General features: G+C 35.3%; 49 protein-coding genes and 1 pseudogene (1 of these 50 running past the window's edge). 21 read left to right on the plus strand and 29 right to left on the minus strand.

What is annotated here, in order from left to right; genetic code table 11:
* Positions 1 to 228: 228 nt before the first annotated feature.
* Complete coding sequence (locus B0A67_RS15570) at positions 229 to 918, plus strand: YiiX family permuted papain-like enzyme (RefSeq protein ID WP_072964835.1); 690 nt, start codon at positions 229 to 231, stop codon at positions 916 to 918.
* A 106-nt stretch (positions 919 to 1,024) separates the two neighbouring features.
* On the opposite strand, the gene B0A67_RS15575 is transcribed toward B0A67_RS15570, so the two are convergent.
* The 14 genes from B0A67_RS15575 to corA all read right to left on the minus strand — a co-directional run bounded on the left by B0A67_RS15575 (position 1,025) and on the right by corA (position 23,198).
* Positions 1,025 to 1,549: a PsbP-related protein gene (locus tag B0A67_RS15575; protein ID WP_072964834.1), complete on the minus strand. Its 525-nt coding sequence runs from the start codon at positions 1,547 to 1,549 to the stop codon at positions 1,025 to 1,027.
* A 7-nt stretch (positions 1,550 to 1,556) separates the two neighbouring features.
* Positions 1,557 to 2,945 (minus strand): M20/M25/M40 family metallo-hydrolase, encoded by a 1,389-nt coding sequence (locus tag B0A67_RS15580; protein ID WP_072964833.1) that lies wholly within the window; start codon positions 2,943 to 2,945, stop codon positions 1,557 to 1,559.
* Between the two features lie 149 nt (positions 2,946 to 3,094).
* Entirely contained in the window at positions 3,095 to 5,017 is a 1,923-nt protein-coding gene (locus B0A67_RS15585) for a discoidin domain-containing protein (protein WP_072964832.1), read from the minus strand.
* 56 nt (positions 5,018 to 5,073) lie between these two features.
* A complete protein-coding gene (locus B0A67_RS15590; protein ID WP_072964831.1) occupies positions 5,074 to 5,856 on the minus strand; it encodes a glycerophosphodiester phosphodiesterase family protein in 783 nt (260 codons plus the stop codon).
* 130 nt (positions 5,857 to 5,986) lie between these two features.
* Positions 5,987 to 8,287: a beta-glucosidase BglX gene (bglX, locus tag B0A67_RS15595; protein ID WP_072964830.1), complete on the minus strand. Its 2,301-nt coding sequence runs from the start codon at positions 8,285 to 8,287 to the stop codon at positions 5,987 to 5,989.
* 93 nt (positions 8,288 to 8,380) lie between these two features.
* Positions 8,381 to 9,094 (minus strand): carboxylesterase family protein, encoded by a 714-nt coding sequence (locus B0A67_RS15600; protein ID WP_072964829.1) that lies wholly within the window; start codon positions 9,092 to 9,094, stop codon positions 8,381 to 8,383.
* 11 nt (positions 9,095 to 9,105) lie between these two features.
* The gene (locus tag B0A67_RS15605) at positions 9,106 to 10,479 is read right to left on the minus strand and encodes a glucoamylase family protein (RefSeq protein WP_072964828.1); all 1,374 of its coding nucleotides are present in this window, start codon (positions 10,477 to 10,479) and stop codon (positions 9,106 to 9,108) included.
* A 73-nt stretch (positions 10,480 to 10,552) separates the two neighbouring features.
* On the minus strand, positions 10,553 to 12,037 hold the full coding sequence (locus tag B0A67_RS15610) for a RagB/SusD family nutrient uptake outer membrane protein (protein WP_072964827.1): 1,485 nt from the start codon (positions 12,035 to 12,037) through the stop codon (positions 10,553 to 10,555).
* A 4-nt stretch (positions 12,038 to 12,041) separates the two neighbouring features.
* The gene (locus B0A67_RS15615) at positions 12,042 to 15,065 is read right to left on the minus strand and encodes a SusC/RagA family TonB-linked outer membrane protein (RefSeq protein ID WP_084074663.1); all 3,024 of its coding nucleotides are present in this window, start codon (positions 15,063 to 15,065) and stop codon (positions 12,042 to 12,044) included.
* A 244-nt stretch (positions 15,066 to 15,309) separates the two neighbouring features.
* Positions 15,310 to 18,054 carry a LuxR C-terminal-related transcriptional regulator gene (locus B0A67_RS15620; RefSeq protein WP_072964836.1) on the minus strand — a complete coding sequence of 915 codons (2,745 nt, stop codon included), beginning with the start codon at positions 18,052 to 18,054 and terminating at the stop codon, positions 15,310 to 15,312.
* Positions 18,055 to 18,154: 100 nt separating this feature from the next.
* Positions 18,155 to 18,577, minus strand: coding sequence for a DUF3995 domain-containing protein (locus tag B0A67_RS15625; protein ID WP_072964825.1), 423 nt, complete (start codon positions 18,575 to 18,577; stop codon positions 18,155 to 18,157).
* 28 nt (positions 18,578 to 18,605) lie between these two features.
* On the minus strand, positions 18,606 to 19,790 hold the full coding sequence (locus B0A67_RS15630; protein WP_072964824.1) for an acetate/propionate family kinase: 1,185 nt from the start codon (positions 19,788 to 19,790) through the stop codon (positions 18,606 to 18,608).
* 198 nt (positions 19,791 to 19,988) lie between these two features.
* The gene (gene pta / locus B0A67_RS15635) at positions 19,989 to 22,082 is read right to left on the minus strand and encodes a phosphate acetyltransferase (RefSeq protein ID WP_072964823.1); all 2,094 of its coding nucleotides are present in this window, start codon (positions 22,080 to 22,082) and stop codon (positions 19,989 to 19,991) included.
* Positions 22,083 to 22,127: 45 nt separating this feature from the next.
* On the minus strand, positions 22,128 to 23,198 hold the full coding sequence (gene corA / locus B0A67_RS15640) for a magnesium/cobalt transporter CorA (protein WP_072964822.1): 1,071 nt from the start codon (positions 23,196 to 23,198) through the stop codon (positions 22,128 to 22,130).
* Positions 23,199 to 23,515: 317 nt separating this feature from the next.
* Between corA and B0A67_RS15645 the strand changes: the two genes are divergently transcribed.
* On the plus strand, positions 23,516 to 24,919 hold the full coding sequence (locus tag B0A67_RS15645; RefSeq protein WP_072964821.1) for a RagB/SusD family nutrient uptake outer membrane protein: 1,404 nt from the start codon (positions 23,516 to 23,518) through the stop codon (positions 24,917 to 24,919).
* Positions 24,920 to 24,984: 65 nt separating this feature from the next.
* Here the strand turns inward: B0A67_RS15645 and B0A67_RS15650 are convergent.
* Positions 24,985 to 25,275: pseudogene (locus B0A67_RS15650) on the minus strand (DUF932 domain-containing protein); the annotation flags it as partial.
* A 57-nt stretch (positions 25,276 to 25,332) separates the two neighbouring features.
* Positions 25,333 to 25,743 (minus strand): single-stranded DNA-binding protein, encoded by a 411-nt coding sequence (locus tag B0A67_RS15655; RefSeq protein WP_072964820.1) that lies wholly within the window; start codon positions 25,741 to 25,743, stop codon positions 25,333 to 25,335.
* A gap of 900 nt (positions 25,744 to 26,643) precedes the next feature.
* Here B0A67_RS15655 and B0A67_RS15660 point away from each other — a divergent pair.
* From B0A67_RS15660 to B0A67_RS15680, 4 genes are all read left to right on the plus strand, one after another.
* On the plus strand, positions 26,644 to 27,309 hold the full coding sequence (locus B0A67_RS15660) for a hypothetical protein (protein WP_072964819.1): 666 nt from the start codon (positions 26,644 to 26,646) through the stop codon (positions 27,307 to 27,309).
* A gap of 217 nt (positions 27,310 to 27,526) precedes the next feature.
* The gene (locus B0A67_RS15665) at positions 27,527 to 28,087 is read left to right on the plus strand and encodes a hypothetical protein (RefSeq protein WP_072964818.1); all 561 of its coding nucleotides are present in this window, start codon (positions 27,527 to 27,529) and stop codon (positions 28,085 to 28,087) included.
* 167 nt (positions 28,088 to 28,254) lie between these two features.
* Positions 28,255 to 28,776 (plus strand): hypothetical protein, encoded by a 522-nt coding sequence (locus B0A67_RS15670; protein ID WP_072964817.1) that lies wholly within the window; start codon positions 28,255 to 28,257, stop codon positions 28,774 to 28,776.
* 204 nt (positions 28,777 to 28,980) lie between these two features.
* Positions 28,981 to 30,045, plus strand: a complete 1,065-nt coding sequence (locus tag B0A67_RS15680; protein ID WP_123887420.1) for a hypothetical protein — start codon at positions 28,981 to 28,983, stop codon at positions 30,043 to 30,045.
* A 273-nt stretch (positions 30,046 to 30,318) separates the two neighbouring features.
* Here B0A67_RS15680 and B0A67_RS15685 read toward each other — a convergent pair whose 3' ends face one another.
* The 5 genes from B0A67_RS15685 to B0A67_RS15705 form a co-directional block, all read right to left on the minus strand.
* Positions 30,319 to 30,801: a hypothetical protein gene (locus B0A67_RS15685; protein ID WP_072964815.1), complete on the minus strand. Its 483-nt coding sequence runs from the start codon at positions 30,799 to 30,801 to the stop codon at positions 30,319 to 30,321.
* Positions 30,802 to 31,039: 238 nt separating this feature from the next.
* On the minus strand, positions 31,040 to 31,531 hold the full coding sequence (locus B0A67_RS15690; protein ID WP_072964814.1) for a hypothetical protein: 492 nt from the start codon (positions 31,529 to 31,531) through the stop codon (positions 31,040 to 31,042).
* Positions 31,532 to 31,808: 277 nt separating this feature from the next.
* Positions 31,809 to 32,375, minus strand: a complete 567-nt coding sequence (locus tag B0A67_RS15695; protein ID WP_072964813.1) for a porin family protein — start codon at positions 32,373 to 32,375, stop codon at positions 31,809 to 31,811.
* A gap of 247 nt (positions 32,376 to 32,622) precedes the next feature.
* Positions 32,623 to 33,330: a LytR/AlgR family response regulator transcription factor gene (locus tag B0A67_RS15700; RefSeq protein WP_072964812.1), complete on the minus strand. Its 708-nt coding sequence runs from the start codon at positions 33,328 to 33,330 to the stop codon at positions 32,623 to 32,625.
* Positions 33,306 to 34,313 carry a sensor histidine kinase gene (locus tag B0A67_RS15705; RefSeq protein WP_072964811.1) on the minus strand — a complete coding sequence of 336 codons (1,008 nt, stop codon included), beginning with the start codon at positions 34,311 to 34,313 and terminating at the stop codon, positions 33,306 to 33,308. Before B0A67_RS15705 ends, B0A67_RS15700 begins: the two co-directional genes overlap by 25 nt.
* Before the next feature lie 187 nt (positions 34,314 to 34,500).
* On the opposite strand from B0A67_RS15705, the gene B0A67_RS15710 reads away from it, so the two are divergent.
* From B0A67_RS15710 to B0A67_RS15725, 4 genes are all read left to right on the plus strand, one after another.
* On the plus strand, positions 34,501 to 35,475 hold the full coding sequence (locus B0A67_RS15710; protein ID WP_072964810.1) for a hypothetical protein: 975 nt from the start codon (positions 34,501 to 34,503) through the stop codon (positions 35,473 to 35,475).
* A 123-nt stretch (positions 35,476 to 35,598) separates the two neighbouring features.
* Complete coding sequence (locus B0A67_RS15715) at positions 35,599 to 36,930, plus strand: TolC family protein (RefSeq protein WP_072964809.1); 1,332 nt, start codon at positions 35,599 to 35,601, stop codon at positions 36,928 to 36,930.
* 5 nt (positions 36,931 to 36,935) lie between these two features.
* Positions 36,936 to 37,997, plus strand: a complete 1,062-nt coding sequence (locus B0A67_RS15720; RefSeq protein WP_072964808.1) for an efflux RND transporter periplasmic adaptor subunit — start codon at positions 36,936 to 36,938, stop codon at positions 37,995 to 37,997.
* 6 nt (positions 37,998 to 38,003) lie between these two features.
* Positions 38,004 to 41,147, plus strand: coding sequence for an efflux RND transporter permease subunit (locus B0A67_RS15725; protein WP_072964807.1), 3,144 nt, complete (start codon positions 38,004 to 38,006; stop codon positions 41,145 to 41,147).
* 370 nt (positions 41,148 to 41,517) lie between these two features.
* Here B0A67_RS15725 and B0A67_RS15730 read toward each other — a convergent pair whose 3' ends face one another.
* Both B0A67_RS15730 and B0A67_RS15735 read right to left on the minus strand, forming a co-directional pair.
* Complete coding sequence (locus B0A67_RS15730) at positions 41,518 to 41,847, minus strand: helix-turn-helix domain-containing protein (RefSeq protein WP_242670976.1); 330 nt, start codon at positions 41,845 to 41,847, stop codon at positions 41,518 to 41,520.
* Positions 41,848 to 42,029: 182 nt separating this feature from the next.
* Positions 42,030 to 43,022 (minus strand): NADP-dependent oxidoreductase, encoded by a 993-nt coding sequence (locus B0A67_RS15735; RefSeq protein WP_072964805.1) that lies wholly within the window; start codon positions 43,020 to 43,022, stop codon positions 42,030 to 42,032.
* Positions 43,023 to 43,239: 217 nt separating this feature from the next.
* Here B0A67_RS15735 and B0A67_RS15740 point away from each other — a divergent pair, with 217 nt between their 5' ends.
* Positions 43,240 to 43,611, plus strand: a complete 372-nt coding sequence (locus tag B0A67_RS15740) for a hypothetical protein (RefSeq protein ID WP_072964804.1) — start codon at positions 43,240 to 43,242, stop codon at positions 43,609 to 43,611.
* A gap of 42 nt (positions 43,612 to 43,653) precedes the next feature.
* Here B0A67_RS15740 and B0A67_RS15745 read toward each other — a convergent pair whose 3' ends face one another.
* On the minus strand, positions 43,654 to 44,457 hold the full coding sequence (locus tag B0A67_RS15745) for a helix-turn-helix domain-containing protein (RefSeq protein ID WP_072964803.1): 804 nt from the start codon (positions 44,455 to 44,457) through the stop codon (positions 43,654 to 43,656).
* A gap of 969 nt (positions 44,458 to 45,426) precedes the next feature.
* Here B0A67_RS15745 and B0A67_RS25425 point away from each other — a divergent pair.
* Entirely contained in the window at positions 45,427 to 45,663 is a 237-nt protein-coding gene (locus B0A67_RS25425) for a DUF6965 family protein (protein ID WP_072964801.1), read from the plus strand.
* 22 nt (positions 45,664 to 45,685) lie between these two features.
* Here B0A67_RS25425 and B0A67_RS25295 read toward each other — a convergent pair whose 3' ends face one another.
* The gene (locus B0A67_RS25295) at positions 45,686 to 45,817 is read right to left on the minus strand and encodes a hypothetical protein (protein ID WP_262494741.1); all 132 of its coding nucleotides are present in this window, start codon (positions 45,815 to 45,817) and stop codon (positions 45,686 to 45,688) included.
* 456 nt (positions 45,818 to 46,273) lie between these two features.
* Here B0A67_RS25295 and B0A67_RS15765 point away from each other — a divergent pair, with 456 nt between their 5' ends.
* Together B0A67_RS15765 and B0A67_RS15770 are read left to right on the plus strand one after the other, a co-directional pair.
* A complete protein-coding gene (locus tag B0A67_RS15765) occupies positions 46,274 to 46,837 on the plus strand; it encodes a Crp/Fnr family transcriptional regulator (protein WP_072964800.1) in 564 nt (187 codons plus the stop codon).
* Positions 46,838 to 46,981: 144 nt separating this feature from the next.
* The gene (locus B0A67_RS15770; protein ID WP_072964799.1) at positions 46,982 to 47,371 is read left to right on the plus strand and encodes a RidA family protein; all 390 of its coding nucleotides are present in this window, start codon (positions 46,982 to 46,984) and stop codon (positions 47,369 to 47,371) included.
* Positions 47,372 to 47,723: 352 nt separating this feature from the next.
* On the opposite strand, the gene B0A67_RS15775 is transcribed toward B0A67_RS15770, so the two are convergent.
* Entirely contained in the window at positions 47,724 to 48,233 is a 510-nt protein-coding gene (locus B0A67_RS15775) for a response regulator (protein ID WP_072964798.1), read from the minus strand.
* Positions 48,234 to 48,664: 431 nt separating this feature from the next.
* Between B0A67_RS15775 and B0A67_RS15780 the strand changes: the two genes are divergently transcribed.
* Positions 48,665 to 49,723, plus strand: a complete 1,059-nt coding sequence (locus B0A67_RS15780) for a 3-oxoacyl-ACP synthase III family protein (RefSeq protein ID WP_072964797.1) — start codon at positions 48,665 to 48,667, stop codon at positions 49,721 to 49,723.
* Between the two features lie 89 nt (positions 49,724 to 49,812).
* Here the strand turns inward: B0A67_RS15780 and B0A67_RS15785 are convergent, their stop codons facing one another.
* On the minus strand, positions 49,813 to 50,004 hold the full coding sequence (locus tag B0A67_RS15785; protein WP_072964796.1) for a cold-shock protein: 192 nt from the start codon (positions 50,002 to 50,004) through the stop codon (positions 49,813 to 49,815).
* A gap of 307 nt (positions 50,005 to 50,311) precedes the next feature.
* On the opposite strand from B0A67_RS15785, the gene B0A67_RS15790 reads away from it, so the two are divergent.
* A complete protein-coding gene (locus B0A67_RS15790; protein WP_072964795.1) occupies positions 50,312 to 51,820 on the plus strand; it encodes a PAS domain-containing sensor histidine kinase in 1,509 nt (502 codons plus the stop codon).
* Positions 51,821 to 52,484: 664 nt separating this feature from the next.
* Positions 52,485 to 52,727, plus strand: a complete 243-nt coding sequence (locus B0A67_RS15795; RefSeq protein WP_072964794.1) for a DUF6965 family protein — start codon at positions 52,485 to 52,487, stop codon at positions 52,725 to 52,727.
* Between the two features lie 298 nt (positions 52,728 to 53,025).
* On the opposite strand, the gene B0A67_RS15800 is transcribed toward B0A67_RS15795, so the two are convergent.
* The gene (locus B0A67_RS15800) at positions 53,026 to 54,180 is read right to left on the minus strand and encodes a DUF4291 domain-containing protein (RefSeq protein WP_072964793.1); all 1,155 of its coding nucleotides are present in this window, start codon (positions 54,178 to 54,180) and stop codon (positions 53,026 to 53,028) included.
* A gap of 743 nt (positions 54,181 to 54,923) precedes the next feature.
* Between B0A67_RS15800 and B0A67_RS15805 the strand changes: the two genes are divergently transcribed.
* Complete coding sequence (locus B0A67_RS15805; RefSeq protein ID WP_072964792.1) at positions 54,924 to 55,454, plus strand: hypothetical protein; 531 nt, start codon at positions 54,924 to 54,926, stop codon at positions 55,452 to 55,454.
* A gap of 2 nt (positions 55,455 to 55,456) precedes the next feature.
* The gene (locus B0A67_RS25010) at positions 55,457 to 55,609 is read left to right on the plus strand and encodes a hypothetical protein (RefSeq protein ID WP_207557350.1); all 153 of its coding nucleotides are present in this window, start codon (positions 55,457 to 55,459) and stop codon (positions 55,607 to 55,609) included.
* A 96-nt stretch (positions 55,610 to 55,705) separates the two neighbouring features.
* Here the strand turns inward: B0A67_RS25010 and B0A67_RS15810 are convergent.
* A protein-coding gene (locus B0A67_RS15810) for an IS6 family transposase (protein WP_394364353.1) occupies positions 55,706 to 56,372 on the minus strand; the annotation gives its coding sequence in 2 pieces (ribosomal slippage) (positions 55,706 to 56,185 and positions 56,187 to 56,372; 666 coding nt in all).
* Between the two features lie 164 nt (positions 56,373 to 56,536).
* Between B0A67_RS15810 and B0A67_RS15815 the strand changes: the two genes are divergently transcribed.
* Positions 56,537 to 57,349 (plus strand): AraC family transcriptional regulator, encoded by an 813-nt coding sequence (locus B0A67_RS15815; RefSeq protein WP_084074660.1) that lies wholly within the window; start codon positions 56,537 to 56,539, stop codon positions 57,347 to 57,349.
* 143 nt (positions 57,350 to 57,492) lie between these two features.
* Positions 57,493 to 57,671, plus strand: partial view of a serine hydrolase domain-containing protein gene (locus tag B0A67_RS15820; protein WP_072964790.1) — the start only. 988 nt of this gene lie beyond the right edge of the window; 179 of the gene's 1,167 nt are visible here — the first part of the coding sequence; its start codon is at positions 57,493 to 57,495; its stop codon lies off the right edge, out of view.

Consider the following 57,671-nt stretch of genomic DNA (forward strand, 5'->3'; position numbering starts at 1 on the left):
ATAAAATTTAAACAGGCTCTAAATATTTCTTTTAAAATTATATTTAAAAATAGTTATCATTTTGGTAACTATTTTTTTTTGCGCTTTATTTGTCATGATTAATTATTATGCCCACGGATTATGCGGATAAAACTGATTTACACAGATCTTTCTTTTAATTACACCTCCGAAAATCTGTATAACCCGTTACATCTGTACACCTTTTTTAACTTTAAAAGAATACTAAATATGAACAAGAAAAAATCAAAATATCTGTTTCCCATAATTACATTTTTACTGAGTTTTGGCTGTGCTTTGTTTGTTGCCATGAAGGTTTTTCCTAACAATCCTTTTTCGGGAGCAAAAGCAAAGACGGCAACTACTTTGACTGATAAAGTTCAGGATGGTGATCTTATTTTTCAAACTTCGGAATCAACTCAATGTGAAGCGGTTCGAATAGCGACAAATTCAAAGTTCTCACATTGTGGACTCATCTATAACATCAACGGAAACTGGTTTGTTTTTGAAGCTGTTCAGCCTGTAAAGCTTACCCGCCTTGAAGAATGGATCCAGCACGGAAAAGATCATAAATATGTTGTTAAGAGATTAAAAAATGCTGAGAAAGTACTGACTCCGGAAGTGCTTCAAAAAATGAAGGATTACAGCCAGCAATTTAACGGCAAAGAATATGATGCCTATTTTGATTGGTCTGATACAAGGATCTATTGTTCTGAACTGATCTGGAAAGTCTATAAAAATGGCGCTAATATCGAATTGTCTCCATTAAAACAATTGAAAGATTTTAATCTGACTGATGCACGGGTAAAAAAGGTATTAAAAGAAAGATATGGAAATGATATTCCGCTTGAAGAGAAAGTCGTTGCTCCGTCTGATTTAGTCGTTTCTGATTTACTGAAAACAGTAATCGATACATATTAGAATTGTCCGCTGATTTAACGGATCTGGCAGATTAAAGCTGAAATTGCAATACAAAAAAAGCGATGAGAATAAACTCATCGCTTTTTTATTTTACTTTTTATTTAAATTATTTTATGTCAAAATTTTCATATATGTATTGAAAAACTGGCATATATGACAGATATTCTTCGGGTTTGCAACAAAATGTCAGAAGAAATAAATCAGCACCTTTTACAAAATAATATTGAAGAATAGTGGCAAATCTTCCATCATCTAACATTGTCTTATAAACAATTTCCTGACCTGTTAAATTATTTTTTACAACTTTTCTATTCGAAATAATTTCATTAGTAACTCCGATTCTTCTGTCAATTATCTTTTTGAGCATTTTAGGTTTAATGTTAGAATAACCCAGGTCATTAATCCTTAAACCAATATTTTCAATAAAATTATCATTCGGACCACTTTTTTCACTCAATAACACAAATGATTTTTGAAGTGAATCTGTTTTTTTAAGATACCAATTGGAAGGAAACAATAGAGAATATTTTTTTTCACTAATGTATAACTTGTCATAAGCATTTTCAGCATTTTGCTGACTGTAACAAAATGTTACAAAAAACAAAAAACCAAGTTCAAAAAACCACTTCATAAACACCTTAGTTTGCTGTTGGCAAAACAATTCCGTTTTGGTCCATCAAATATAGTAATGATGTCATTGTTGCAGCACCAAGTTCTAGTTCTCTTTTGTTGATGGCGTCAAATTTGTCATTCGCTGCATGGTGATAATCGAAGTAACGTTGTGAGTCGGGTTTTAAACCTGCTTTAACGATTGCCTTAGACGTTAAATGACCAATATCTGAACCTGCGTGACCAATTGTAAAACTATGCACTAAATAAGGCTCAAAAAGAGGCGCGTATTCTTTTATTTTTTTATAATTGGTATCATCGGCTTCTATAGAAAATCCTCTTGGGCTAAATCCTCCTGAATCGCTTTCTAATGCAAAAATGTGATTTTCCTTATTTTGTTTCGAAACTTCTTCATATTTTGCTCCGCCTTTTCCTCCGTTTTCTTCATTCATAAACAAAACGACACGAATCGTATTTTTAGGTTTGTAGTTTAAGTTTTTAAGAATACGAATCACCTCCATACTTTGCACTACTCCTGCTCCATCGTCATGAGAACCATCGGCCAAATCCCAGGAATCTAAGTGTCCGCCAACCACCATAATGTTTGATGGATTAACGCTTCCTGTTAATTCTCCAATTACGTTATAAGACAATACATCCGGTAAAGTCTCGCAGGATTGTTTAAAATAAAATTTTAAAGCTGGATTCGCTTTTAAAGATTTACTTAGCAATTCGGCTCCATTTGTACTAATAGCAGCCGTTGGAATATATTCTTCTTTTGGTAGATCGCCATAACTTTGGGCTCCTGCATGAGGAAAATCGTCTAAACGTAAATTCATCGAACGCACAATTGATCCTACAGCGCCAAGTTTAGCCGCTTCTTTTGCTCCTGCAAATCTTTGATCTACACAGGCTCCGTAAGAAACAAAAGTTTCGATATTTTCAGGATTCATCGGTCTGTTAAAAAACACAATTTTGCCTTTTACTTTAGCTCCCAAAGCTTTTAATTCCTCGATGCCCTGAACTTCTACAATTTCTGCAGTAAGCCCGGTTTTTGGTGTAGCAACTGATCCGCCTAAGGCACAAATTGGTACATTCGTTTTTAGTTTTCCGTCCAGGATAAAGGCGGTTTCTTTTTCGCCACGAACCCAATGCGGCACCATAACTTCCTGCAAATATACTTTATCAAGTCCTAATGTCTCGAGTTGTCTTTTTGTATATTCTACTGCCTTTTCGGCTCCCTTAGAACCTGACAAACGACTTCCGATATCATTAGACAAATATTCTAACCAGGTATAACATTTTGCCTCGGTCAGCGCTTTTTTATAAAATAATTTAATATTTTTTTCCTCATTTGACTGCGCAAAAGAGGTGAATCCGTTTAAAACTAAAACAGCTAAAAGAATCGTTTTTTTCATAGGTTGTATGGCGTTTTTTGGGTTGTTTCACAAAGGAACAAAATTCTTTAGAACTGCCGGAGTTTCTCCTCAACTATTCACATAAAAAAACTCTAATTACAAACCTGTTCGTTTATAATTAGAGTTTTTATGATTTTAATAAAATAAAACTATTTTACTTCAATACTCTTATTTTTTGTTCCAATTCCATTCTCATTAAAAGCTTCGATAGTAAAATAATATTTTGTTCCTTTATCTAAACCTCTGAAATCATACGAGTTTTCATCATAGACCATTATGGTATTGTATAATTTATCAGGTGTGATTCCGTAATAAATATTGTATCCAATTGCATCGGCTTGTTTTTTCCACGAAATCATAGCGTTTCTGGAATCTTTTTTATTTCTATCTACTTTAAACGAGTTTACAGGTTTTGGTTTTTCTGATAATCCATTTCCAAATACTCTGAAATCTGAAATGGCAAACAATCCTGATGCATTGTGAATGTTTTCCATTTTTATGTAACGTGCTTTAATTGCTTTCGTTAATTCTACATAATCATGGGGAACATCTTTGTCATTCCTGGATTTATCTACTACTAAAGTCCAGTTTTGTGCATCATCTGACATGTAGATTTTATATTGATAATAAATATCCATTGCTTTATTAAACTGCGTTGCTTTATGATCTGCATAATTAATCTGCAGCGCCTTAATTTCCATTGGTCGGCCTAAATCCATTTGAAGCCATTCTCCCGGATCAGCTGTTTTAGCAGACCAATATGTCTGAATATTTTCATCGGTCAGATTTTCGGCACCGTAGCAAAATTTCTCGTATACTTTTTTACCGCCATTATCCATTCTGTGTGTTTCTACTTCCATACATTCTTCCGAAGAGGAAACGGTTACCGGTTTTTTATACGAAAGCAACATCCAGCCTGATGAAGCGCCTTTTGTCTGATCGCGCTGCTCTGTTGGCAATACAATTGGAAAATCCCCGTAAGAAGTGATCGAATACATGACGTCATCTTTGTCAAATCCGGCAGGGAACATATCGATACGACGCTCAAAACGATCTTTTATAGAGATCTTACAAGTTCCGGTATTCCAGTAATTGCCATAATTATCTGCAAAAGTATTTCCGTGTCCGGCTCCTATTACAAAACCTCCGGGTTTATACGACATTGGATTGTGTTTTTGATACACAAAAGGCCCAAGCGGATTATCTCCAACGTGAACTCCGTTTGCATACCCTTTAAATTCAGTAGCCGGAGCACCATATTGCATGTAATATTTTCCGTTGTGTTTCGTCATCCACGCTCCTTCTATAAAATCACCCCAAGGTGCCGGTTCCATATCATTATTAGGTCCAAAACGTTCCCAGCCGTGGTTTTTGGGATCAAGTCCCACTACTTCTTTAATTTGTCCGTACGGACGCTGAATGTCTTCTACTTCTGTAGCAGCATATAATTTTGCATAATCAGCCTGATTTCCTACCGGCAGCCAGGTTTTATAATCTACTTCGGTACCAACAAGAGGTAGTTTTCCGCTTGAACCGTAGTACATGTATACTTTTTTATCATCATCCTGAAAGATAGCAGGATCCCAGGTTGGCAACATCGCTTTGTCTACATGTCGCAGCCATCTTCCTGATTTTGGATCGGCTGTTTTCCAGATCGGATGATCTTTTTTCCAGGTTGAACCTACATAAAATAAGGTATCATTTACCACCCACGCAGCAGGCGCACATTGATCGTCATCGCCCGGCTGTCTCTGAAAACTTCCGTAAACGAAATTCCAGTCAGACATGTCCTTGCTCCAAAAGAAACCAGCCTGATTGGTAGCAAATAAATAGTACTCGCCTTTGTAAGTAATAATGACCGGATCTGCACTTGAACGACGGGATTCAGGGATTCCGTTATGATTATGCGTTGTATAATTGTACCCAATATTAATTGGATTACAGTAGGTTGATGCCGGTTTATTAGGATCAAACCATTCTGTTTTTCCAGGGATACTGGATTTTTGTGCCGAGACTGTGTTGTTACATACCAACAAAAACATCAAAAGCGGTATTGAAAGTAGTTTATACATTTTTTCTATTTTTTATTTTATTTATTGTTTCGAACAAAAACATCCTTAACGAAGGTTTACTTTTTAATTTTAAGTCTTTCGTTTAGTAATTCAGGCTCATTGGTGGTGATATAATCAAATTTGTTTTCGATAATCCAATCCATATCAGCAGCTTCATTAACGGTCCAGGCATTCAGAATAATATTATTCTCTTTTGCTTCTTTGATCCATTCCGGATGTTTTTTAAAGAATGAATAATGATAATCGACGCCATCAATATGGTCTGCTTTTACTTCTTTTGGAGATTTATTTCCTTCTAAATATTGCAAAACTGTTTTTTGATCCATCTTTCTGATTTCTTTCAACATTTCGTAATCAAAACTAATGTAGCAGGTATTTTTATCTGCTTTTAATTTTTTGATCGTTTCAACCGTCATTAACGCTGTCTTTTTGCCTCTCTCTTTACTGATTTCCGAAGGTTTAATTTCGCATACCAAAAGTGTGTGTTTATTGTTTTTTTTACCTTCAACAATATACTCATGCAGCGTTGGAAGCTTTTCTCCGTTAGAAAGTTTAAACTTGATCAGGTCGGCATAATTTGTTTCTTCGATAAGTAATTTGTTATAATGCGCATCATGATTGATTATAAGCGAATCATCAGCGGTGCGCCAAACATCAAATTCTGAACCTGCAAGTTTCAGATCAATAGCATGTCTAAGGGCTGCTATCGAGTTTTCAGGTAAGTTATTTTTTTTCCATGCTCCGCGATGTGCCACAACAACATCTTTTTTTGCACTACAAGAAGAAAAAGCTATTGTCAGCATCAAAAAAAAGGTACCGGATATTTTAATTGTATTCATTTTATAAAATTTAAGTTTTATGATTCAAAGGATAATATTTATAGATTTTACTTACAAATAATAGACTGAAAAGCTAAAAAAAAGCCCTCCGAACTAACTACGGAGGGCCAATCAATAATAAATAAACCAACTATTTAGTTAACTCAAAACTAACTTTCTTATCGGCATTTGAATTTCCTCCAACGAAAACATCAAACTGTCCAGGTTCTACTACGAATTGTAAATCAGAATTATAAAATTTTAAATCTTCAACTGTGATATCAAAAGTCACGGTTTGTTTTTCACCTTTTTTAAGTGTTATTTTTTGGAAATTTTTAAGTTCTCTAACAGGTCTTGTTACTGAACCCACTAAATCTCTGATGTATAACTGAACAACTTCTTTTCCGTCATAGTTTCCTGTATTGGCAACATCTACAGTTACTTTTAATTTTCCTGCAGCGTTCATTTTATCAGATGAAATTTTCAGGTTTGAATAGTCAAAAGAAGTATAACTTAAACCGAAACCAAATGGAAATAATGGTTCGTTTCTCTCATCGATATAGTTAGATCTGAATTTTTCGAATTTACCTTCTGTGTTAGAAAGTGGTCTTCCTGTATTTTTGTGTGCATAGTAAATTGGCAATTGACCAACGCTTCTTGGGAAAGTTGAAGTTAATTTTCCAGAAGGATTTACATCTCCAAATAAAACATCAGCAATGGCATAACCTGCTTCGCTACCTGCGAACCAAACATTCAAAATTGCAGGAACAGTTTCGTTTTCTTCTTTGATTACTAATGGGCGACCATCGAATAAGACTAGAACAACTGGTTTTCCTGTTTTTAATAATGCATTTAATAAATCTTTTTGTGCTTGTGGAATTTCTAAATTCGTACGGCTGCTTGATTCTCCGCTCAATTCAGCAGATTCTCCAAGTGCAGCAACAATTACATCTGATTGATTGGCTACTTTTAAAGCTTCTGCTAATAATTCTTCTTTTGAACGGGCATCACGGTGTAATGTTTTTCCAAACATTGTTGCGTTTGTTTCAAAAGTTTCATCATAATCTAAGTTGCTTCCTTTTGCGTATAATACTTTCGTAGATTTTCCTGCTACTTCTTTGATTCCTGCTAAAAGTGAAATGGCATTTTCCATTTTTGTAGCCACACTCCATGTTCCGGGCATATTTTCTTTAGCATCAGCCAATGGTCCGATCAAAGCAATTGTTCCTGATTTTTTAAGTGGTAAAACCTGCCCTTGATTTTTTAATAAAACCAATGATTGAGCTGAAATAGATCTTGCTTCTTTTCTGCTGCTTGCAGTAAAGATTTCCGTTTTTGCTCTGTTAGCATCGCAATATTTATATGGATCCTGGAACAATCCAAGGTCATATTTAGCTTCTAAAATAAGTTTAACGGCATTATCGATAGTTTCGATTGTTACTTTTTTCTCGTCTAAGGATTTTTTCAAAGTAGTTAAGAAACCTTCTCCAACCATATCCATTTCTACACCTGCATTTAGAGACATAGCAGAAACAGCTTGTAAATCTCCCATACCGTGTTCGATCATTTCAGGAATTCCTGTAAAATCTGTAACTACAAAACCTTTAAACCCCCATTGTTTTCTTAAAATATCGGTCATTAACCATCTGCTTCCTGTGGCAGGAATTCCGTCAACTTCGTTAAAAGAAGCCATCACAGATCCTACTCCTGCATCTACAGCTGCTTTGTAAGGAGGGAAATAATCGTTGAACATTCTGATATGACTCATATCAACTGTATTGTAATCACGACCACCTTCTGGAGCACCGTATAAAGCGAAGTGTTTTACACACGCCATAATCGAATTATTCTTTGAAAGATCGTGTTGTTGGTATCCGTTTACCATGGCAGTTGCAATGCGGCTTCCTAAATACGGATCTTCTCCCGAACCTTCAGAAACTCTTCCCCAACGAGGATCACGGGAAACATCAACCATTGGAGAGAATGTCCAGTTGATACCGTCAGCACTTGCTTCCTGAGCTGCAATTTGAGCACTTCTTTCGATTAAGCCCATATCCCAGGTACAAGATAATCCTAACGGAATTGGGAATGTTGTTTCGTAACCGTGAATAACATCCATTCCGAAAATCAATGGAATTTTTAAACGGCTTTTTTCAACAGCAATTTTTTGTACTTCTCTAATTTTTTGAACAGATTTTATATTGAATAAACCTCCTACTCTACCTTCAGCAATTTTTGTAGCCACGTCAGAACTGTTTGCTTGTCCTGTAGTAATATCTCCAGAAGTTGGTAAATTAAGCTGACCTAATTTTTCATCTAATGTCATTTTCGACAATAACTCAGCTACAAACTCTGACCTTGGTTTAATTTTTACGGCACTTTTAGTATTCTTTTTCTGGGCGTAACCCAAAACAGCACATCCTAAAAATAGTAAGACTAATTTGTTTTTCATGTGTATTTAATATTTGTTTTTTAATGGAATATGGAATCACTTTTCTTCGTTCTGTTTGGAATTTGGAATCAAACCGATTTCATTCTATTATATTTATTTGTTTGTATTCTTTTTTATCTGTTTAAACATCCAGTCATAAATCTCGGGATTGTCATAAACTCTCGTCCAGCTATCGTGACCCGCATCATCAAAAATGGTCAGTTGAACATCTTTGGCATTACACTTTTTCAGCTCTTTGTAAATGGTGACCGCATAATCTACCTTTACTACATCATCCAGTAATCCGTGAAAAATTCTGGTTGGAATGTTAGCTATTTTGCAAGCACTTTCTAATTCAATCAAATCAACAAAACCTGAAATTGGTACTATGGCAGCAAACTTATCGGGATACGAAAGCGCTAAATTCCATGCTGCCCAGCCTCCTGAACTTAAACCTGTAACATATATTCGATCAGGATCTATTTTGTTTTCTTTTTGGATCTTTAAAATCAATTCATTAATAGAGGCAATATCCCATTTTTCATCTTCCTTGCACTGCGGGGCCAGAACATAAGCATCTAACTGATGCGTTTTAAGATATTTTAAGGGGCCATTGATCTTTACTTTTTCAATGTCTGTACCTTTTTCTCCATCACCTGAAATAAACACGATTAATGGCTTTTTATCTTTTGTATTGGCAGGTTTGTGCAATGCATAACCTAATTCATGTTTCAAGACTATAACCGTATTTATTTTTCCGGTAGTTTCCGTCTGTGCAAAACCCAATGCCGAAAAAAGAAATATCAATAACGCTAAGCTGTTTTTCATTTTGAACGTTATTAAAAACCGTATTTTCCAGATTTAAATCCAAGTTTTACTAAACCTTGTTTTACTTCCGGAGCATTCATGAATAATTTCCATAATAAACCTGTTCGGTAATTTTCGATCATTACGACTTCAGGTCCCTGATCGATTGCCAAATAACGTTTTGCTACCCAATTATTTCCTAAACTAAGCGCATCATAGAAACCGGCATCTCCCCAGGTCTGGTCTTTATGATTTTCATAAAGATTGCGTATCACAGCCATGGATTCTTTTGGCGTATATACAATTGAACTTATTGCTCCTGTTGGTGATATAACGCCTACATCATTTGTTGGAAAATGTGCATTATACCCGATTGATCCGTCAGGATTTCTGGAATAAGATGCTGTTAATCCCCAATAATCAGCGCCATAACCTTCAAATTTCTTTGGGTTTTCAACACAATATTCATAATCTATTTTAACCTGATTTACATTCAGGTCCCAATAGTTGGCATATTTATCTGTTAACTGATTTGGATCAAGTCCTACATAAGAATAATGTGCCCAAAACAATGGTCCGCCAAATTCCTCTGCTCCATTATGTTTTAAAATCAACGGAATATTATACTTTGTTTTAGAAGTAACGATTCCGCCACTTCTCGCCCATCCTTCATGGTATGCTTTTGCATCTATTGAATGTGTTGGCGAAGATGCTCCCAGAACATAAGTAATCAGACATTCATTATATCCCTCAAGCGGAAAATTCATTTGCCAGTCGTAGTTTGGCGACCAGTGCCAGTACAATACATTTTTGTTGTTTGTGTACCATTGCCAGTCAACGCCTTTCCAAAGTGCATCATATTTTTGAGCTACAGCTTTGTCTTTTTCAGAACCGTCTTTTAGATATTCGCGAACAGTAATCATCCCTGCAACCAAAAATGATGTTTCGACTAAGTCTCCACCATTATCCTTGGTTCCAAAAGGTTTTACTTTTCCGGTATTTCCGTCTATCCAGTGTGACCATGCTCCGTGAAAACGATCTGCTTTGCCTAAAAAGTCAGCAATTTTGTTCAGTCTCTCAACTCCTTCTTTTTTGGTAATATATCCTTGAGATATTCCGGAAACAATAGCCATAAGTCCGAAACCTGAACCTCCGGTTGTTACGATATTAGCATCATTTTCAGGATAAACTCCATCCGGATGATAACGTTCTCTTGCTAAACCAGAATTTGGCTCTGCATAATCCCAGAAATATTTGAAGGTTTGTTTTTGAACGGTAGCTAAAAGTTCATCATCTGTTAATTTAACTGCAGCAGTTTTTTCAGCAACTTTCTCTTTCGATTTTTCACCAATTGACCCACAACCTAAAAAACTAAATGCTAATAATAAAACTGAAATTCTAACCATTATAAAAAAATTTGAAATTGTAATAAATAATCACTTCCTCCTAAAAACTAGAAGGAAGTGATAAATAAGAATATTAATTATAACCTGGATTTTGAGAAGACATTCCTTCAGCTATTAAAAGGAATGATGATGGAATTGGGAACAATTCATTTTTACCTACTGTAAATACTCTTCCATTAGGAAAATCTGCGCTCTTATCAGCTGCAAAAGCATCTTTGGCTTGACCAGTTCTAACTAAATCAAAGAATCTGTCAAATTCGAATGCCAACTCAACTCTTCTTTCTTTCCAGATTGCAGTTCTAACTGCTGCTTGGGAAGTTGCCGGAGTATCTCCTAAACCAGCTCTGTGTCTGATTATGTTTAACAATGGAATTGCATCTGAAGTCTGACCTAATTCATTTAACGCCTCAGCTTTCATTAATAATACTTCAGCGTATCTTAAATATTTGATATTAGCATCTGTCTCCCATGCACTTGTATAGGCAGAAGAATAAGCTTTTAAGTTATATCTTGGATTAGGATCGTCTGCACTTATCACAGGAATCACTCTTCCGTCATATAAAGTTGTACCTCTAAAAATAATAGTCGCATTTTTTCTAACATCGTTAGTTTCATAAGCATTTACTAAACTTTGAGAAGGTTGATTGAATCCCCATCCCCATGCATCACGAACACCCTGAACGTTAGAATATCCTTGAATTCCACGAGCAGGTACAGAACCTACACCATTAATTTCAAAAATAGATTCCCCATCATTTTCTCCTTCAAGTCTAAACATTTTAGCATAATCCGGAGAAATAACATAACCGGTAACTAAATTGGCGTTATCAACTACTTTTTGCCAATTTTTTTGATATAGATTTACTTTTGCTAATAAAGCATAAGCCGCACCTTTTGAAGCTCTTGCTTTTTCATCTGACGCATATTGTGATTTATTAGGCAACACTGATGCAGCCTCTGTTAAATCTTTTTCGATAAAAGCATAAACTTCAGCTGCAGTTTTACGAGTTAACTGCATTGTTTTGTCTTCTGCTGATAATGGAATTTTTGATATGTGATCAACAATTGGCACTCCACCATAACATTTCACCAATGTAAAGTACATGAAAGCTCTTAAAAATTTTGCTTCGCCCATTAACCTTTCTCTTAATGCAGGATCAGCTTTATCTAATTTAGGTAGAATAGCTAATGCTTGATTACATCTGTTAATTCCATCATAATTTGCATTGAATGTACTTTCTGCAGATGGATTTGATGCGTTGTAAGTTAAAGCATCCAAAACATCTTTATCAGTACCTGTATCACTTGGAGTCGAACCTTTGTCTGCATCATCAGATGTAATGCTGGCTAATCCAACCCATCCGAATGAACTCATATCCCAGTCTAAAAATTTACTGTAGATTGAGGTTACAAATGTTTTTGCCCCGTTGTCATTGTTAAACAATTCGATATCATCTGTAGAAATAGTCTCAGTTTGTTTAACATCTAAGTAATCATCAGCGCATCCTGTAAAAGTAAATGCTGATAACACAAAGATTGATATATATATCTTTTTCATAATATTAAAATTTTAAATTAGCACCAATTACAAATGATCTTAATGTTGGGTAAGCATCCAATTCAACACCTTGTGTTCCGTAAGGATTACCATCTCCATTTAACTCAGGAGAGAAACCAGAATATTTCTGTGTAATAAACGGGTTAATAGCATTAAGATAAATTCTGCAAGAACTAATAAATTGATCTTCTTTAAGAGGAAGTTTGTATCCAATTGTGATGTTGTTGATTCTAAAGAAATCTGCAGATTCCATATAATAAGTTGAAGCAACAGGAACAGTATTAAATGGTCTTGGATTTGGTGATGTTGTATTTGTTGGTGTCCAATAATTATTTGTCATAGAAGCTTCAATATTTTCACCTCCAAAACGCTGTGCTTTTTTACCATTATATACTTTAGCTCCACCAGTACCATATCCGTCAACTGAGAAATCAATATTTTTGTAAACTAATCCTAGAGAAATTCCGTAGTTAGCTTTTGGTAAAATTGAACCTACATATTTTCTGTCAGCTGTTGCAGATAGAGCATCCTGAGTTACCTTAGCACCCGCAGCATTATAATAAAGCATGTTTCCGTTTGCCGGATCAACACCTGCATACTCATAAAGATAAAAACTACCTAATGGCTGGCCAATTGAGTTATTGTATAACAATTTAGTATCTTGGCCATTTCCTAAATTACCTCCAATTACCTGAGATAACGAAACATCTTTTAAGCTTGTAAGCTCATTTTTGTTATGAGAGAAGTTTCCTCCAACCCAGTAGCTTAAATTGTCAGTGATTTTATCATCCCAACGTAAAGAAATTTCATAACCTTTATTTGAAACTTCACCAACATGAGAAGGAGATGCAGTTGTAATTCCAGAAGTTGGATAAGGTTTTACATATAAAATTACGTTATCTGTATTTTTATTATAAACATCAAATGATCCTTTTAATCTGCTTCCTAAGAATTCGAAATCTACACCCGCAGAAGACTCTTCAGTAATTTCCCATGATAAAGCAGGGTCAATTTGAGAAGTTATACTTGTTCCTTCATTTAAGATTGAACCTCCTAAATAACTATTTAATCCTGAATTATAGCTCTGGCTGTTTAATGGTACATTTTGGTTACCCAATTTACCCCAACTTCCTCTAAATTTGATTAAATCAACTCCTTTAATATCTGACAAGAAACTTTCTTTAGTCATGATCCATCCAAGACCTACAGATGGGAAAGTTCCCCAACGATAATCTTTTGCGAAATTTGAAGATCCGTCACGTCTAATAGTTCCAGTTACTAAGTATCTGTCCATTAATTTGTACTGAAAACGTCCAAAATAAGAAGCTAATTTACTTTCGTTGAATACAATATCTTGTAAATTTGTAATTGTACCTGAGTAATCTACACCTTTTGCATCTTTTGCATTATATAAAGACCAATAGTTAGAATCTGGGCTTACATTTTTTCTAGTGATTACTAATTTTTCTCTTGGACCTTTTACAGAAGTTTCAATACCGGCTGTTAATTCTACGTCATGAATCTTAGCAAATACTTTATTGTAAGTTAAATAATTAGATAAGTTCCAGTTAAAATACTGCTCTCTGCCTCTAGTCAATAAATTGATAGGATCAGTACTTGAATAATCTGCATCTTTACGAGTTGGATTAGCTGCTAACCAACTATTTTTAGAATCCTCGAAATTATAATTTTTCCAAGTATAGTATTCACCATTAAATTGTGAAGTAAACTTTAAACCTGTTACAATTTCATAATCTAATTTCAAACCACCCTGAAGTGTAATACTTCTTTGTTGTTCGTTATAAAAATCTAATTGTGCTACAGGATTACCAACATTGTTAAATGAAGTACCAGTTGGGCTTGCTACTCCGTTTGTATCTGCAAAAGGTGCACCATATTGGCCATTCGCAAAACGAACCGGAACAATTGGTGACTGCTTGTATGCATTTGTAAATGCCCCTAATGGTTTTGGTGTAGAATTAGCCGATGTAAAGCTGAAGTTCTGATTTAAAGTAACTTTTTTAGAAAGTTTAAATTCATTATTATTTCTAAAACTTGTACGGCTATAATCTAATCCGTTAAGAACTGCTTTTTCCTCATAGTTACCCGCACTAAAAAAATATTTAACATTTTCTGACGCGCCAGAAATAGAGATATTGTTTTGAGTGTAAGTACCAGTTCTTGTAATTTCATCAAACCAATTTGTATTAATAGGCTGGTTTGTTGAAAATTTGTTTGTTCCTAAAGAAGCATTAGTATAGCTTGCATATTGATTAGCATCAGCCATTTTTACTTTCTTAAGCGGTGTTCTAATACCTCCAAAACTTTCTACTTCTACAGAAATCTTGTCTCCTTTACCTTTTTTAGTAGTAATAATGATAACTCCATTTGCAGCTCTGGTACCGTAAATAGCAAGAGATGAAGCATCTTTAAGAATTTCATACGATGTAATATCGTTTGTATTGATATTATTGATGTTTTCTGTTGGCATTCCATCAACAATATACAAAGGATTTCTTCCTCCCAATGCCGTACCTAAACCTCTAATAACTACTGAAGGTGTACTTCCTGGAACATCTGAAGAAGTTACCTGAACTCCCGCAGCTTTACCCTGAATAGCCTGAGAAGCATTTAGTACCTTTGTTCTTGTAACATCTTCTGCCTTTAATGAAGTAATAGCCGAAGTATTGTCAATTTTTTTTCTGGTACCGTACCCAATAACGACAACTTCTTTTAAAGCTGTGTCTTGAGCATCTTTTAATGTGATTGTCATTGGGGCTGTTGTAGCTGCAATAGAAACAGCTTCAAAACCCAACATTGAGATTTTAAGAATCTCACCCTCTTTGGCGTTTATTGTAAAATTTCCGTCGAAATCAGCATCAGCAGAGACTCTGGAAGTAGGAGCAGAAATAATTGCTCCAGGAATTCCCATTCCGCTACTGTCTACTACTTTTCCTTTAATTGCTTGTCCAGACATATATGCCGGCAATAGCAAGAGTGCTAAAAAGCTAAAAATAAAATTTTTCATACAGTTCGTAATCGTTTAAGTTAGTAGAGCCAAATTAAACAATTACAACGTTGTAGTACATCAAACAGCACTACAACATAGCTACATCATTATGTTAAAATATCAACATATACTAATGATAATCAACATTATAAATGTTAAAATATTTTTATTAACATAACGTTATGATGTAGTAATGATGTATTGTAATTATATAAAAAAAGATACTTAAAAATATAATATCCTTAAAAAACAAATACAAATCTTACACACTTAATAAAAATTTTGAGAGATTATCTTCCTGAGAGAGGTTAAGTTTCTTTCTTAAGCGATATCGGTGTAGTTCTACGCCTCTAAATGAGATATTCATCATAGGTGCAATTTCCTTTGAAGAAAGATTCATTTTAAGATAAACACACAGCTTGATATCCTTTGGAGTAAGGTTTGGATACTTCTTGGAAAGGTTAATAATAAATTCGTTGTGAATTTGATTTAGATTAGTTTCAAAAATTTCCCACTCGTGTTTATTTACTTCATTTATCTTAATTGCTTTTTTGATTTCGCTTTTCAGCTTATTAAAATCTTTCTCTGAATCTAAAATGCTCTGGATATTTTCGATCATTTCGCTTTGCTTTGCAATAGACAAAGATTTCCCCGCAACTTCTGACGATTTTGTTTGCAATTCGAGTTCCAGAATGTGTTTTTCATACTCCTGAACATTCAATTCGTTTTCAGCCTTTAGTTCCATTTCAAGAATTTCACGCTGATGCTTTAATTCTTCTGCCTGCAATTTTAACTTTTGCATATAACGAAGCTTATTCCATTTGTAATAGAAAAACAGGACTGCTCCCACTATTAACAAATAAAGTAAAATCATCCAAATAGAAAAATACCAGGGTTCAGCTACTTTAAAATCAAAAGCAGACACTTTCTCATAACTCGCGCCATCATGTTTATACACCACTACAGAATGATAGCCGCTACTTAGATTATTTAATTCAATCAATCCATTAGAAATCTGTATGAATTCTTTGCCTTTATTGATCTTATAAAATAAATTAGGTTTACTTGCGCCATAAATCCCCGAGATCACGTTTATTTTTAGCTCGGTATTGTATTTTATCTTGGTGTCATTAGTAATTAAGTTTTCTTCGTTAAAAGCTTCAATTTTTACATTTGACCCCTGTTTGTTCACATATTTTAATTGAAGAGAAATAAATCCGTCATCAAGATTGAGCAAGTAATGATTCTGAGTCTTAAAAATTCTTAGATTATCATTGATTAAAGTTCCTTTATAATACTTCTCCTGAATGATATTCCATATAAATTTATTCCCATTTGCATAAATATGATATAAAATCCCATTCTGAAGTACCACAAAATGATCTTCGTCTATAGCTACAACATCTGTTATATTCTTGAAGTTAGAATTGAACAATTCGTTCTCCTCAAGAGTATTCGAAATAGAATTATAGGTATACCACAGATTATTGATCAGAAAAAGGATCTCTTTTCTAAATTCAAAAATCTTAACTCCAAAATCATTTTTTATTTTACTTTGCTGCGTAATGTTCTCGACCTTTTTTGTTTTATAATTATCATCGTAGACCACGCGATACAATCCGCGATAATTATCAGCAGCCCAAATCTCATTCTTTTTGTTCTGGGCAACATATTTTATGGGTTTCGAAAGATCATTTATGATTTTGTACTGCGACAGGTCCGAAGGATTATCATACACCAGAACTCCGCTGTAAGTAGATTGAAAATACGTATTATTGATACTGCTTTTAGACAAGTTCCAACCGCCGTTTATAGTATTGATTTTAACTAGAGAGCCGTTTTCATAACAAAAGTTTCCGTCATTATGTCCAATAATATACTTATTGTTAATTTTAGTAATATTCCATGCCTGACCCTGGGTATTGGGCATCATTTTAAACTTACCTGAAACAAACTCAAAAATACCGTGATTTGATGCAATTAAATATCCTTTATCAATTGCTGCCACAGAATAAACAGAACCTAAAATTCCTGAATTATCATAAAAAAATGATATTGGAGAATTTATTTCTACATGCGTAATACCATTGTCCAGACCAAGCCACAGATCATTTTCGTTATCAAAACCAATGCTCAAAACCGAATTGTTCTTTAAGACATTGTTGCGATCGATATTCTTATAAGTATCTGTATTGAAATCATAAATAAAAAGACCTCTGTTACCGGTTCCTATAACCAGTTTATTATTTTTAATAAATTTGGCTACATTGATTGTCGCTGCTTTTAAGGTTTCGTTTAAAGGGTTATTCCAGGGCACCAAACCATTTTTTTCGACTATAAAAATCCCTTTTTTCTGAGTAAAAATGTAATTCTTGTTCTGGTACTTTTCAATAGCATGAACTACAGTCTTTTTTAATACATTCCACCCTTTTGGATTTGCTATCCTTGCCCCGTTCATTTTAAAGAGACCTTTTTCTACTGAGGCCACATAAACATCATTGTCAACTACGAAACAATAGGATATTAAAAACGGAAATCTGATTTTTTGAATGTGCTTTCCATTATAAATAAAAACATCATTAAAAGATTGAAAATAAATAGATCCGTTGAATTTAAAAATTTTCCAGATTTCTTCATTGTCTTTTTCATCAAATAAGCGAAGATTTTTGGTAATCGACACATAATGCATTTTTCCGTCTTTTCTATACCAATAACCAAACTCTTTGTAGGACCCGGAATAGATTTTATCGCCTTCGACCATAATCGAGCGGATAATCGTTTTATTAGGCAGTGTATATTTTTCCCAAATCACGCCATCATATCGCAATAAATAATGGTTATTGGCAAAATACATGGCATTATCTTTTCCCTGAACGACATTCCAAATTTGATTGTCGCCCTGATAATCTGATTTATTATAGTTTTCTACGAAAGGAAGTAGTTCTTGTGCTTGTATTTGTGAAACAATGAAAAACAAGAAAAACAGTTTTAGAAGTATCGATTTCAAAATGTTCGGATTTATATTCAAAGATACTGACAAATATTTAAAAACATAAAAAAGCTCCTCGATTGAGGAGCTTTTTTTATAGCTGTAATTAACTAAACAGCTAATTACAAAATACCAATATTAATGTTAATACTCCGATCAGCAAACACAGAGGAGCATAATACTTTGTATCTTTTATCGCAAATTCAGAACTTTTGTGTTTTTTGAAGAACCCAACGTAATTGAAATCTCCAATAGCCCTTAAAATAAATATTGAAATTATGATCCAGAATCCCGATTTATTTAGCCATTCCGGCAGACTAACAGCTATTAATCCATATTTTATCAAATAAAAAATACCAAAACCCAGCAAACCAATGGCCACTATAAAGGTTGAAATTGTTCTGGGCACAAAAAGCGGCATTCCGTCATCTTTAGTTGGCACAACAGCCTGACTTCCCCATTTGCCTCCAAAACCCCAATAAAAATGAAGCGCTGAAATCGTGGCAAAAATTAAAAACAATACTAATGTTATAATAATCATCTGAAGTAATTTAAGATCGTAGCATCAATTAATTCTGTAGCAATTGGTACACCTGATTTGCAATTTCATATTCTTCATCTGTAGGTATCACCAGCACTTTAGTTTTTGAATTTGCTTTATTAATTTCCCTGATTTCCTTAGAACGAATTTGATTTTTTTCATCGTCTATTTCAATTCCAAAATAATCCAGATCTGTACAAACCAATTTGCGCATATACGATGAATTTTCACCAATTCCTGCTGTAAAAATAATAGCATCCAGACCGTTTAAAGCAGCTGTGTAAGAACCAATATATTTTCTAATGCGATAAGCATTCATCAGTAAAGCCAGTTCACACTCTTTATTTCCTTTTGCAGCTTCTGACTCGATGTCACGTAAATCGCTGTATCCGGTAAGTCCGAGCATTCCGCTTTGTTTCAGTAAAATTGAATTTACCTCATCTGCAGAATACCCCAGGTTCTTAACCATATAAAAAATAACCGACTGATCAATATCTCCTGCGCGAGTCCCCATTATTAAGCCGTTTGCAGGCGAAAACCCCATCGTGTGATCAATGCTTTTCCCGTCTTTAATTGCGGTCATACTACAACCGTTTCCTAAGTGAATGGTAATTATTTTGGTGCTCTTTTCTAAATGCTCAATTGCTTTTTCTGAAACATATTTATGGCTTGTTCCGTGAAAACCGTAAACCCTTACTTTATTCTCTGTTAAAAGATAATTTGGAATTGCATACTTATGTGCTTCAACAGGAATTGTCTGATGAAAGGCAGTATCAAAAACGGCTACTTGTTTTGCGGTCGAAAAAATTTCTTCGGCAACATTTATTCCCACTAAATGCGCCGGGTTATGTAGCGGTGCCAGTTCTGAAAGCTCTTTTATTTTTTCTTTGACTTCTTCAGTAATAATAGTGGTATCTGAGAAATAACTTCCTCCGTGCACAACACGATGCCCCACTGCACCAATCTCGGAAGTCGATTTTATAACTCCTTTTTCAGGATGCAGAAGCATATCTGCCACTTTTTGCAAACCTACTTTATGATTCGGAATTGGAAGCAATTCTTCTATCGAATCAGAAGAAGTTTTAAATGTTACGTTAGAAGTTTCTAAACCAATTCTGTCAATCATACCGGAACAAATTACTTCGTTTGTTGGCATGACCATTAATTGGTATTTTATTGATGAACTTCCTGAGTTTATTATTAGTATTTTCATTTTTTTATGTTTTTGCCACAAAGGCACTAAGTCACTAAGTTTTATTTTTTACTAAAAGCCTCAAAGCTTTTTAAATTTATTTAGATAGAACAGAATTTGAACGTGGATGACACAAATTGCTAAAGCAAAACGCGGATAAAAACGGATTTATTATTTTTTTGAACTCATGACCTATAACTCATAACTCAAAATTCAAAATTACAAACCCTGCGCCTGAATCGCTGTAATGACTACTGTATTAATGATATCATCTACTGTACATCCTCGGCTCAAATCGTTTACAGGCTTGTTTAAACCCTGCAACATTGGCCCAATGGCTAATGCTCCCGTTTCTCTCTGTACGGCTTTATAAGTGTTATTTCCGGTATTTAAATCAGGAAAAATAAGCACACTCGCCTGCCCTGCCACTTCAGAATCCGGCATTTTACTTTTTCCTACTGCACGATCGACTGCCGCATCATACTGAATTGGACCTTCAATTTTCAGGTCCGGTCGTTTTTGTTTTACAATTTCGGTTGCGGTTCTCACTTTATCAACTTCATCCCCTTTTCCTGATGATCCTGATGAATAAGAAAGCATGGCAATTTTGGGTTCTATTCCGAAAGCCAAACTTGACTCCGCTGATGAAATAGCAATTTCTGCCAATTGTTCTGCCGTTGGATTTGGATTAATCGCACAATCACCAAATACCGAAACACGATCTTCTAAACACATAAAAAACACGGATGAAACTACTGATGAGTTTGGTTTCGTTTTAATAAATTGCAGTGCCGGCAAAATGGTATGCTGTGTCGTGTGCGCTGCTCCGGAAACCATTCCGTCAGCATGACCTTTGTAGACCATCATAGTACCAAAATACGAGACATCTTCCATTAAATCCCTTGCCATGGTAATGCTTACATTTTTAGCTTTTCTAAGCTCATAATAGGTATTGGCATAATCCTCATAAAGCTCAGATTCTTTTGGATTGATAATATTCACTTTCGAAAAATCAAAAGTAAGTCCTAATTCAGCAACTTTATTTTCGATATGTTTTCTTTCTCCAATTATAGAAATATCCACTACATCCATGTCCAGCAATCTTGAAGCAGCCATGATAATTCTGTCATCAGTTCCTTCCGGCAAAACAATGTGTTTACGATGCTGTTTGGCTCTTTTTACCATATTGTACTGGAACATTTTTGGTGTCATTCCTTCCGGTACAAAAGTGATTAACCTTTCAGACAGCGTATCTACTGCTACATATTTTTCGAAAGTACTGATCGATGTTTCAATTTTATGGGTATTATTCGCGTAAATTTCTGATTTGATTGAACCAATTTTATTCGTGATACTGTATGTCCCACCGTCAACAGCAATAATAGGAACAATAGCAGAAAGTCCTTCTATTAGTTTTAAGATACTTTCTTCCGGAACTATATTTCCGGTTAGGATAATTCCCGAAATAGTGGGATAATTAGCTGATTCATTAGCTTGCAGCGCACCTAAAATAATATCTGAACGATCTCCCGGTGTAATTACCAGGGCATTGTCATGCAAATGAACCAAGTAATTATGCAGTTGCATTGCACCAACGCTAAAATGACCAATTTCATTATTTAAATACGCACTTCCAAACAATACTTTTGCATCCAGCTGATTGACAATTTCCTGCATGGTTGGATTGTTTAAACTGGAAATCAACGGAATTGTGTTGATAAGCACATTTGAAGGCAAACTTTTCTGCAATCCTTGTGTTACCAGTTCGATGTTTTCAAACTGTACTTTATTAGCGATAACCGATAAAACCTCAACATCTTTTATTTTGAAAGAATCGTAAATTAAATAAAGGCTGTCTACCAATTCCTCTAATGTTTTTCCAACTCCTGAACCTATAATGATAGTTGGAATCCCAAGGTTTTTTGCAATTAGAACATTCAAATCCAGTTCTATCGAAGTTCCTTCGCCCGTAAAACTTGTTCCTTCTACCAGAACAAAATCAAAACGTTCTTCGAGCTTTTTATACTTTTCGATAATTAAGTCTAAAACCTCTCCTATTTTGCCTTTATTTTTCTTTTTGATCAGTTTGCTTTTGGTGATGGCATATGCATCCTCAAATTTGATATCCAGGTTAAAATACGACAAAACTGTTTCTATATGATTATCCGGTTCTCCGTCGACAAAATCCTCTACAATGGGCCTGAAATAACCCACTTTAGCCGTTTTTCCAATCAAAATACTCATCAAACCGAGTGTAATAATCGATTTTCCGCTATTATGATCACTTGTAGCTATATATATTGCTTTACTCATAATTTATATATTGAAACTTAATAATTTTATAATTGTGTATAAACGCTAAAACCAGCGTCTTTTTTTGAAATAAATAATCAGGGCGATAACCAGTAAGAACATGCCGCCCATGACAATAAAATAGCCATTTCTTGCACGCAGTTCCGGCATGTATTCAAAGTTCATTCCGTATACTCCAACAATAAAGGTTAGCGGAATAAAAATGGCCGAAATGATCGTAAGGGTTTTCATGATCTCATTCATTTTTCGGCTCTGCTCCGAGAAATAAAAATTAGAAGCACTTTCTAATGAACTCATATCAGACTCAATTTGTTCTAAAAGCTCCAGGCTTTTTTGATGTAATCGGATGAAAAAACTAAAGGTTTCTTTCTCTATTCCGTTATACGTATCATCGTCTTTTATTGTTTTCAAATAATACAAAGAATCCCTGAGCGGGATAATAGAACGTTTTAAAAAATTAAAATTATCACGATGATTTTCGATCTTTTCCAGAATAACAGGGTCAGCGCCTTTTTTAGTCAAATTGATTAATTCTTCAATCTTATCTTCCTCATCTTCAATTGTAATATAAAAATTTTCCATTACAGCATCTAACAATAAATAGAGCAGATAATCTACTTTTTTAGTTCTCACAATTCCAGCATGAGTGCGAAGGCGTTCTCGTATATGGGTAAAAAAATCACTTCGTTTTTCCTGAAACGAAATCAAAATTCCATCTTTCAAAATAAAACTAATCTGTTCAACGCTGATATTATCCGAATACTCAGAAGGCAAAAGTGATTTTATATTAAAAAATAAAATGTCTTTTTGTTCTTCTAATTTGGTTCTTTTTGAAGTATTTAAAATATCTGCTAATAAAAAATCATCTAGTTTAAAATGTGCACCAACTGTTTTAAGTAAATTGATATCATTTAACCCGTGAATATTCAGCCAGTTATTTTTAGTATAATCAATACAGGTATTTAAGGCTAAAACGGTAAACTTTTCATATTCAATTACATCTGCATCATCGTACACAAAAAGCTGCATCTCTGTTTCGTGTTCCTTTTGTGTTCCTGTATACTCTAAAGTGATATGCTGAAGCTTACGCCCTTTCTTGTATTTAATCTTTCTCATGCAAAAATATTTACATAGTAATATTACGAAAAAGAATCTGAATGGGAAATGACAATTATCATTTTGATGGGAAATACGTAAAACCAAGACATAAAAAAAACCGAGTCATTTCTGACCCGGTTTTTCATTATCATTAAAGAAGAATTATTTTACATTGCATTTAAAAGACCTACGATGCAGTGTTACACTACAGGGTCAAAACCTTCTGACCTTCACTTCATATGATGACGGCGACCCTGAATTTAAGAGCAGTGGTTATCTGCCTCCATTGAAAATTATAAATGCCGGAATACAATTAATTTTTTAATCCAACAGTTATGAAAACAAGATATATAATAAGTAAAACAAAATTAAAGATATTTTCTATACTACTATTTCTAATGATCTCCATATTGATGATTTCCTGTGATTCTTTTGTAGAGGTTGATCTCCCGGAATCACAGCTGACCAAAACTGCAGTATTTAAGGATTACACTACTGCAGATGCCGCTATGGCGGATGTATATGCTAAGATTCGCGACAAAGGAATTCTTACCGGAATACAATTTGGTATTTCAAACTATTTAGGTAATTATACTGATGAATTGACTTTTTATGGTCCCCCTAGCAATTCGACAACAGAATTTTATACCAATACTATTTTACCTTCCAATAGTACAGTGGCACTTTACTGGAACAATTCATACAATCAGATTTATGCTGTCAACGCCATACTGGAGGGAGTTCATACATCATCCTTTAGCATCAAAGAAAAAGCACAATTGGAAGGTGAAGCTCTCTTTGTTCGGGGACTAATTCATTTTTACTTGCTGCAACTTTTTGGAGACATTCCCTATATAAAAACCACTGATTATAAAACCAATAGCACTGTTGCCAGAATGCCCGCTCTTTTGGTTTATGATAATGTTATAGAAGATTTGAAAACTTCAGCCGGTTTATTGCTGCCCACATATTCCAATTCAGAAAGGGTGCGCCCTAACGCTTTGGCAGCGAAAGCGCTTTTAGCAAGGATTTATTTGTACAAGGGGGATTGGGAAAACGCTTTAAAAATGGCAACAGAATTAGTACAAAACAATTCTTTATATCTCTTTGAAAACAATCCCGATAAGGTCTTTTTAAAAAACAGTTCAGAAACCATATGGCAATTTATGCCAATCGTGGCAGGTAAAAATACAGACGAAGGAGCAATGTTCTTTTTTGCATCCGGACCTCCACAAGTAGTAGCACTAAACCAATCGCTTATAAATTCCTTTGCTATGAATGACCTTCGAAAAACGCACTGGACCACTACCGTTAGCAATGCAACAGGCACATGGTATTATGCCTCTAAATATAAGGAATCTAAAGTTACAGCAGCATCTAAGGAGTATTCCATAATCCTTAGATTGTCCGAACAATATCTTATTCGTGCAGAAGCAAGAGCTGAACAGAAAAATTTTGATGGCGCAAAGGAAGATTTGAATAAAATCCGAAATCGTGCTGGTCTTTCGGACGTTACTGCTAATACTAAAGATGAATTACTTGAGATCATAATCGACGAAAGAAGAAAAGAACTTTTTACGGAGTACGGACATCGATTTTTTGATCTCAAAAGGACTGGAAAGTTAGATGCCGTCTTATCTGCAAAACCGGGATGGAATTCCACTGACCGTCTCTTGCCTATTCCCGAAAGTGAGTTCATTGTCAATCCTAATTTAGGATCTCAAAATCCGGGTTATTAGATTTTAATGCACTTAGAAAAAACAATGCTAAAAATGAAAATACAGTGCCATACAAACAATAGATTACCTACTACCCCCAGTACGGCATTATTATCGGTGCGGATCGTTGCAAAGCTGTCAGGTACTGAAAGTTCTGTACTGCCCATTTCAATACCCTGAGTATTTTCGATAATGCCCGACGCCTTGGTGTAAAGCGGGCTTTTAGCCACCTCGTAATCAAGTCCTGCGTGTTTTATGGCTTCTACGCTTGTCGGGTACTGCTCCACAATCTGCCCGAGCCCGTGCCATGCTTTTTCCTTTACGCTGAAAAAAGAATAATTTCCTGTTGTACTGTTGTAATTAATATTATGTGTCATGATATTTGATTTTAAAAAGTTTGGAATTAAAATTGTTTAGACCCCTTTACTGCCTGCTCAAAACGGGATGTCGTCCTCAGGCTCTTTTAAGGTGGATTTTTTGTTTTCTCCCTGCTCTGCAGTCTGTCCAGTTTTCAATGCCTGCGCGCCTTCGGACTTCTTCCCGCCTCCGTGCAGTTTGATATTCGAGGTATTGAAATTCAGCCCCGCGCGCGGTTCCCCGTCATTACCTGTCCACGCCCTTGCGCTTACCATGCCTGTGAGCTCCACCACCGTGCCTTTGGTCAGCCACTCGGCAACCCTTGGGCTTATCCAGTAGGCGCACTCGAAAAAGGTGGTCTGCTCTACCCTGTCGCCTTTTCTGTTTTTGTAGCTCTCGTTGATGGCTACCGAAAAATTTACTACCTGTCTGCTGTCTGACAATGTGCTTACTTTCGCATCTTTTGTCAATCTTCCTGTAATGTTCATGATTTCTGATTTTTAAATGTTTACTATTACTTAATTACTATAGTTCTTTCTGCCTTGTATGTTTTTACACTCCTGCCATACCGCAACATACACACCGTCTTTCTCCCTTACCCGCCCCGCATTTTTACTTTTTTTTTACTTTTCTTTTTTTTTTAATTTATTCGGCAATGAGAGCAGGCGCTGTTTTGTTTCATCACTCTGTTTTTCAATATTTCAATTCTCATTTCTGACATTTTTTTTTATTCGTCTAAAGAGCCGCAGTATGCTATGTTTTGTTTCATGAGCATAAAAAGGTGAGTGTCCCCCAAAAGCAAGGCTCTGGCAAAAAATACAACCCGGATGGGTGGAGATTTTTTGGCAAGACCTGAAAGGCCCGGCCTTGCTTTGGCTTATGGACACGGACTACCTTTGCTCCTGAAATAAGACAAAAGCATACTGTGTCTTTGATAAAAAGTAAAAGGGAAGCAATTGGGATACTATGGACTAACAGCTGTGAGGAAGAAAAGCAGTCAGCTCCATAATGAATTCCAAAGATGGACCCACAAGTTTCAAGGCCCCAGGCACTCTAAATCTGCAGATAAAAAACTTAAAATTACACACATTGGCTGATTTTCAGCGATCGTAAAATAGTAACGGGACAAGTAAATAACAGATGTACAACTACTTCTGCAAAACTGAAAGATTAGTATTTATTGTTATATTCGCTTAAAAAAGCTTACTAATTGCACATAGGCAACTAAAAAAGGCCTTATTGGTGCTATTTTATGGCTGGTATAATTTAGTTGTGTGTCATTGCGAAAAGCGCTGAATGGAAAAGTAATTATTTAGAGTTTGGAGAAGAAATCAGGACGAAAATTTTAACTGTGCATAACAGCTACAACATAAATATAAAATCCAATAATGAAACAACTTTTAGTAATTTTAATATTAACGGCTTCTATTAATAGTTTATCAGCACAAACTGAAAAAATTATTGATAAAAAAAGCGGGAATATCTATTACGGACATTTTTCAAAAAAAATTAATTCAGAAAAAGATTTGCCGAAAAATGTACAATCAAATTTGAAAGGCTATTTGAATAAAATTTTACCTTCAATGATTGACAGCATAAAATTTTCCCATGGTCAAATTATTGATCTGGAAAAAATGTTTAAAGAAGAACCTGTAACCTTCAATAAGATGAGAATAGTACCAAAATATGAATTGACTTTTTACTTAAAAAATAAATCTATTGGTATTAAAAATTATAATTTAGAAATTGGCCTTGATGAATATGGTCAAATATTAGAAACAAATTGGCCTAAAGAAACTCTCCTATTAAATAATTTTAAAAGTCTAACTGAAATTGAAACTATTGCTTTAAACCACGCTAAAAATAAAAAAATTGATTATAAGTCATATGATGTAAATTTAGTTTATGAGAAAGATATAGATAAACTATTTTGGATTATCAATTTACATGTGAAAGCAGAAGAAAGTACGACAGAATTTTACAGAATAGAAATTCCATGGAATTCATTAAAAATATCAAATAAAAGTACAGCTTATCAAAATACAATGTATTGAGCCCAAGCTTTTACGTCGCACAACAACTATAATCCATTTAGCCAATTGTGGTAATTGGACGTTTGTTTTGTATTGAATGATTTACTTAGTCTATTGTTAGGATAGTGTGCTTTGCCAGTCCGCTATAGGATGGTGTGGCAAATCCAAAGAATGGGCTTAATTAATACCAAGCCAGTAGTACAAGAATATTAGCAACCATCATAAAAAGAGCATTATAATGAAAAGACAGCTATTAAATACTATATTTTTAATTACGGTATTACTCTCAAACTTATTAAATGAGTCCTGTAAGAATGTTGAAGAACAAAAAAAACCAGAAAAATCAACTAATCAGGTTATCTCCCCAAAAGAACACGCTTGTATTAATGCTAAAGAAGAACAGCTTCCACCACCAGATCAAAATACGATTCTCTCATCTGCAAAACTCGAAATAAACGAGGAAAATAGAAAATATTTTGTTACGATAAATTTAATTGCTGATAAGTTGGTTGATTTTAATGGAAAAGACCAACAGCTTTATAAAATTGAAACAACAAACAAAAACAGGACAAGAAGTCTTTATTTTGCTCTTCCAATAGCTTATAACAAATATTGGAATGAATTAAAAATATTCCCTGATAAAGAAAATAAAATTTTAGAAATCGGTTTTAAAGAAAAGGGAAACTCAAAAACATTCTATAAAATTTACGGATATAAATATGAAAACGAAGATTTCGGAGATGGTCATATTGAGATAAAATCAAATTTTGAAAAGGATCGATATAGAATAATCGACTAGATAAATTAACTACAGCTAACAGAAACTACAAAGGATTTGGACAATAGTATTAATGGAAAACTGGTTTTGACATTGGGAAGTTTTGACAATCAGAATAAGGTGCTTAATTTACTCACAGCCCGCGGTAGTACCAGAACATTAGTGACAATCAACTTAAAAAACAGAACATGAATTACATAATAATTAAGCAGATAAAATCAATTACAGTAATTGCTATTCTAATATTTCCCTTGGTTTGTTTTTCACAAAAAGACACAAGTAAAACCGTGATTAATGGTTTTTCGAAAGAAAGGAAAGACATTCCTGCAAAAATAGTTTCGAACAAAACAATTGGAATAGTAGATACAATTCCAGCTTTAATAAAGTTTAAATTTATAGATGATAAAAACAGAGAAATTGAATTAACAAGGATGACTATTGCAAATTTAGAATTGCGTGAAACTTTTAAATTTGAACCCGATTTGCTGAAAACGGATGATTTTGGTTATTATAGTATTTATTTAAAACCTGCTAACTATTCTCTTTTATTTCATGATAACACATATGGCGAGTTAAAAATTGATTCGTTAAAATTAACCTCAGGACAAATACAAGAAATTATTGTTAATCTTGGCTCAAGAATTACAATTGAAGAATACAAAACAATTCAAGGAGAAACATTGCATTTACAATCTGAAAAAAGTAATTAAAGTGGAAAATGAAGCCAGTCACTAGCAGCTACAACGGATTTGGGCAATTGGCTTAATGGAAAGTTGGTTTTGTATTTGGGATGGTTTACTTCGTCTGTTCGCTTCGCTCGGGTGGCAAATCCGAACAATGGGCTTAATTTAGTCTCAAACCTGCTATAGTACAAGAACCTTGGCAGTAATTTATTCAAAAACCTAGATAAAATAATGAAAATAGGCATATGCAAACTTTGTAAAATAAACCCAGCAAGTTCCATTGCTTCTCATATCTTTTCCCATTTTTTTATAAAGTCTATGTTAAATCCCCTCGATGAAAACAAAAGGGGATATGGTTCAAGCTATAACATATCAAGCAATAAGTTTTTAGATGTTTTTTTTGAAAGAAAATTAGACTCTCAAAAAATAAATGAGGTGCTTGGCAGAGAAATAACTGATGAGGAAATTGAAAATCTCGTTGACCACTATGCAGTAAAATATATTCTCTGTAAAAATTGTGAAGACAAATTTGAAAGAATAGAAAATTATTTCAATATAACAGTATTCAAAGAAGTTTTTAACAATAAGCACAAGCAAGTAATAATTAACAATAATCAGATAATTCATTTATTAGAGAATGCAAATAATAATATTGTCAGACTTTTTATTCTATCGTTAATTTGGAGAGCATCAATCGTTAAATTTGATAATTTCATATTAAATCATCGTGATCAAGAACAGATAAGAAAATTATTAAATGAGTGTCTTGATTTAGATATAAATGAGTTAGAAAAAAAGACAATATATCACCAGAAAAAAATTAGATCATATCCTCTAATGCTCTTTTCTACACGTTTTTTTTCAGATACGACAAGTAATTTAGTGCATATTGACAAATCTACCTCTCCATACTTTTTTAAAATTAATGAGTATATAATTTTATTGGGGACTAAACAAAATCAGATAAGATTTAATACAAATGCTTTTTATGGATTATCAAAATATATTAACTATAATGAATCCATTAATATCAATGAAGAAACTATCAAAATAACTGAAATTTCCGGATCAGATTTTCATTCAATTAAAGATGAAATTTTCACCAAAATTGGAGACGAATTTATAATTCAATTAGTCACAATTTTCACCAGCCTTTATCACTCATTTTACGGAAATTTAGCACCCAAAGAAATAGTACAAAACTTCCTAGATGACTTTATAGATGAAGATATTACAATTGCTGAAAAGTATTCACCTGGAAACATTAAAAAGAAAATATCCGAATATCTAGTTTAAACTACTGCATCTTGTTATATATCAAGGATAAAATCCATTAATTCTAGAATTCTTTTGACAAACAAAGACCTTCTCAGCATATTTTTTACTGTGTAAGTTTTGCTGAAAAATTATAAAATAAGGATATCAGGTGCAGAATAGCCCAAAGAATCTGCACCCGGCTGATATTGAAAAAATGAAATTTGATCCTTTATCACCAAGAAATCAAATCAATATTTCTAAAGTAAATAGGACCTACTCTCACGTAAAAAATAGAATAATTGCATGAAATGGCTATACTGTAATTGAAGTAATAGCTTGACAAGTCATTTTTTCAATACTTACATTTACTTTCTTTTTCATGAACCATAAAAAATAAAGTCCTTTCAGACTGCCCCCAATCTGAAAAGTGTAATTCCAGCAAATCCATACCTGCTCTCCTTTTTTGTAACATAGTATATGATAACTCACTATTGGACAAATCCAGCCAAAAAAGGAAGTAATATTTCTAATTTCTCCCTTATGGGTTGTATCGGGAGCCATTTTTTTAAGTGACTCCAAAGTATTCTTCTCTTTTTTTTCAACCACGGAATGTAAACTCAACTGGTTTGTTTTTGGAAACCAGAACTCGTCCAAAAATGCCGGGTTTCCTACTATACGGTTAATAACACTGCATTGCTTGAAACTTTTTAATTTTGTATCCAAATCTTTTGGAGCTTCCAGTGAGACTGTGGTCAACGTAATTTTTTGTGTGTGGTATTGAAGTCGTTTAAACATTATTTATAATTATTAGGCTTTACACCCCCTTACGAAAGCTTGAAAAAATATTATACTAAGGAGGTAGTAAAATCATAAAACTATAATACTAAATCTACTTATAATGAAGGTTTTGAAATCCCGATCAAAAGTGTTTTTTTGAAGTATTAAAATAAAGTATCGATCGTCCCTTTTCTTGAGTAATAAGCTAAAAATGAGTAATGCTACTGTACACGACTCTTCTTATTTACTTTTTCCCTCATGATACGCCACACTGCAGCATCCTTTTTAAATTACCAAATCCTACATTAATATAAGCCATTAATGGCTCCTTGAGTAAAAATTTAAAAACCAACGCCCGAAGTCCCTTAGCAGTTACAAAAGTAAAATCAACGGTGACTTGAGTTGCATCAACATACAACTGTCTAACCTGGACATAACACATCACTTCTTTTAAAAAAAAGCCTCCCCGTCCCGTTATATTGAAAAACCGTAAAACAAAAGAGATATTTGGAATATAATAAAGCATTTCCTGCTCCATTAAGGAATAATCATCAAAATACAGGACCCTGCTAGCTGCCCCTTGGGTGCTTCGGGTATTTTTCATATCTATATAAATTCCCGGAAATAATCCATGACCTTTAACTACATACGCAAGATTAACTGAAACCAAATGCTCAAAAATAGAATCACAATTTCCCTTTATAATATCAACTATAGTATAATTTATTTCTTTTAATCTTAAAATCATCGGTTACATCAATACATTATTACGGAATGATTTGGCAGTAGATTCCTCAACTGTATCATTACTATTGTGATTTGTATAAGCAAAGACCTACTTTCCATCAAATATAATATGACTTTAATCTACATATCGATAAACCATATCCCGGGGTCGGTCAATAAGTAATATGAAAGTCCTATTTTGAGCTATATAATTAGTAAATATGCCCCTAATTTTGAATTGAGAAGCCATTTGTACTATGCTTACACAAATAATTTATTTTAAAATTCCTAGGTTTAGACTAAAACAATCGAAGTCCCAAACCTGCCTGAATCTGCTGGCTGTTGGCCTTGTCTCCAAAATTACTCACGTCGGAAAATCCCCAGACATATCTCGCATAAAGCGTCAATGGTCTGATATTGACCTCCGCTCCTGCAACAAATGAAAAATCAGTATTCTTAAATAGTTTCTTTCCATTCTGCGAAACGCTGTGATCAGTATTAGCAAGGAAACTAAACTGCGGGCCTGTCACTATAGTAATTAAACCTTCACTATTCAAACGCAATAAAACCGGTACACTGACATAATTAAGGGTTTTATCTTTTTTGAACACATTATCAAAAACATCTCGGTAATCGTTACTTAGTTTAGTATTGGTCTGATTGAATAAAACCTCTCCCTGAAGACCTATAAAGTCTGTTAGATTGAAATAGACAAAACCGCCAAGCTGGTACCCGAATTCAAAACCATCATCAAAGGCCTGACCGTCTAATTTATTCATATTAGCACCTGCTTTAGCTCCAATATGAAACTGGCTGTATCCAGCAAAAGAAAAAAACATTGCTGTAAGTAAAAAAAACTTTTTCATTTTATTTATATTTTTATTTCCCGTAAAAGTACCTGATAATAAAAATACTGATGTCTTTTTTACACCAACGACATGTTTTTTACACCAGTGACAGCCAAAGCAAATTACTTAAGAATAAATGCTAGTCAAGCTCTTCTTATCATTGGTCCCACCCTATTTTAAAGCACAGTAATACACTTCAAGATCTGATATATCCCTTCCTGAATAGTTGTGTTGTAATATATTTTGTTTTTTAAGGCAAAGGGAGCTAGTTGCTCCCCATGAGTAGAATCTTATATTTTCTCCCTACAGGTACCTCTTTGTCGTTGAGCAGGAACAGTACATTTTGTTTTTGGCATCTGATTTTCTTGGTGTTTACGATATAAGAACGGTGAACCCTTATAAAATCAGCATCATCTAACTCACTCAGTACGTTTTGTAGCGTTCCGTAGATCACTACTGGGATTTTGTTATCCTCAAGGTATAGTTTTAGATAGTGACCAATGCTTTCTATACAAATTACCTTATCAAGGGAAACCTCTTTCAATTCTCCGTTAAATTTAAATGTTAGCCTTTTACTTTTTGACTTTTTTTTCCTCACCAGCTCATATCCTGTATAATACGCTTTTAATTTTTCGATAGCTTTTGTAAAATCTTCCAGCGAAATAGGCTTCAGTAAATAATCAATAGCTTGCTGCTTATAGGCCGTAAGTGCATAATCCGAATAGGCTGTTGTGACAATAGTAAGTGGCCTGTTGGGTTGTAATTCCATAATGTCAATACCCGATATTACAGGCATATTGATATCCAAAAAAATAACATCATACTGAAATTCATTTAGCATCTGTAGCGCCTGCTTACCACTAAAAGCACTAGCGGTATGTTCCAAAAAGTCAAATTTAGAAATATGAGATGCCAAAGCCCTGTGGGCAGGTGACTCATCATCTATTATTAGGCAACGGTAGATAAACCCCATATATTTAGTTTTGCAATGAATAGCTCATCTTCTTTAGAACATGTAAATTCATGTCTGTAACCATAAACCTCAAGGCGCCTTTGCAGGTTGGAAAGCCCTATGCCTGTACCTTTACTTTGCATTCCCTGGTCAAGAAAATTATTCTGCATGATAAAAGACAAACTGTTCGATTCAACATTGATCTCAAAGACGATATAGGGATTGTCAGTTTCTGATGAAAATTTTACTGCGTTTTCCACCAAGGACATCAACAAAAGTGGAGGTATATAAACATCATCCATATTACCTGTGGAACTCTGCATAACAATGAGTCTTTCATTTCGAAATTTATAGTACTCAACATACTGCTTTAAGAAGTTAAATTCCTCTGATAAAACAATCAGGTCTTTTTTTGAGGTTTCTACCTGATACCTAAGAAGTTTTGAAAGGTTCAATATTCTTTCGGCCACGTTCTCAGGAACAGACAAGGCCTCACCATAAAGATTATTCATGGCATTGAGCAAAAAATGAGGATTCAACTGTTCTTTGAGCAGCGATAATTCCAGCTGTGTATTGAAAAGTTCCTTTCTCCCTTTCCTTATGTTGAGCAAGATCCACAAGTGCAGAAAATATATCCCTGAACCATTAAGTATGGTTCCCACTGTTGATATCAATGAAAACTTCCCAATCTCATTTATTCTAAAATACCATCCCAAAAAAAAATGCGCTAAAAACCAATACAAAATAAAACTCACAACAAAAGTCTTATACTTTTTTTTAATAAAAAGCTCTTTGATTAAACCAACATTACTGATGATCTGTAGCACATACATAGGAATAATAGCTATAATAATTTTCTTGACAACCAATGAATATCCAACCTTTTTAAAATTTATCTGGTCGTTGTAGTCCGTATAAACGCAAAAGAAAATCAGCATCATAAAAAATGTCAGTACAATTAGATTTCTGAGCCAAAAATTCTGATAAATATTCATCAATTTCATAAATGCAAAATTAACCTAATAATTTCATTAGTAGTCTATCAATCAGTCTTAAATTACTCAAACGGCGTTCACGTAATACTTGTGGCGTTCGTGTAAAATATCCAACTCCAGAATCACCTAGGCTGTACATTTGCAATAATATTGGCAAAGCAAAACCCTAAAATTTAACTGATTACAATATTTTTAAATGAGAATACAAAAGATTTATTATTTCCTGCTTTTTTCAGGCTTAACAGCAGCTGCGCAAGATAATGGTGCCAGAAGAGCTGGTAGAGCCATAACAGACAAATTTCCCCTAACACGAACCTTTGATGTGCAGTACGAGAGCATGGGTACCTCCGATTATGATACAAAAGTAATGGGTGAGGATTTTGAAAAAGCCACTGTAAAGAGCCATTCTCGTTTAAAAATCGCAACCAATATTCCTTTATACAAATCAGAATCGCAGCGTTTTTTCCTTACTAATACCCTGCGCTACAAATATGAGAATTATCATTTTGGAGAAGTCTACAATTATCTTTCCAGCGCCAGCACAACCAGGGCGGACCAAAATTATCATTATCTTGCCGAGTCGGTTAGTGCCACCTATTTTTTTTCTCTTTTCAGAAAACCTATTATCTACAATGCATCCATAACTGTTGATGGTAATGATAAGAATATTCAACGTGTCAAAGGACTAATAACTGCTACAATGGTGCTTAAGAAAACAGAAAACACGACTATGACTATAGGTGGTGTCGCTATGCTGGATCCCTCTTCCATTATTCCTTTTACCCCAATCTTTACCTACGAACATAAGTTTGAACGATCGCCGTGGAAAATTGACATTATACTGCCCCAGCGTATAAAAATGCAACGCCAGCTGTTTGAAAACGGACGTTTATCATTTGGAACTGAACTTAACAGCGAAAATTTTTACATCACTTTTGATAATCAAAAACTTAACGGTGTTTATGAACTCAATCAACTCGAGTTAAAAACTGGAATAATGTACGAATACAACTTTGCCAAAAACTTTGTTGCTACGCTAAAAGGAGGACTCAACAATATCATAACTTCCCGAATAACCCAAAAGGGTGAAAAAACAAATAATTATATCATTGAGAATAAACAGGATGCACAACTTTATTTTAATGCTGGACTTTCTTACAACCTTTTCTAAACAACCACCTGCGCGATTACATTTTAGAGATCCTTTACACGTGAGAAACACGCAAAAATGGCAAATTCTTATCTCTAATTTTCATTGTTCAACCTTAAGCAAGATCAAATACAGACCCAAAATATGAACAAACACATAATAGCAGCGATAACATTTCTGGTTTCTGCACATCTTACAGCACAGGAGTCATGGCCCCTTAAGCGATGTATTGAATATGGTTTTAAAAATAATAGAAATAATACCATTTATGCCAACGATAAACTTGCCGCTGATGCCAAGGCTAAGGAAGCGCTATCAGCTTACCTGCCCAAGATCAGTCTTACTTCAACATTAGACAATAACCTTAAACTACAGGAAAGTGTTATTCCTGCCGGAGTTTTTGGTGAGAAACCGATGAGGATAGCATTTTCACAAAAATTCAATGCCAATGCAACTGCCCAACTCGACCAGACCCTTTACGATCAGGCACTGATAACAGGACTTAAAGCAAATAAGTACAGCAAGCAAAAGGCAGATCTAAACACTCAGCAAAATCAGGAAGCCCTGATATACAATGTTACAACTGCATATTTCGAGATTTCGGTCTACCGACAGCAGCTTGATTTCCTGCAAAGCAATATGGAAACCTACAGCAGACAAATTCAGATATTCGAGCTTCAGGTCAGCAAAGGCATTACACTTCAAAAAGACCTTGATAAGGTAAGAGTAGATTTCAATAATACGAGATCTCAAATCCGTGTTGCACAAAGTAACCTACAGCTGGCAGAAAATGAACTTAAATTTGAAATGGGGTATCCTATTGAACAAGTTCTTGTTGTTAACTCGATAACACGGCAAGCTGCACCTTCCGCGTTACTTGCCGATCAAAGCGCAAATTTTGAAGTAGCTTCCAGGACTGATTACAAAATCTCTGAAGTAAATATAAAAATGCTGGAGATAGAGCAAAACCGCATTCAGGCTGAAGGGCTGCCCAAACTGACTGCATATGCACGATACGGGGCTGTGGGATTTGGTGATAATCTCACCAATGCCTACAGTGAAGTGTCAGACTTTGCTGCTATCGGACTTAAGTTGAACATTCCAATATTAGACTTCTACAAACGTAATGCACAGTATACACAGGCAAAAATAGAACATATCAATGCTGAAGAGCAGCTAAAAATAGATGAAAGCCGTTATAAGGTGGATCATCAAAATGCATTAACTAAGGTAATGCAGGAACAGGCAAATGTTGACAATAACCAGAGAAATGTGGCTCTTGCAGAATCAGTACTTAAAACCACAAACCTGCAATTGCAGAAAGGCGTTACTGATCTGACCGACTGGCTCAATACGCAAAACTCATTAAAGGAAGCTCAAAACAGCTATCTGAAATCCCTATACTCCTTTTTCCTTGCAAAGATTGATCTTGAAAAGGCATCAGGAACTTTACAATTTTTTTATAACTCACTTTAAAGACGATGAAAAAGAAATATATAATAATCCTTAGTGGTATTGTGCTGGCTGGGCTCATTACTTTTAAGCTGGGCTACAACAAAAGCAAAATCAACAAAAGCAACACTGTTACCCTGGCTCAGGAGATCAAAATACCGGTCACCGTAAGCACAGTTAAAAAACAATTGCAGCAAATTAATATGATAAAAACGGGCGTACTGGCTCCCTTTAAAGAGGCTAAGCTAATTTCAGTAAGCAGTGGCAATGTTCAAAAACTGCTCATCAAGCTTGGAGACAGGGTAAATCAGGGGCAGGTACTTGCTATAATCGATACACGTCTCTTGCAATTGGATCTTCAAAAATCCGAAACCAAAGTATCCAAACTGCGCAGTGACTTAAAAACCTATACCGAATTACTGCAGGGCAATGCCGCTACACAGGAAAAGGTTAACGAAATCCGTCAAAATTATCAGGATGCAGTCAATGCTTCTGATCAGATCAAAAGACAGTTAAATGATGCCAGAATCAAAGCGCCAACAAGCGGTATCATTGGTTCAAAAACCATTGAAGAAGGTGTATTTGTCTCAGGGGGCTCCGAAATTGCAACCATCGTAAACTTATCACAGCTTAAGGTACAAGTAAATCTTACTGAGACTGAAGTCTACAAGGTAAAAGAGGGGCAAAAAGTAAAACTCACTACCGATATTTATCCGGGAAAAGTTTTCGAAGGAGTAATCTCTTATATCAGTCCTCAGGCCGACCAAACCCACAGCTACGCCACAGAAATAAGAGCATCTAACGATAAAGACGCACCCTTGCGTTCAGGAACTTTTGTTTACACTGATTTTTCAAGAAAAACAAACCAGTCGATCATACTAATACCTCGCGAGGCTCTGACGCAAAGTACAAAAAATGCAACGGTATACGTTGTTAAAAATGGCAGGGTGAGATTGCGCAAAATAAAAACAGGCAGCGATTATAATAATGCTATACAGGTTCTAAGCGGGCTTACCCCTGGAGAACAAGTAGTAACATCAGGACAGATCAATCTGAAAGATGACGCATTAATAAGCATTTCAAAACAATAATACATTATGTCTATAACCGAAATTTCCATAAAAAGGCCACTGTTGCTGATTGTTATTTTTACCGTACTTATACTATTTGGTGTGGTATCCTATAGCAATCTAAATTACAACCTACTGCCGAGAATAGAAGTACCTACCGTATCGGTCACTACCACATATCCAGGTGCCGGCGCAGCAGAGATACAGACTTCTGTGACCAAAAAACTTGAAGATGCTTTTGCATCCATCGAAGGGCTTGATCAAATTACTTCAACTTCACAGGAAGGAGTTTCACAAATAGCCATTCAGTTCAAAAGCGGTACAAACATTGACAAAGCTGAACAGGACGTGCAACGCAAGGCTGATCAAGCCATAAATGATCTGCCCGATGATGCCGAGCGCCCTCTGGTAAACAAAGTAAACCTTGAAGAAGCCCCAGTAATTAAAGCTGGAATTACTGCTGGAATACCTCCTGGCGAACTTTATGAACTTGTGGACAAACAGCTCCGGCCTATATTACAAAATGTAAGCGGGGTGGGCCAGGTGAACATCATTGGAGGAGACCAACGTGAAATACAAATCAATATTGATCAGGATAAAATGCGTGGCTATGGGCTTTCAATAGCAGCTGTTACCAACGCCGTCAACAATGCCAATCTTTCCTTTCCCGCCGGAAGTATTGAAACTTCAAGCCAGCAGCTTTCTATACGATATGATGCCAATATTGCTTCTCTAGCACAGCTGCGTGAACTCATTATAAGCCAGCCTGCTGGCAAAGGCAGCATTTATCTAAGTGATATTGCTGAAGTAGTCGATGCTACGGCAAAGACAACTGCAATTAACCATATTAACGGCCTGCCTTCCATAGGTGTGCAGATTATCAAGCAGTCCGATGCCAATGCAGTGCATGTAAGTGAGCAGGTCAAAAAAGCCTTTGCCGAGATTCAGGCACAGTATACTTCCCAGAAACTTGAATTCAATATATCCTCCGACCAGAGTATATACACCCTTAAATCAGCAGATGCCGTGATGGAGGATCTTGTCCTTGCAATACTTATTGTGGGAATTGTTATGTTGGCATTCCTGCACAGTTTTAGAAGCTCAATGTTTGTACTTTTAGCTCTGCCCTCTTCTATCATACCCACTTTTATTGCGATGTATTTTTTTGGGTTTTCACTAAACCTGATGACTTTGATGGCCATGTCACTAGTGGTAGGCATTTTGGTGGATGACTCTATTGTGGTTCTTGAAAACATTTACAGGCATCTTGAAATGGGTTCTGACAAACGAACCGCAGCACTTGAAGGACGTAATGAAATAGGATTTACTGCCGTAGCTATTACCCTAGTTGATGTAGTTGTATTCCTGCCATTAGCCTTCTCAGGTGGGATAATTGGTTCATTGCTGCGTGAATTCTCACTCGTTGTGGTATTTTCAACATTGATGAGCCTATTTGTATCCTTTACCATTACACCGCTTCTTGCCAGCAGGTTCGGAAAAATAGAAAAATTAAATAAGGATACACTCTGGGGAAGAATTAATCTTGGTTTTGAACATTTTATTGATTCCCTTAAAATGGAATATGGAAAACTCCTTACCAAGGCATTAAACAGGAAAAGATATGTGCTCACGGGCGTAATATTACTTATCATTGGTGCAATTATACTTATACCTGCAGGCTTTATAGGTGCTGCCTTTATTCCAAAAGGTGATCAGGGTGAATTAGCTATCAACTTGGAACTCGACCCATCAGCCACTATATACAAGACCAATCTGCTGACACAGCAGGCGGAGAAAATTATCATGGCTGAGCCTATGGTAGTAAATGTATTTTCCAGTATTGGTTTTATTAGCGGCAGTGTATCGGGAAGCTCCAGTAATGCAAATCTTTCTGAGATCACCATTACTTTGGCCGATAAAAAAAATAGAAATATATCAGCAGAAGATTTTGGAATCATTCTACAGGAAAAACTAAGTAAAGCCATTCCTGGCGCAAAAATTACTGCATCTCCAACCTCGATAACCGGAGGAGCGAATGTCAGTCCGATTCAAATTGCCATTAAAGGTGTGGATCTTATAAAAGTGCGCAAAGTAGCTGAAGAATATCGTAAAATAGTGGCAACGGTGGCCGGAACACAATTTGTCAAATTATCAGTTAAGGATCCAAAGCCGGAGGTTGAAGTTAAACTCAACAGGGAAAAAATGACCCTGATGGGACTCAATGCCAGCCAGGTAGGTATGGCACTTCAAAATTCTTTTACGGGAAACAAAAAAAGCCAGTTTAAAAACGCCGGTAACGAATATGATATCCTCATTAGACTTGACGAGTTTAACCGTAACAATATCAATAGTGTAAGAAACCTCCCTTTTGTCAACAATGATGGAGAGGCTTTTGTGTTGAGCCAGTTTGCAGATATTACTGAATCAACCGGTGAGAGTACACTCCAGAGGAGTGACCGTCTGGGTACCATTAGTGTTCAGTCCAATGCGGCGGGAAGACCAACAGGAACCATAATTTCAGATATTAAAGAGAAAACTGACTCTATAAAACTGCCTGAAGGTATCACCATTGAATACCTTGGAGATGCCAAAAATCAAGGAGATGCTTTTGGAAGTCTTGGATTGGCTCTTTTAATTGCTATATTATTGGTGTACCTCATTATGGTGGCACTCTATGAAAATGCAGTATATCCTTTTGTTGTCCTTTTCTCAATACCCGTTGCGCTAATTGGAGCCCTTCTTGCCCTGGCACTTTCTATGGAGACCTTGAATATTTTTTCCATCATCGGTATTATTATGCTTTTGGGCCTTGTTTCAAAAAATGCGATCCTGATTGTCGATTTTACCAACCAGTTAAAAAACCAGGGAAAAGAAGTAAAAGAAGCGCTCGTGGAAGCAGGTGAAGAAAGGCTTCGTCCTATTCTTATGACCACACTTGCAATGATACTGGGCATGCTACCGATTGCTCTGGCTAGCGGTTCGGGAGCAGAGATAAAAAACGGAATGGCTTGGGTAATCATCGGAGGGCTTACCAGTTCTATGATCCTTACTCTTTTTGTTGTGCCGTCGATGTATCTAATTATTGACAGATTACAGGTACAATTCACCAAAAAGAAAACTTCGAATCCGCAAGAATATGGAACTACTAATAAAAACAAGCCTACGGAATAATTGGTTATATAAAAATAAAAAGCTTAAAGCACTTTACAATCTAATGACAGATTTGAAATGTGTTCCAATTCCTTTCTCTGCTTGATTGACAAACTTACTGAAACAATAAATAGAAATACGCCAACATATAATTATATTAAAAAAGAGAACTAAATTATTACAGTCATGAATAAATGTATAAAAAAAAATACCATATTTAGGATATAGGCTTCTGTCGCATCTGTCAGAATCAAATATAAGATTTTAAGTAATTTTAAAGTTAGCCCGCCAATTTACAGAATGATTTAAATATAGTTATCCCTGGTCTAACCATCTGATTCTTCCTCAGAATATGCACAACTTCAATTCCGCTCAATGTTGGTCTGGCCGATTAAAAACTTTTAAAACCTAATCCGTTTTGTATGCGCCATTTTATAAATCGATGATCTTGTGCATAGCCGATTTCACAAACACTCAAATTGGTATGGAGTAAGAGCGCTTTGGCTTCTGTTATAATCCGCTCTGTAATATGAGTTGTTGTCGATTTTCCGGTTACTTCTTTTATGGCTCGATTCAGGTAATTGACATGCACATTCAGATGTTGGCATAATGTTGGTCTGTTCTTAATTGAAGTGGATCTGAAGTCGTCAATGCGAAATTGTCTTTCGAGTAATTCCAAAAATACAGATGACAATGGAAAATGCATTCTTATTCTGTTCAAAATTTTCAGAAGGTTCCATCTTTAAAGATTCGTGTATAATGAGACTGATGTAATTGCGAATCAGCTTTTCTTTGATTTTGCAAATTTAAGAAAATCAAATATAATAAGAGCATTAAAGCAAAAAGGGATTTCTACGAATAGAAGTCCCTTTACTATATGCTGGCTAATCTGTAAGTTTTTAACTACGGAACAAGAATTATTTTTCCCACTGTATTTTTGGTCTGGATAATCTCGTGCGCTTTGGCCATATCTGCCAAAGGAAACAAATGTGAAATGTGGGTCTTGATTTTACCATCAGATAGAAGCTGGGCAATAGCTTCAATGTCTTTTAGATAACTATCATTAGGTGTTACATTTACTCGCTGAACTGTTACGTTCTTATCTGCTTTTGCCTTATCTGTAAATAGCTGGTCAGGATAAACGACAATACTTGACAGAATTCCTCCTTCTTTTAGTGTTTTGAGTGAACGCTGCAAATGCGTATCTTCTGTACTGTTCACTTCTGCCTCTACCCAGACAGCATCGTGAACGATATCGGCATCATTGATAAAATCTTCTACCGCCTGTATTTTATAATCAAAGAATTCGTCAGCACCAAGACCCAAAACAAAGTCTTTATTTTCACCAGAAGCTACACCGATCACATACGCTCCGAAATACTTAGCAATCTGCACAGCATAATGGCCCACGCCTCCCGAAGCACCGTATATAATGATCTTGTCGCCTTTTTTTACTTTGGCAAATTTCACCAAAGATGCCCAGGCTGTCAAGGCGGCCATTGTTGCCCCTGCCGCTTGTTCAAAACTTACATTGGCCGGTTTTATGGTCAACTCGTCCTGTGGAGCAGCTACAAATTCAGCATAAGCATTGGCCTGACCGATGAAGTTGAAATTCCCAAAGACTTCATCGCCGGCTTTGAATCTTCTCACGGCGCTGCCTGCCTCAATTACAATACCTGCTACATCCCAGCCAAGAATGATATTTTCTTCATCGCCTTTCATTGCATATATCATCTCCAAAGCTGGTTGGTTTCTTCTCACAAATGCATCTACAGGATTAATTGCTACTGCTTTAACTCGAACCAATACTTCGTTGTCTTTGATTTTTGGAACAGGAACTTCAGTTAAAATAAGGTTTCGAGGTTCACCTACTTCTTTTAAAACTATTGCTTTCATTATTTTCTTTATTTAGAATGACTTGTCAAAGGTAGATTAGGTTCTAATTTATCGTTTTGTTCAAATTGTCAAATTTGCTTTGCTGAAATTGTCAAAACTGCGAAGAAAATTTATTGCAATGCCATTTTAAACAATGTTTTTTTGACATTTTAAACAAAACATCTATAGTGTTTCTATGGTAAATTTGTACATCGATTTTTAATTAAAAACATTTAAAATGTCAGAACAATCAATTTTGCGACTTATGATGTCTGCAACAGTAAATCCCAATGAGTGGGAGAAATTAGAAGAATTTATGGCAGCAGCAAAAATAGCAGTGCAAAAAGAAGGAGATGGTGTTTTAATACACGAATGCCATTACAATCCGCAGACCCTTGAAATTATTTTCCTGGAATCTTATGCTGACCAAAATGAATTAATGAAACATGCACAGTCATTTGCTACTGTAATGAATGAGCACAAAGTGGAGTGGAAAATAAACAGGATAGACCTGCTGGGTAACTATTCGGAAGAGCTTTTTGCAATGATGAAGGGACTATCAGATGGCGCTCAGGTAAACCTTTACAAGAAAATATTTAAGAACAAATAATAATCCGTAATGGATTATTCTTTGTTTAGAATTACCCTAAATCTATTGTAGATCAGAGGGCGAATAGCCAAACTGTTTTTTAAAGGCAAATGAAAAATGGGAGAGATTTTCAAAACCGATTTCCAGATAAATGTCTCCCGCTTTTTTGTCTTTTTTGGAAAGTTGAAAATGCGCCAACTCTAGGCGTTTTCTTGTAAGCCAGCGTTGTGGTGTGATTTTAAACGCTTTCTTAAAATCTCTTATAAATGTTGAAAGACTGCGCCCTGTGAGGTAGGCAAATTTTTCGAGAGGCATATTGAATTTGTAATGCTGCTCCATAAAATCAACGAGGTTTATTTTCCCCGGTTCTGAGAAATCCGCCAAAATGCCATCTATATGTGGGTCAATGTAACGAAGTATGGAAATTGCCTCTTCAAATTTAAGCTTTGCAATATTTTCAGGAAGTTTCTGCTCCAGTTCAAAATAAGGAATGATGGAGGAAAAAAAACTTTTCAATAGTGGCTGTTCACTTAAAATCTGAACTGACAACTCTGGTGACACCCTCAATATTGGTTTTTCTTTTGCATAAAATTCCTTCAGTCTTTCTACCGTCAACCCGAATACTACAGCTTTATAAGGTCTCTCGTCTTTGGGCTGCTTTATTACTGCGGAGATTTGATTTCTGGGAAAAAGCAGCATACTGCCTGCACCAAATACATATGATCTGTTTGCCTGAATAATTTTCATTTCTCCCGAAATGATCAGTACAAAAGAGTGAAAATCAAGACTAAGGTCGTCTTTGTAAATTCCTTCTTCTGTAACGTTCCATACAAGGTCTGTAAACTGGTTAAAATTTTGTTTTGCCATTGATCTTGATTTATTTTTAGCTTTTATAACAGCTGGATCGAAATATCAAAAATACAAATATTAAGATAAAATTAGTTTGTTCATATTGTCAGATTTAGTTTGTTTAAAATGTCAAATCTAAATTTCCTTAATTATTTAAATCGCAAAATTTGTTCTGTCGCATGTGTCAAAATCAAATGTAAGAATGGAGTTGCCTCCAATTTTGCCTCAAAAAGCTAAGGCAGTTTTAATAAAAAGAGAATAATGATTTGTTTTTTACGCTACATTTTCACTAAAACCCCAGCAGGACATCCAAACCAAATTCTTTAAGCAAATGAAAGTCAGGCACTACCAATAGTAAGCCAATTTCTTCAAATCCTCAATAAAATTTATAGAAATTTGTCCTGTTCCTGTCACAAACAAGCCAAATAGCTCCAATTGAAGACAATTGGAGCCATTTTTTTATAATCTCACTTATTTTTATTAGTCTAAAGAGCCAGGCTCCTCAGCAGCCCTAGCCCCGATTGCTTCGCCAGTTCGCTTCGCTCGTGTGCAGTGGAAATCCTTTTGTGCCGGTGTTCGGCACAAAAGATTGAAGCGTACAGCGGGAAAAAGCTCCTAAAAAATAATATCAAACCCAAAAAGATACAACCAAAAATTACGACAAGGACCACTGTAATTCCCAAAACCCGATCAAAGACCCAAAAACCGCAGCCAAAAACACCCAGCCCCTATGACCCGCAGAACCCTTATAAGGAACCCCAAAGCGGCCCCAAAGACATAACCTGCAAGGACATAGAAAAGTACCTTACAGATAATGACCCACCGGAGGGGTCTCAAACTGATTCTAAAAAGTAAAAATAAATTCGGCATAGTAATTTGATGACTGCCAGGATAGTTGGAACAAAAGCAGAGAAGACAACTTAAATTTTAAGCCAACAAAACCCCTCATCCCTTGACAGGCCTCAACTTTTTACCTATTTTTGCCCCATGACCCCAGAAGAAATAAAACGCTATTTTCAAGCCACTCCCCCGCCTGAGGAAGTGGAATTAAAGCCATGGGCGAGAATCACAGATTCCCAGCTTTTCCTTAAAAGCTGTTTTCTAACTATATACCATTACAAAGGAGACCTTGAGATGTGCCCTGCCTGGTGGCATTTAAAAGAGTTTTATACACTTGTAAGACGAGGTTCAAAGGAAACTAAAAGCGAGAATCAAACGGAGTAAACCCGAAATTTTCAACCCTGTTTTAAGCGCATCTTTCCCAGCTTGCCCCCACTCTGCCCTTTCTCTTCTTCATCTCTGACTCAACCAAAGGTGTAAACTTATAAACCCAGCGCTGAATAGTAGCATGATCAAGAGAAACTCCTCGCATTTTCATGATCTCTTGAGCATCCCGATAGGGTAATGTAAACCTAAGCTTAAGATATATGGCCTGCAGTAAAATAGACTTCGGATAGCAATGACCTTTAGTATTCATGAGTTTAAGAATTAAAAAGGCAAAGATAAAACTTAGCTTTAGATGCGACAGATCCCTTATTAGTACACCAAAAAATTTTAGTCTTTTTTACTAAAAACAGGTGGTCAACATCACTTAGTTTTACAATTTGTAATTTGAAGCATTACTCCTGACCATTATCTGGCTTCTTTTGTCCAGATCTTTACCTTGATTTTAATGTACTTCATTAGCACTCCTATTTTTTTTGTACTTTTGTTTTAGCTTAAATCCCGAAGCAAACTGATGTCTTATGGCACTGCTTGTTATTGAATTTGTTATTTATATTTTCGCAAGAGGCAATGGTTTTAGGTAGGCTGTTAGAAAAATAGAAAACATTTTATGGAGGAAAAACTAAGAGAACATATAGAAAAAGTAGTACCACTCAGTGATGAGGAATTTACCTTTGTATTGACTCATTTTATGGTCAAGAAGTTTAAGAAACACCAGTTTATTATCCAGAAGGGCGATCAGGTGAAATATTCTTACTTTGTAGTATCGGGGCTTTTAAAATTGGTTCATACAGATGATTCGGTAAAAGAACATATCATTTCCTTTGCGATGGAAGATTGGTGGGAAAGTGATTATTATGCCTTTTACACGCAGACTGAAGCAACTCTATCGTTGGAATGTTTGGAAGACACTGAAGTGCTCGCACTTTCCTTCGAAAATTATCGAAAGCTATGTGATGGCCTCCAAAAGATGGAACGTTTCTTCCTCGAGAAATCGAGTTTTGGTTTTATTGGAGCGCAGCGACGCATATTGTCGCTGATTAGCTCTAATGCAAAAGAACGCTATGAGCAATTGCTTAAACGATATCCTTCTTTATTTCATCGAGTCCCAAAATCACTGATTGCTGCCTATCTGGGCGTGTCCAGAGAAACCCTGAGCAGATTTTCCCGTTAACCGAACAAAGGGCCTGGTGTGACAAACCTCACACCATAATCGTGAGTAATGTCATCTTCAAAATCCCTGCATTCCATCTAACTTTGGATTATTAATTAAATACAACCATGGACTATCCATGGCAACAGAAAATCCCAAAAAAGAATGGAAAAGAAAATCACTAATCCCTGGAAATGGCAAGATCAACTCAGTTTTGTACAAGCTGTAGAAGTAATACAAACACAAGGTACACTCTACGTTTCAGGGCAAACAGCCATCAGCGCTGATGGACAATCGAGTACTGGCGACATGAAAACACAATTGACTGGAGCCATACAAAATCTGGAACAAGTAATCCGCGAAGCTGGTTACGACTGCAAAAATATTGTGCACTTAAAGATCTACACCATCTCAACTGCAGATCTTTGGCCCCAGTTTCCTATCCTTCAGGAATGGATCGCCAAAAATGACATCAAACTGACGATGACTTTGTTAGAGGTAAAAGGTCTTTTTGAAACACTGACAGTGGAGCTGGAAGCTATAGCAGTAAGATAACCCTTCATCAATTGCAGTGAATGGGTTAAGGATCAATAGGCTCCTAAAGACCACAAAAAAGAAGAGGCTGTCCGAAAAGTAATTTCGGACAGTTTTTTTTTGTTTTTCATATTGGTTTTACTAAATTTAGGTACTAAAATCAATGATTATGCGGCTAAAACAGTATCATAAGGAAAAAATAAACGGATGATACCGGAAAATCAAACAGCGGTATTAAATTCTGTAAATACTTTTTTATAATTACTCCATACTGGATTTATAGTATTATATCCCCATTGCAATTACACAATCAATTATAGCTATTGCAAGGATAAAGTCCGAATTAAAATATGCAGGGAGAAAAGCGGATTATTTAATCCTTGTGAGATATATTCTTTTCCGAAACAAAAAATAAACTTATAACCGGTCTTAGTAAAGCTTTGGCCCAGTGCAGAAGAAATACTTTTTTGAGCACCAGCACAAAACCATTAAAAGAACTGGGCTTCTGGACATAGAGGTCCGCTCCCTTATCAAAGGTATCTTCAATATCCGAAGCATGGTCCCAGGTGGAGAGCATAACGGTGGGAATATCACGAAGGTCTTTATCGTTCTTTATTTCTTCCAGCGCCTTTTTGCCTCCTTTAACGGGCATATTGATATCGATAAAAATAATATCGGGATCTCTCTGGGACTGATCCCTGAGGTTATCGAGGAGCTCCTGCCCGTTCTCTACGGTAGTTACCTCAGAGGCAATCTCTGCTTCATCCAGGGCATCGATGAATAATTCCTGGTCGTCTTTATCATCTTCGGCCAATATAATCTTTACCGGCTCCTTTTCTTCTGAGTCATTAGTGGTTAGGGCTGGATTTTCAGAACTTATCATCTTAAAGGGGGTTTAGAATTGTCAAAAATACTATATATTATATAATAAAATTTGCTGCAAATCAATAATCTTAAAATCAGTAACAAATTTAGATATAAGGCGCAGTGGCAAATAATAAATGGGCGGCAATTTTGCCAACAAACAAAAGGACTGGGGATTTTTTTTTATTTCTGTGGGAAAGATCATTGACTCTACAACAGATACCACAACGGCTGGGAATAGTAATGACAGCCTTGTGATAATGACAAGCCCTTTATTGGGGTTCCATAAGAGCCTTGGCACATTAATAGTTACCTATTGCCTTGAGTGATGGTGGTCTGGACCAGGTATTCAAGCGCCTGCTCGCTACTGGATTCCAAATTAAAAAAAAAGAAAAAACATTTTTGAAAAATAGTTCTGTTTAATAAATTCGCAGACTAAATTTTGGAAATATGAATATGAGAATTATAGGTTCTGGCAGTTGTATTCCCGAAATCAGAGTCTCTAATAAATACTTTGAGAACCACCATTTTTTAGATGAAAATGGCAGGTCATTGAATTCTTCCAGAGAACGCATTATCGAGAAATTTACTGCCATTACAGGAATTGAGGAGCGCCGTTATGCTCCCGGGCATTATGCTGCATCTGACCTGGCTTTTATAGCCGCCCAAAAGGCTATTGATACCGCCGGAATTGATCCCGAGAGTATCAACTACATTATAGTGGCACATAATTTTGGTGATGTGCGTTATAATACCATACAGTCCGATATGCTGCCCAGCCTGGCCTCCCGGGTCAAAAATAAGTTAAAGATTAAAAATCCCGCCTGTATTGCTCTGGATATCATTTTTGGATGCCCGGGCTGGATTCAGGGCATGATTCATGCCAACGCCTATATGCAGGCAGGGATAGCCAGTCGCTGTTTGGTAATCGGCGCCGAATGCCTTTCGCGTGTTGTAGACCAGCATGACAGGGATTCCATGATCTATGCAGATGGCGCTGGGGCGGCAATTGTTGAATTATCAGACACCCATAAAGGTTTGCTGTCTCACAGCAGTGCGAGTTTTACCTTTGAGCAGGCAGACTATCTCTACTTTGGCAGCTCCTTTGATCCCGCCCAAAATCAGGATGTAAGGTATATCAAGATGCATGGAAGAAAAATATATGAATTTGCATTAAACCAAGTGCCCCAGGCAATGAAAAGCTGCATGGAAAAAGCAGGAATTGAGATCGATCAGATCAAAAAGATATTAATACATCAGGCCAATGAAAAGATGGATGAGGCCATCGTTAACAGATTTTATAAGCTCTATGGAAAAACACCTCCGAAAGATGTTATGCCCATGATTATTAAATTTCTGGGAAACAGCAGCGTGGCAACAATCCCTACGCTGTATGATTTAATTTCAAAAGGGAAACTGCCCGGACATGAAATAAAAACTGGAGATATCATTTTATTTGCGTCTGTTGGTGCAGGGATGAATATTAATGCCTTTGTTTACAAAGTTTAAGCAGTTTTATAGCGGGAAACTGATCCCTGGTACAAACAAAAAAGGCACCTCGTTAGAGGTGCCTTTAAAAGCTCACTGTGATAGTATGGTTATGCTACAACTACGTTTACTGCGTTTGGACCTTTACGGCCTTCTTCTACGTCATATCGTACTGCATCGTCTTGAGCGATGTTTTCTGATAGACCTGAAGCATGAACAAAAACTTCGGCCCCTCCGTTATTTGGAGTTATAAATCCGAACCCTTTTTCTTCATTGAAAAATTTTACTGTACCTTCTTGCATTTTAATGTATTTAATTGCTCAAAGGTAGCTTTATTAAATGAGAACTCATTGAAATTGAGTTTTTTATTTTATTTTTATAATTAATACCCCTCTAGGCTGGGGTTTATTTCGATAATTTCTACTGCTCATTACTATGGTTCAACAATGAGCTTGTTTCAAATCGAGTCATTATTATTAAAATAAATCTCGCCCATTAAATCGCAAGCAATAAAAATTCTATGGTAGAATAATGAAAGATTCTACTGAAATCGTGTAACTGAAAAAGAGAAAATCCACAATATATTCGTTGCAATAAAAACCACCACTGATGTATGATAACCTATTGCTTTTGAAGGACATTGTGGATAATACCCCTTTGCCTCTCGCTGTTTACACAGGAGAAGAATTAAAAATAGAATTAGCCAACCCTGCTATGATACAGACCTGGGGAAAAGGAGATCAGGTAATTGGAAAAAACTATCTGGATGTGCTCCCTGAAATTCAAAACCAGCCGTTTTTTCAGCAGGCTTCAGGCGTACTTAAATCAGGAATTGCCTTCCATGCAAAAGACAAACAGGTCGATTTATTGATTGATGGTGCATTACAAACCTATTATTTTAACTACAGCTTTATCCCTCTTTTTGATCAGCAGGGAAAAATCTATGCGGTCATGAATACAGGATCGGACGTCACTGACCTGCATCTGGCAAAACAACAGACCCAAAATGCTGAGGAAAGGCTAAGGATGGCTATTGACTCCTCAGGGATGGGTACCTATGAAATAGATCTTGCCACAAAACAAATTAAAACTTCGGGAAATTTCAACACCATCTGGTCCATCGACAGGGAAATTGCCAATGAAGAGCTTATAGCCAAACTGCATCCCGAGGATCAGGCCCTGCGCGAGAAAGTACACCAGGAATCACTCATTACAGGAAAGATGTCGTATCAGGCCCGAATTATAAATGATGACGGATCAGTCAAATGGGTCAAGATCAACGGGAAGATCATCAAGGATGAAAAAGGAACTCCAATGACTATTATTGGAATCATACAGGATATTCATGAGCAGAAACAATTTGAAGAGGAGCTAAAAAAACAGGTCGCTGAAAGCACACAGGAGCTCAGAAGATCCAATGATGATCTTTTGCATTTTGCCAATGTGGTGAGCCATGACCTTAAAGAACCTATTAGAAAAATTAAAACTTTCAACAGTATTTTAAAAGACCAATACAAAGCTGATTTTAACGAAAACTCTAAAAAATTCCTGCAAAAGGTAGATCAGTCCGCGCAAAGGATGCAGAACATCATAGAAGGAATTCTGGCCTACTCCACCCTGGATAAAAAAACACAGCCCATTGAAAAGATAAACCTCAATGAGGTGGTGGAAAGTATCAAAACAGATCTCGAACTCATCATAAAGGAAAAAGAGGCTATACTGATCACAAGTGAGCTTCCTGATATACAAGGGGCCACTATTCTGATTCAGCAGCTTTTCTATAACCTGATCCATAATGCTTTAAAATTCTCAAAAGCAGATGAGCCGCCGAGGGTTATCATATCATTTATGATGGTAAATAATGAAAGTATCGAACAGGTACAAATAACCATTAAAGACAATGGTATTGGACTTGATATAATTCATGCCGAAAGAATCTTTAATGCCTTTGAAAGACTCCATTCCAAAGACCAGTATGAAGGCAACGGGCTTGGTCTGGCGCTTTGCAGAAAAATAGCCAAAAGACATGGCGGGAGCATTACTGCCATGGGAGAAAAAGATAATGGCGCAGAATTCATTGTCACTTTACCATTAAGACAAATCGCAGAAGCGCTTTAGGTGGTTAAAATCGAAAGACTCGTGTGCAGATAACATGTGATTTTATTTAAAATCACATGTTTCTTAGTTAGTCCCCGAACACTGCGATCAAGAAATTACGAAATATTTGATGAATCTACTAATTTGTTATCATTACTGGAAAATCAGTTCAATTGACCATTATCTGTCAAAATAAAATGACCATCTTAATTCAGTTTCAATTTATTGTGTATTTAATAGAACTTCATAATATGACAAATAAAAGATTAGATACTCACTAACAACAATTTAAACTAGAATTAATCCCAAATAGTCATGATCAATTTAAATTAAATATTGTTGGTCGACACATTGCGAAACTACTGATCAAATTATACAGAAAGTATATGGTCTGTCTGACCAATTTTTCCACGCTAGCGCTCGGGTGGAACGCATAGCGGGAATATCTCCTAAAAAAAAGCATTAAGGAAGTAAAGCAACCCGCATCTGCATGAATTCTCAAAGGGCGCCGCAGGTCCAGACCAGCCCAAATGGAAACCTGAAAAAATAAAAACAGAATCTGAAGGGATAATTTAATGAGCCTCAGTACAGTTGGAACAAATGCAGGTAAAACACATAAAAACACTGACCCAGAAATTGACCCTAAGCCCTTGCCCTCTCTGCACTTTTTACCTAATTTTGCCCCATGACCCCAGAAGAAATAAAACGCTATTTTCAAGCCACTCCCCCGCCTGAGGAAGTGGAATTAAAGCCATGGGCGAGAATCACAGATTCCCAGCTTTTCCTTAAAAGCTGTTTTCTCACTATATACCATTATAAAGGAGACCTTGATATGTGCCCTGCCTGGTGGCATTTAAAAGAGTTTTACGTCATAGTAAGACGCATGGCGCAGGAAGCCAAAAGTGAAAAGCCAGCGGAAGAGTCTTGAGATAAAGCACGTTTAGAGGCCTCTTTCATTGTTCTGTAATTTCCCAAATCATGCCGCCTTTTTTACCTTTTCACCTGTTCCAACAAAAAGGATTTTTACTTCCTTTTTCTCAACTTCCTTCATAAGTAGATGTAGGGTCAAAAGTTGCAACCTAATATTCGTAAGTGGCTTTATCCTTTAAGCCCAGCATCGTTTCACATACTTTTTGAGCTGAAGCTGATACATTTATTTCTTTTTTAAATCGTAATTTTTGCATGGCTTTCCTATTTTTATAAGCCTAGAGTTACGTATTAAATGATCAAAAATACCAAAAGGCTCTGCTATGGATTTCTTTATACAAATATTCTTCGTCAAAAGATTCAATGAAATAGTCAGCCGTTTGAGGGGCAAATCCTGGAATATTTTCTACTAAAAAATCTTTAGAGCTTGCGATGTATTCTTTTGTTTGTTGATGTCCCAAAGGATAAAAAATCATTTCACCATCAAATCCGCACCAAGTGTCAAAATCTACTAATTTAGCTTCCAAAATCAAGTGAAGATCAATTATATTCTTATTCTTACTGGCAAAGTAACTAAGCATCAGAAGGTCTTCGCACATACAGTCAAACGCACCCAATTCCTCATCTCTTCTGTAAAGAATAGCAGCTTTCAAAAGATACCTTGATAATTCTGCATTAATGTAATTTTTTACATAACCAACAAATTCAGCTCTTTCTGGTTGATCGTTATCAACTAGCAACTTTTCAAAATTTGTTTGACTGATTTCTTTTGTATTCTCAAATTCTAAAATTAGTTCTTCAACAAATGATGTTCGAAATACTTCAGGCATAGAAAATTTCTTTTTTAAATCACTGTTGACTTCAATTATAGATTCGTTAATCACATAATACCAACCTTTTCCGCTGTCAATTTTTTCTTTTTGTTCTTTTACAAAAGCAGTAATGTCTTGAATTGATTTTATAAATTTGCTATTAAACTTTCTTAAAGCTTCATTTTTAATTCCTATTTGAATAGCCCTGCGTTTTAACTTGTCTCCTTTACTATTATGGTCAGGATCCCACTGAATTCTTACGTTGCTAGTATTTAGTTTTTCTTTCCATGCAGATTCATCGCCATAGGCTTCATTATAGCTTGTTAAAATGCCTTCGGCAAGAAGCTCTTGAAAACCTTCAAAAGTCATTTCAATAGCTAAAATTCGACTTTGGTTGCTGTCTTTGTTCGCCCAATCACTCCTGTACATCATCCACAAAAAGTTTGGTTTTATCCAAGTCATTCTGTCAAAGCTGTACTCTTGTCCTCCAAATTTTTGATTTTCTATCGCATAGTCCGCAATTTTATCATTGAATGCCTGATATACAAATATATTGTCTCCGTGTTTTTGTCCAAGTATAAAATTTCCTTCTTGAGGAAGTCCTTTTTCATAGCTGTGATGTTGGATTGTATTTATGTTCATTTTTATTTATAGGGTCTATTTTTATACTTAAAGCCTCAGACTTTTATCCAAATATAGATTAAAACATTGAACATTTTAAATGCGTTAAGTATTGATCAAAAAAAAAGCTGTCAAATTTTTGACAGCTTTTTCTATTTATTTTAAACAATAAAGAGAAGTAAATAATTCAAACACAAAACTATTTTTCCCTAATTCTATTTCTCAAATCTATTGTAGATGTTACAAGGTCTTTTTTTGGTTCTGTCGCATCTGAGAGAATCAAATGCAAGTTTTTAAGTAATTTAAAAGTTATGCTACCAATTTACAGAATGATTTAAACATAGTTATCCCGGGTTTAACTATCTGATTCTTTCTCAGCATATGTACAACTTCAATTCCGCTCAACGTTCGTCTAGCCGATTCATAACTTTTAAAGCCTAATCCATTTTGAATACGTCATTTGATAAAACGATGATCCAGCTCTATAATATTATTGAGATATTTACACTGGCGAATTTTGGAGTGGATACCTTTTTTGCCACAAAAAGTTAAGGAGGTTTTCTAAAAATATTTTATCAGTTGAAGTTTCGTGGCAGAATCGTGGCGCACCAGTATTTTAGAAATAGAAAACGAGTTATGATAGCCGATCCAACTGTTAGGTTCGAAACTATTACAGTCCAGCAATTCTGTCGAGAGGGTCGGCAGAATTTATTTTCCATATTCAAATGTTTTCAAAATTAAATTATATTCATTAAATTAGCAGTATGGATAAAGAAGCAGAATCAGGACTCGATTTTATAATTGACAAATTAACAAACTCAATAGAAAACGTGATTACTGGAGATAGTTTTCAGACTGAAATTTCTATTGTCCAAAATTCTGATTTAAAGTCTTTAACAAAGAAAAATGGCTGGCTTTTTAATTGGAATGAAGAATTTAAAAATCCAATTAGAGATGTTTATAAACTTACAATTTTTGGAAATTCAAAAATAATTCAAGGTCTTATAAGCTTAGAAGTTAAGTCAGATCATGTCTATATGCATCTTGTTGAAAGTGCTCCATTCAATAAAGGACAAACGAAGGTTTATGCTGGTGTAGCTGGTAATCTAGTTGCTTATGCATGTAAATTATCTTTTCAGCGCGGTCACGATGGAAATGTTTCTTTTCTTTCAAAATCGCAATTAGTTGATCATTATGAAAAAACACTTGGAGCATTCCATTTCGGTGGTAGAATTATGATAATTGAAACAAAATCAGCTTTGAAATTAATCAATAAATATTTTCAAAATAAATAATTATGAAAACTAAAAAATTAGATTTAGATATAGACAGTATTGGTGGACTAAGTTCTCTAACATTAGCTGAAGAAAAAGCTTTAAGCGATTTTTTTCAAAAGAAAAAACTAACAAAACAGAAAACTGAGAAAAAGAAATTAATACTTAAAAATTAGAACACACCATATCAGAGACATTTGACGTAGTTGATACTTTTTGCGGTTTTGTCGCATCTGTCAGAATCAAATATAAGAATTTAAGTAATTTAAAAGTTAGCCTGCCAATTTACAGAATGATTTAAACATAGTTTTCCCTGGTTCAATCATCTGATTCTTTCCCAACATATGCACAACTTCAATTCCGCTCAATGTTAGTCTGGCCGATTCAAAACTTTTAAAACCTAATCCATTTTTTATGCGCCACTTGATAAAACGATGATCCTGTTCTACAATATTGTTGAGATATTTACACTGCCGAATTTTAATCTTTGAGAACGAACGCTTATTATATACTTTGATAGCTGCAGTATTAGAACCACTTTTATCAATGTTTATTACTCGTGGCTTGCAATTATTACTAATTGCTTTAATTAAAAAAGACTGAGCGCTCATTCTCTGTCTTTTCCTGGTCAAAAGAAAGTCAACCGTATTGCCTAATTTATCCACTGCCCTATATAAATAACACCAAATAGCTTTTACTTTTATATAAGTTTCATCCAATCTCCAGCTCGCCCCCACTCTGACCTTTCTCTGGCTTTATCTTTGATGCAATCAAAGGTGTAAACTTATAATCCCGACGCTGAATAGTACCATGATCAACAGAAACTACTCGCATTTTCATGATCTCTTGAGCATCCCGATAGCTTAATGTAAACCTAAGCTTAAAATATACGGCCTGCAGAACAATAGACTTTGGATAACAATGACCTTTGGTATTCATTTTTCGATACTTTTAAAATTCTAAAGATAAAAGTTATTCCAGATGCGACAGAACCGCTTAATACTATAGAATAAAATAGCACATTTAATTTTGAAAAATATAAAAAATTGTAATTTTACATTATCATTTAGCTTATAGATAAGTTTAATAATCTAATCATTAAAATGAATTTAGAATTTTACAGACCAAAAAATACGCTGCTGCAAAAGTATATCGAAGGATTTTATTTTATTGTAGAAGATTCAAAATCTGAACCTTTAATTTACCGTACATTTCCTAATAATTATGTCATTGTTGCTATTTCGCAAAATGTTTCATTGCAACAGAGAGACGGGATGATCATAATTGCTCCTTCAAATGAAGATAATATTTTTTCTCATATAGTCTACCGTTATAATACTCCAATCGAAGTATCGTATGTGAAACTGATCAATGAGATTACCCTATATTTTAAGCCGCTGGGGTTGAACTTTTTTATCGATAATGTGGATATTTTTTATTCCAAAGATCATACTAGGAAAATTGAATTCGATCCATATACTGATTTTAAAGCAGAAATGGAGAAGATTTTTAATATCAAAGACAGGCAAAAACAGATTGAAACACTTGAGCTTTACTGGTTATCCAAGTTCAGAGAAAAAGATGTTTCACAGGTTCAGGAATTGATCAAGGATATAGAAGCTGATGCCAAAATAACTGAAATGGCAAAGAAGTATAAAATTTCAAGGCAGTATCTCAGTAAAATATTTCAAAAAAATGTCGGGAAACCTCCCTCTGAATATCGAAAAATACATCGATTCAGAAGATCAATTATTGAACAAAACAAAGCAAAAAACTTAACCGAATTATCGTTCGATAACTTATTCTATGATCAATCGCATTTTATTAAAGATTTTCAGGACCTGACCCATAACAACCCGAAATTTTTCTTCAAAAATGTAGATACACAAAAAGAAAATGTGTGGCTTTTTATTTAATGCTGTTTCCATTTTTACAATTTCAAAAGCAAACCATTTACTTTCTTTGCCAGTGAAATATTTGAGATGTTTATAAACCAATTCTGAATTGAATGAAATTATAATGCAATCAAATAAGTGGAATCTTAATTTAAAAAAAAGAAATGCGCAAAAAAGCTTTAATAGTATTTGTGGGAATGCTGGTAGTTCATACTTATGGACAAAATATCAACAAAAACAAACTCGAAACACTTTTAACAAAGGCTGATAAGACAAATTCAGAAGCTGTTATCATCTATAAAGACAATGAATTGGTTGCTGAAAAATATTTCGGTATTGGACA

Source organism: Flavobacterium aquidurense, assembly GCF_002217195.1.
Taxonomy (GTDB): Bacteria; Bacteroidota; Bacteroidia; order Flavobacteriales; family Flavobacteriaceae; genus Flavobacterium; species Flavobacterium frigidimaris.

Bases quoted from the DNA above. Each gene is read 5' to 3' on its own strand.
- B0A67_RS15590 (WP_072964831.1), bottom strand. From the start codon at position 5,856: ATGAATACAATTAAAATATCCGGTACCTTTTTTTTGATGCTGACAATA.
- B0A67_RS15790 (WP_072964795.1), top strand. From the start codon at position 50,312: ATGTATGATAACCTATTGCTTTTGAAGGACATTGTGGATAATACCCCT.
- corA (WP_072964822.1), bottom strand. From the start codon at position 23,198: ATGAGAAAGATTAAATACAAGAAAGGGCGTAAGCTTCAGCATATCACT.
- B0A67_RS15665 (WP_072964818.1), top strand. From the start codon at position 27,527: ATGAAAAGACAGCTATTAAATACTATATTTTTAATTACGGTATTACTC.
- B0A67_RS15720 (WP_072964808.1), top strand. From the start codon at position 36,936: ATGAAAAAGAAATATATAATAATCCTTAGTGGTATTGTGCTGGCTGGG.
- B0A67_RS15680 (WP_123887420.1), top strand. From the start codon at position 28,981: ATGAAAATAGGCATATGCAAACTTTGTAAAATAAACCCAGCAAGTTCC.
- B0A67_RS15605 (WP_072964828.1), bottom strand. From the start codon at position 10,479: ATGGTTAGAATTTCAGTTTTATTATTAGCATTTAGTTTTTTAGGTTGT.
- B0A67_RS15735 (WP_072964805.1), bottom strand. From the start codon at position 43,022: ATGAAAGCAATAGTTTTAAAAGAAGTAGGTGAACCTCGAAACCTTATT.
- B0A67_RS15740 (WP_072964804.1), top strand. From the start codon at position 43,240: ATGTCAGAACAATCAATTTTGCGACTTATGATGTCTGCAACAGTAAAT.
- B0A67_RS15580 (WP_072964833.1), bottom strand. From the start codon at position 2,945: ATGAAAAAAACGATTCTTTTAGCTGTTTTAGTTTTAAACGGATTCACC.
- B0A67_RS15690 (WP_072964814.1), bottom strand. From the start codon at position 31,531: ATGATTTTAAGATTAAAAGAAATAAATTATACTATAGTTGATATTATA.
- B0A67_RS15725 (WP_072964807.1), top strand. From the start codon at position 38,004: ATGTCTATAACCGAAATTTCCATAAAAAGGCCACTGTTGCTGATTGTT.
- B0A67_RS15670 (WP_072964817.1), top strand. From the start codon at position 28,255: ATGAATTACATAATAATTAAGCAGATAAAATCAATTACAGTAATTGCT.
- B0A67_RS25425 (WP_072964801.1), top strand. From the start codon at position 45,427: ATGACCCCAGAAGAAATAAAACGCTATTTTCAAGCCACTCCCCCGCCT.
- B0A67_RS15585 (WP_072964832.1), bottom strand. From the start codon at position 5,017: ATGTATAAACTACTTTCAATACCGCTTTTGATGTTTTTGTTGGTATGT.
- B0A67_RS15800 (WP_072964793.1), bottom strand. From the start codon at position 54,180: ATGAACATAAATACAATCCAACATCACAGCTATGAAAAAGGACTTCCT.
- B0A67_RS15805 (WP_072964792.1), top strand. From the start codon at position 54,924: ATGGATAAAGAAGCAGAATCAGGACTCGATTTTATAATTGACAAATTA.
- B0A67_RS15715 (WP_072964809.1), top strand. From the start codon at position 35,599: ATGAACAAACACATAATAGCAGCGATAACATTTCTGGTTTCTGCACAT.
- B0A67_RS15655 (WP_072964820.1), bottom strand. From the start codon at position 25,743: ATGAACATTACAGGAAGATTGACAAAAGATGCGAAAGTAAGCACATTG.
- B0A67_RS15775 (WP_072964798.1), bottom strand. From the start codon at position 48,233: ATGATAAGTTCTGAAAATCCAGCCCTAACCACTAATGACTCAGAAGAA.
- B0A67_RS15630 (WP_072964824.1), bottom strand. From the start codon at position 19,790: ATGAAAATACTAATAATAAACTCAGGAAGTTCATCAATAAAATACCAA.
- B0A67_RS15780 (WP_072964797.1), top strand. From the start codon at position 48,665: ATGAATATGAGAATTATAGGTTCTGGCAGTTGTATTCCCGAAATCAGA.
- B0A67_RS15600 (WP_072964829.1), bottom strand. From the start codon at position 9,094: ATGAAAAACAGCTTAGCGTTATTGATATTTCTTTTTTCGGCATTGGGT.
- B0A67_RS15685 (WP_072964815.1), bottom strand. From the start codon at position 30,801: ATGTTTAAACGACTTCAATACCACACACAAAAAATTACGTTGACCACA.
- B0A67_RS15700 (WP_072964812.1), bottom strand. From the start codon at position 33,330: ATGGGGTTTATCTACCGTTGCCTAATAATAGATGATGAGTCACCTGCC.
- B0A67_RS15705 (WP_072964811.1), bottom strand. From the start codon at position 34,313: ATGAAATTGATGAATATTTATCAGAATTTTTGGCTCAGAAATCTAATT.
- bglX (WP_072964830.1), bottom strand. From the start codon at position 8,287: ATGAAAAACAAATTAGTCTTACTATTTTTAGGATGTGCTGTTTTGGGT.
- B0A67_RS15570 (WP_072964835.1), top strand. From the start codon at position 229: ATGAACAAGAAAAAATCAAAATATCTGTTTCCCATAATTACATTTTTA.
- B0A67_RS15695 (WP_072964813.1), bottom strand. From the start codon at position 32,375: ATGAAAAAGTTTTTTTTACTTACAGCAATGTTTTTTTCTTTTGCTGGA.
- B0A67_RS15710 (WP_072964810.1), top strand. From the start codon at position 34,501: ATGAGAATACAAAAGATTTATTATTTCCTGCTTTTTTCAGGCTTAACA.
- B0A67_RS15610 (WP_072964827.1), bottom strand. From the start codon at position 12,037: ATGAAAAAGATATATATATCAATCTTTGTGTTATCAGCATTTACTTTT.
- B0A67_RS25295 (WP_262494741.1), bottom strand. From the start codon at position 45,817: ATGAAAATGCGAGGAGTTTCTCTTGATCATGCTACTATTCAGCGCTGG.
- B0A67_RS25010 (WP_207557350.1), top strand. From the start codon at position 55,457: ATGAAAACTAAAAAATTAGATTTAGATATAGACAGTATTGGTGGACTA.
- B0A67_RS15765 (WP_072964800.1), top strand. From the start codon at position 46,274: ATGGAGGAAAAACTAAGAGAACATATAGAAAAAGTAGTACCACTCAGT.
- pta (WP_072964823.1), bottom strand. From the start codon at position 22,082: ATGAGTAAAGCAATATATATAGCTACAAGTGATCATAATAGCGGAAAA.
- B0A67_RS15815 (WP_084074660.1), top strand. From the start codon at position 56,537: ATGAATTTAGAATTTTACAGACCAAAAAATACGCTGCTGCAAAAGTAT.
- B0A67_RS15795 (WP_072964794.1), top strand. From the start codon at position 52,485: ATGACCCCAGAAGAAATAAAACGCTATTTTCAAGCCACTCCCCCGCCT.
- B0A67_RS15615 (WP_084074663.1), bottom strand. From the start codon at position 15,065: ATGAAAAATTTTATTTTTAGCTTTTTAGCACTCTTGCTATTGCCGGCA.
- B0A67_RS15660 (WP_072964819.1), top strand. From the start codon at position 26,644: ATGAAACAACTTTTAGTAATTTTAATATTAACGGCTTCTATTAATAGT.
- B0A67_RS15745 (WP_072964803.1), bottom strand. From the start codon at position 44,457: ATGGCAAAACAAAATTTTAACCAGTTTACAGACCTTGTATGGAACGTT.
- B0A67_RS15785 (WP_072964796.1), bottom strand. From the start codon at position 50,004: ATGCAAGAAGGTACAGTAAAATTTTTCAATGAAGAAAAAGGGTTCGGA.
- B0A67_RS15770 (WP_072964799.1), top strand. From the start codon at position 46,982: ATGGAAAAGAAAATCACTAATCCCTGGAAATGGCAAGATCAACTCAGT.
- B0A67_RS15625 (WP_072964825.1), bottom strand. From the start codon at position 18,577: ATGATTATTATAACATTAGTATTGTTTTTAATTTTTGCCACGATTTCA.
- B0A67_RS15575 (WP_072964834.1), bottom strand. From the start codon at position 1,549: ATGAAGTGGTTTTTTGAACTTGGTTTTTTGTTTTTTGTAACATTTTGT.
- B0A67_RS15645 (WP_072964821.1), top strand. From the start codon at position 23,516: ATGAAAACAAGATATATAATAAGTAAAACAAAATTAAAGATATTTTCT.